This window comes from Streptomyces sp. col6 (genome assembly GCF_008042035.1).
Classification (GTDB): Bacteria; Actinomycetota; Actinomycetes; order Streptomycetales; family Streptomycetaceae; genus Streptomyces.
Genome location: NZ_RDBL01000002.1, coordinates 579,432 through 636,656 on the forward strand (window position 1 = coordinate 579,432; position 57,225 = coordinate 636,656).

The following is a 57,225-nucleotide window of genomic DNA, read 5'->3' on the forward strand; positions in this document are numbered from 1 at the left end:
CAGCTGGTGAAGCCGATCGTGCCGATGGTGGCCATGTTGGCCCCCGTGGCGCTGGTCGCGGCGACGTTGCCCGCGGTCACGCTGGAGGAGGCACACGTCAGGGTCGCGGCGGGGAGGACCGTGAAGCAGGGCTGTGACGTGGGGCGTTGAGAGGCGGCGGGGATCATGCCGTCACCGGATGAGCAGGCCGGCCGGATCGGCGCCGGAAGAACTGCTCACTTTTCGATAAAAAATCGGCGTGCCGTACTCGCCCCGCAAACAATTTCTGAGAGGGGATGACGAGTGTAGAGATTCTTTGTTCCAGCGTGTTGCGGAGCGACATTACTCGCCCGTAGCGTCATCGCCGAACGCAAGAGGTCGCGCAGTCCGTCAGGTCGGACTGCCACATTCCTGTCTCGTGACCCCCACTCCGGGAGCGCCGCTTACCCGGCCGGAAGTGGCCCCCCGGTGTAGGTCACACACCCTCGAAGGGAACCGGATTCCGTGAACACCCTTGCACGTAGAGCCGCCATCATCGCCACCGCCGCCAGTGCCGCCCTCGGGATGGCCGCCACTTCGGCGTCCGCCGGCGCCACGGCCTCGTGGTCGGCGACCCCGAACGGCGCGTACACCGCCAGCGCGACCAGCCCCACGCTGACCGTCCCCGCCGCGACCCTGACGTGTGCCTCCTCCAGCGTGACCGCGGGCAACGTCGCCGCGACCAGCGCCACGGGGGCCAACATGGCCACCATCGGCACGATCGGCTTCACCAGCTGCTCGGTCGGCGGCATCAGCTTCACCGTCTCCATGACCGCGACGCCGTGGACGATCAACGTCACCGGGGTGGACCCCGCGAACGCCAACCGGGTCAAGGGCAACGTCACCGGTATCTCGGCCCACATCAGCGGCTTCGGCTGTGCCGCCGACTTCAAGGGCAAGGCGTACGGGTACTACGACAACAGCACCGGCAGGCTGGTCATCGACGGCTCGGGCACGGAGCTGAAGGCGTCCAACGCCAACTGCCTCGGCCTGATCAACAACGGCGACGTGGCCTCCTTCAAGGCCTCGTACCTCGTCAAGGTGACCTCGACGGGCACCTCGCCGAAGATCACGACGCCGTAAGGCCCCAGCACCACACGGGTACGGGTCGGCCGCGGAGCGTCTTCGCGGCCGGCCCGGCCTTCTCGTTGGGGGTGCCGCCGAGACGGCGCCACGACCTAGAGGATGTGAGTTCGTGAACTTCCCCGCACGACGATTCACCGTCGTGGCCGCCACCCTCATCACAGCCCTCGGGACGGCGGTGTCCTCGGCCTCGGCCGGTGCGACGGGCTCGTGGAGTGTGACGCCGGCAGGGGCGTACACCGCTGTCCATGCCGTCCCTTCCACGTTCAATTTCCCGAGCATGATCGTGGCGTGCGGCTCCTTTGACGTGACTGCTGGGAAGCTCGAAGCGACCGGTACGACCGGCGGTGGGATCGGTACGATCGACGCCATCACCATCCATGACTGCTCGGTCGGTGGCATCGAGTACATCGTGACGAAGAGCGCGTCGCCGTGGGCCATCAGCCTCGTCGGGCAGAACCCTGCCCATGCGAACTGGGTGGACGTCAGCATCAAGAACGTCGCAGCCAACTGGTATGGATTCGGCTGCACCATTGATTTCAAGGGCACGCTCCACGGGCACTACGAGAACGACACGGGCAGGCTCGTCATCGGTGACACGTCCGGTGACCTGCTCGCCTCCAACGCGAACTGCCTGGGCCTCGTCAACAACGGCGATGTCGTCGAGCTCAGGGCATCGTTGCGCATGGCCATGGCCTCGACCGGCAAGGCGCCGGTGATCAGGGCGCTGTAGGGCGCAATGCACAGGCACGGTCGACCGCGCCACCGCAGTTGTACAACCGACGCACCCCGTGGAGGACAGGCCCGATATGCACACTCAGATACCCGTACCCCGTGCGGGGCGTTCCGTGAGAGTCGCCTCCGTCGCCGGGCTCGCCCTGCTCGCTGGTCTGTTGTCCGGCGGAGGTTCGGCCGCTGACGAGACCACCGGACCGGCCGGGTTCGCCGCAGCCTGTGGGGCCGAGGACAGCGACACGGGCACCGTGACGGCAGGGGTCGGCGTTGCGGTGGACGTGCCGGCGACCGGCGAGGTCGGCCGCCCGGTACAACCGGGGCCCGTGACGCTCACCGTCACCCTCTCGCGGGCGGATCTCGCGGAACTGCTGCCGGAAGGCACCGAGGCGTTCGTGAGCCGGGCGGCGCTCAAGGTGGAGGTCGCCCAGAACGGCGACTCGGCAGAAGCCTCTTGGGAGCTGCACGCGCCGAGCACCCCCCTTCCCGCCGACGGTGACGTGGCGCTCGTCCACTCCGGGGACGTCCCCTACGTGACACTGGGGTCCGCAGGTGATGTCGATTTCTCCGTCAAGGAGCTGACGATCGAGCTGCGGGCCGCCACGGCCGAGCCCGAGAAGACCGCGCCGCCTCTGACCACGGTCATGTGCCGGTTGAAGGAGGGTGAGAACGGACATCTCGCGACCACGCGTGTGACCGACGGCGCCGGCACCGACCCGTCGGGCACCTCCGAAACGCCCACGACTCCGAAGGGCGGCTCCGGGCGGGCGACGGACAAGGACATCGCCGTGGAGCCGGCGACAGCCGAGGGCGACGAGGACCCCGACTACTGTCCTGTCGAACCGCCGGTGGGAGAGGTGGACGCGAGCGAGGCACCGCAGCCCCCGCCGGGTGACCCCGTGTCGACCTTTGAGAACCCCAACCCGCAAGCCAGCTGTGCCAACGCGGCAGGTCTGGCCAACGTGTTCAAGATGGACGGGGCAATGATCATCAATGACCCGGCCGATCATCCCGCACTCGTCAGTGTGAAGACATTGACGCACGTGACCAGCCGACCGCCCGACGCGGCGGGCGGGTATTACATCCGGATCGACAACCTCGCGAACCTTGAACTCCCGGATGCCGATTCCACCTTTCTCGCCTTCGGCTTTCAGCCGGTGACGGCGAAGGTGTCGTTCGAGAACAGCCCCATCACCATCTCGACGGGCAACGTGGGCACCGAAGCGTTCTCCACGGCCTACTTCCATCAGTCCCTGCGCCTCCACGATGTCGAGATCAACGGCACGCCCTTGGACGTGGGCAGCAACTGCAGGACGTCGAAGCCGTTCAAGGTGGTACTCAACGGCGGTGCGGCGTATGTGAACGTAGGAGTGGGCGGCCGCCTGGACGGCGAGGTCACCATCCCGCCCTTCACCGGCTGTGGGACGGGCGGCGAAGACCTGAATCCGCTGTTCACCGCTTCGATCTCGGGGCCCGGGAACCGGGTCTTCATGAATCAGGCTTCGACCTGTATTCCGACCAATCCCGAAAACTCCTACTGCCCGCCCCCTCCGGCGGAAATACCCGGCGAAGAGCGGGCGCAGTAGCCCGCCCGCCGCACCCCGAAGGGGCCACCTCCGCGAGGGAGGTGGCCCCTTCGGGCGCTGGACGCCAGGACGGCTACCGCGCCGCCGAGTGCCAGTACTGCGACATGACCTTGCCCGCGTTCGGGGCGATGTCACCCGGGGCGGCCATCGCCGCCACGTCGGTCTGTGCGCTGTTCAGTGTGACGCTGTTCTTGCCCGCGGCCGAGGGCAGCCCCGTCTTCAAGTTGACCGCCCAGTTCAACGAGCCGAGCAGGCCGCAGCCGTTGGTTCCCGGGACCGCGTACGTCGTGTCGGTCTGGGTGGCGCCCTGGAGGCTGAGCCGGCTCATCGGGCCGTTCGGGTCCGGGGTTCCGTCGCCGGCGAAGTTCTCGCTGGTGACGGCCGGCTGGGTGAGGTTCTGCGGCTTCAGCAGGATCGGGTCCGAGGCGGAGCCGATGTAGCACTTGTCGCCGAGGAGCGAGTTCTGCAGGTGGATGCGGACCGGGAGGGTGATGATCGGCTTGCCGGTGGTCGCGCCCGCCAGGAGCTGGAAGCCGGTCGGGGTGTTGACCGACTCGATGGTCGCCGTCACCCGGTTCAGGTTGACGTCGGAGAGCGTGTTGCAGATGCCCGTGATCACGGGGATGTCACTGGGGCACATCAGGCCGAGCAGACCGCCCGGCACCTTCGCGGAGTCCGCGACGAGTGCTCCCCCCTTCGGGGAGACCACGGTCGAGACGGCGCCCGGGTGGTTGACCACGCCGATCTGGAGGTCGCTGGCGCCGAACGGCACCACGGTGTTGCCCAGCTTGATGGAGCCGCTGGCCGAGTGCGAGGAGACGCAGATGGCGATGTCCGTAGCCCCGTCCGCCGCCAGCATGGCGGGGTCGTCCACCGGACAGCGACTGAAGGGCGCCCAGTCGCCGTTCAGCTGGGTGGCGGCCGTGGCCGACCCGATGGAGGCGATGGCGGCGAGAGCGGTGAAGGAGGCCAGCAGCCCCACACGTACCCGGTTCGAGGTTCTCATGTCTTCCCCTTGTTTCCGATGTGCGCAGCGAATTGAGCACGGAATGCGGAATGCGGGTGGCGGGACGGCGTCGGACGGGTCCGATACGAAATCCCATTCACCGAGCCGTGAGGTTACTGGCGAGAAACACCGCGACACAATCCCGTCGTATGAGAATCTATGGACGGGATGTGCATCTCCGTCAGCGATGAGTACGGGATCCGGTCTTCTTGTCACTTCGTGCGCAGACCCTCGCGGGCGCCGCCGCGACTCCGGGCGGCCAGATATGCGGAATCCTGACTGTCACTTGTGCATACGGGCCGGTCCCGAGTGCTTCTTGATGCGCCGTGCGGCGTACGCGCGCCGCCGGCCTGCCCCTGAACTTGTCACCCGGCGATAGTTTTTCCGGCCGCTCTGCTCAGTCGATGAGAAAGAATCAACCCCTTCGCGCCCTCGCGCGAAAAGTTGATGACCTGGTATTGCGGCCCAGGTTACCCACCCGTAGCGTCGCCTCCGTCAGCAGCTCCTCCGGCGCGTCCGGAGATTGCTCACCCGTCGGCAGGGAGCCCGGACTTGTGTCCGGCCTCCCTGGGCCGCGGGGTTCCGGCCTGCACCGACGGACGGCAGTGCGCAGTACTTCACAAGATCGGAACCGGAATTTGTCATCCGATGACAAACGGACCGGATCTTTGCGAATGGGCTGTTCAAGGGCTTGTCCTGGCGGTGCCGGTGAACTTAACGTGCGCCCCTCGGCGCATTTCTGTCACTTCGTGAGCGCATGCAGGAGGTGGGATGGGAATCGAAGTAGTGGTCGAAGGGCTCACCAAGTCATTCGGCAAGCAGAACATCTGGCAGGATGTGTCGCTCACGCTTCCCGCAGGCGAGGTCAGTGTCATGCTCGGCCCGTCCGGGACGGGAAAGACAGTGTTCCTCAAATCCATCATCGGCCTGCTCAAACCCGAACGCGGGCGCGTTCTCGTCAATGGCGTCGACATGGTGAACGGCGCTGAGCGGGACATCATGGAGGCGCGCAAGCTCTTCGGTCTCATGTTCCAGGACGGCGCCCTTTTCGGTTCGATGTCGCTTTTCGACAACATCGCGTTCCCGCTCCGGGAGCACACCCGCAAGAAGGAATCCGAGATCCGCCGCATCGTCATGGAGCGGATCGACGTCGTGGGCCTCCTGGGCGCGGAGAACAAGCTCCCCGGTGAGATATCCGGCGGCATGCGCAAGCGCGCCGGCCTGGCGCGGGCTCTCGTCCTCGACCCGCAGATCATCCTCTGCGACGAACCCGACTCCGGCCTCGACCCGGTCCGCACCGCGTACATCTCCCAGCTCCTCGTCGACCTCAACGCGCAGATCGACGCGACGATGCTCATCGTCACCCACAACCTCGACATCGCCTCCACCGTGCCCGACAACATGGGGATGCTGTTCTGCCGCAACCTCGTCACCTTCGGGCCGCGCGAGGTGCTGCTCACCAGTGACCTGCCCGTCGTGAACCAGTTCCTCGCCGGCCGCTGCGAGGGGCCCATCGGCATGTCCGAGGAGAAGGACGCCGCCACCCTCGCCGCCGAGGAGCTCAACGGCTACAGCCAGGGCATCAGCTCGGCCAATGCCCCGCGCACCGTCGTCCCCCAGCTGGAGCCCTCCCCGGGCCTGCCGGTGCGGCAGGGCGCCCTGCGCCGCCGGGAGCGGGTGATGTCGATGCTGGGCGAGCTGCCGGAGGCGGCCCGTACCGCCATCCTGAACAGCTACAGCCCGGCCGTGGGCGGTGGACGCCTGTGACCGCCCCCATGCCCGTACGGCCCCCCGACGAACCGGAGCCGGTGGACCGGGCCCCGGAGCCCGCGAAGGCGCCCGAGGCGCCGCGCCCCAGCAGGCTCGCCGCGCCCCTGCGCGAGACCGGGCGGCTGTTCGCGCTGGCCGGCACCGTGGCCCGGGAGACCTTCCGCCGGCCTTTCCAGGTGCGGGAGTTCATCGAGCAGTTCTGGTTCGTCGCCAGCGTCACCATCCTGCCCGCCGCCCTTGTCTCCATCCCGTTCGGCGCGGTCATCGCCCTCCAGGTCGGCTCGCTCACCCAGCAGCTCGGCGCCCAGTCCTTCACCGGTGGCGCCAGCGTCCTCGCCGTCATCCAGCAGGCCAGTCCGATCATCGTGGCCCTGCTGGTCTCCGGTGCCGCCGGTTCCGCGATCTGCGCGGACCTCGGCTCCCGGAAGATCCGCGAGGAGCTGGACGCCATGGAGGTCATGGGTGTCTCGCCCGTGCAGCGCCTGGTCGTCCCGCGCGTGCTCGCCACGATGCTCGTCGCCGTCATGCTCAACGGCCTCGTCTCCGTCGTCGGCACCCTCGGCGGCTACTTCTTCAACGTGATCCTGCAGCACGGCACCCCGGGCGCGTACCTCTCCAGCTTCTCCGCCCTCGCCCAGCTGCCCGACCTCTATGTCAGCGAGGTCAAGGCGCTGATCTTCGGCTTCATCGCCGGCATCGTCGCCGCCTACCGCGGCCTCAACCCGCGCGGCGGCCCGAAGGGGGTGGGCGACGCGGTCAACCAGTCCGTCGTCATCACCTTCATGCTGCTGTTCTTCGTGAACATGGTCCTCACGGCGATCTATCTGCAGATCGTCCCCGCGAAGGGGAGCTGACCCATGTCAATGCTCGGCTGGCTCGACCGATCCGGTGACCAACTCACCTTCTACGTACGGGCACTGATCTGGATACCGCGCACCCTGCGCCGCTACCTCAAGGAGATCCAGCGCCTGCTGGCCGAGGTCGCCTTCGGCAGCGGTGGCCTAGGGGTCGTCGGCGGCACCATCGGCGTGATGATCGTGATGACCCTGGCCACCGGCACGGTCGTCGGCCTCCAGGGTTACGCGGCCCTCAACCAGATCGGCACCGCCGCCTTCACCGGCTTCATCTCCGCGTACTTCAACACCCGCGAGATCGCCCCGCTCGTCGCCGGACTCGCTCTCTCCGCGACCGTCGGGGCCGGCTTCACCGCGCAGCTCGGCGCCATGCGCATCAACGAGGAGGTCGACGGCCTCGAATCGATGGGTGTGCGCTCCATGCCCTACCTCGTCACCACGCGCATCATCGCCGGCGTCGTCGCCATCATCCCGCTGTACGCGATCGGGCTGCTCTCCTCGTACGTCGCCTCCCGCTACGTCACTGTCCTGTTCAACGGGCAGTCGGCGGGCACGTACGACCACTACTTCAATCTCTTCCTGTCCCCGGCGGACGTGCTCCTTTCGGTGTTCAAGGTGCTGATCTTCAGCGTGATGGTGATCCTCGCCCACTGCTACTACGGCTTCCACGCCACCGGCGGTCCCGCCGGGGTCGGGGTGGCCGTGGGCCGGTCCGTGCGTAACGCGATCGTGCTGATCAGCGTCACCGACTTCTTCCTCTCGCTCGCGATCTGGGGCGCCACGACGACGGTGAAGGTGGCCGGCTGATGACATCCCGCGCCACCAGGACCACCACCCGCAGAACCGCGGGAGTCGCCTTCTTCCTCGTGCCCGCCGTCCTCATCTGGGTCTCGGTCTCGGTGTACGAGAAGGACTTCACCGACGACGCGACGGTCACCGTACGCACGTCGAGCGTCGGCAACGAGATGCACGAGAACGCCGACGTGAAGCTGCGCGGCGTCGTCGTCGGCCAGGTCCGGAACATCGCGGCCGACGGCGAAGGGGCCCGGCTCACTCTCGCGATCAAGCCGGACAAGCTCGACCGCATCCCGGCCGACGTCACCGCCCAGATGCTGCCGACCACCCTCTTCGGGGAACGGTTCGTCGCCCTCGTACCGCCCGCCGTGCCCTCCACGAAGACCCTCGGCGCCGGCGACGTCATCCCGCAGGACCGCTCCAGCAACGCCATCGAGCTGGAAGAGGTCCTCGACAACGTCCTGCCGCTGCTGACCGCGGTGAAGCCGGAGAAGCTGTCCGCGACCCTCGACGCGGTCTCCACGGCGCTTGAGGGCCGGGGCGAGAAGCTGGGCGACACCCTCGTGAAGCTGGACGCCCACCTTCAGAGGTTCAATCCCCAACTCCCCACGCTCAACGATGACATCAAGGAACTCGTCAAGGTCAGCCGGCTCTACGCGGACTCCGCCCCCGACGTCCTGGACGCCCTCACCGACTTCACCACCACCAGCGGCACCCTCGCCGAGCAGCAGGCGAACCTCGCGAACGTGTACGGCTCCACCACCGCGTCCGCCCGCGACGTCACCGCCTTCCTCCAGCGGAACAAGGACAACCTCATCCGGCTCGCCGCCAGCGGCAGGCCCACCCTGGAGACCCTGGCGAAGTACTCCTCGGAGTACCCCTGCACCCTGCGCACCGTCGCCAACTTCGTACCGGCGATGGACAAGGCCCTCGGCAAGGGCACCGACCAGCCCGGACTGCACGTCACTCTCAAAACCGTGCCGTCCAAGGGCAAGTACGTCGCCGGCAAGGACACCCCGGTCTACAACGCCACCGGCGGACCGCACTGCTACTCCGTCCCGTACGTCGGCGCGACCGTGCCGACCGCCGACGCCAGGACCACCGCCGACAACACCCCGGCGGACCTCGGCCCGGACCCGGCCACCCCGTCGGAGGTCCCGGCCGCGAATCCGTCGCTCGGCATGCCCAACTCCCCGCAGGAGAGCCGGCTCGTCAACGAACTGGTCGCTCCCTCACTGAAAGTCCGGCCGCAGGCCCTGCCCGAATGGAGCAGCGTGCTCATCGGTCCGGCCTTCCGCGGTGTGGAGGTGAAGCTCAAGTGAAGCGCCGCTCCGTCGCGGGACCGCTCGCGAAATCGATCGTCTTCATCGTGGTGACGAGCCTGGCCACCACGGTCCTGGCCCTGTCCATCGCCAACACCGGTGTGGGCGAAACTCGTTCGTACAAGGCCCGGTTCACCGACGCGACCGGCCTCATCGCCGGCGACAGCGTCCGCGTCGCCGGTGTCAAGGTCGGCCAGGTCGAGTCCATCGAGGTCGCGGACCGCCGGGTCGCCGAGGTCCGCTTCAGCGTCCGCAAGAGCAAGAAGCTGCCGGCGTCGGTCACCGCGTCGATCAAGTACCTCAACATGGTCGGCCAGCGGTACATCGACCTGGACCAGGGCGCCGGACCCGTCGGGGAGAGCTTCACCCCGGGCTCCACCATCCCGCTGTCGCGCACCACCCCGGCGCTCGACCTCACCCAGCTGTTCAACGGCTTCCAGCCCCTCTTCGAAGGGCTCTCGCCGCCGGACGTCAACGAGCTGGCCGGCTCCATCGTCCAGGTGCTCCAGGGCGAGGGCGGCACCGTCGACTCCATCCTCCAGCACGTCGGCTCGCTGACCGGCACGGTCGCCGCCAAGGACAAGGTGATCGGCGAGGTGATCAAGAACCTCAACACGGTCCTGAAGACCGTCAACGACCGGGAAGCCGGCTTCAACGACCTCGTCGACACCCTCCAGGCCCTCGTCACCGGCTTCGCGGGCGACCGCAAGCCCCTCGGGGAGGCCGTCACCGCGATGGGCGCGCTCACCACGGTCACCGCGGACCTCTTCGAGGACGGCCGCAAGCCCCTCAAGGACGACATCAAGCAACTCGGCCGGCTCTCCGGGAACCTGGCCGACAACACCCCGAAGATCGAGAACTTCCTGCAGAAGACCCCGGCCAAGATGGCGGCCATCAGCCGTCTCACCTCGTACGGCTCCTGGCTCAACCTCTATCTCTGCGAGGCCAAGGTCAGCGGCGTGACGACCAGCGACGGCAGCACCCCGCCGACCGGCATCGAGATCACCCAGCCGAGGTGCCTGTCATGATCAAGCCGATACGCCACCGCAATCCCGTCGCCGTCGGCATCGTGGGACTCCTCCTGCTGGCCCTCATCGGGTTCGGCGCCTTCCGGGCCGACTCGCTCCCCTTCATCGGGGGCGGCACCACCTACAGCGCCGACTTCACCGAGTCCGCCGGACTCGGCGAGGGCGACGAGGTCCGCATCGCCGGCGTCAAGGTCGGCAAGGTCACCGGCGTCTCTCTGGACGGCGCCAAGGTGAAGGTCACCTTCAAGGTCAAGGACGCCTGGATCGGCAACGCCAGCACCGTCGGTATCGCCATCAAGACGCTCCTCGGCGAGAAGTACCTCGCCGTCGACCCGCTGGGTGACTCCCCGCAGGACCCGGACGAGCGCATCACCGCCTCCCGCACCACTTCCCCGTACGACGTCACCCAGGCGTTCAACGGACTGGGCGAGACCATCGGGGAGATCGACACCGAACAGCTCGCCAAGAGCTTCGAGACGATCTCCGCCACCTTCAAGGACTCCCCGCCCGACGTGAAGAGCGCCGCCAAGGGACTCTCCGCGCTGTCGAAGACCGTCTCCGAACGCGACGCGCAGCTGGCGACCCTGCTCAAGGGCAGCAAGAAGCTCACCAAGACCCTCGCCAACAAGAAGAGCGGCTTCGAAACCCTCCTGGAGGACGGCAACCTGCTCCTCGGCGAGATCCAGGCGCGCCGCGACTCCATCCACCTGCTGCTCACCGGCACCCGCGACCTGGGCACCCAGCTCACCGGTCTCGTCTCCGACAACAACAAGCAGCTGAAGCCGACGCTCAAGGCGCTCGGCCGGGTCACCACGGTCCTGAAGAAGAACCGCAAGAGCCTCGACCAGGTCCTCGCGCTCGCGGGCTCCTACAACCGGCTGGTCGGCAACACCCTGGGCAACGGCCGCTGGTTCGACAACTACGTCTGCGGTGTCGTCCCGAAGAACTACCTGCCCGCGAACACGCCCCCGGCGACCGGCTGCATGCCTCCGAAGCAGGAAGGCGGGCACTGAGATGAGACTCACCCGCGTCATCGGCATCGGCGCCGGCCTCCTTGTCGTGGCCGTCGCCGCCACCTCCGGCGTGATGGCCCTGGAGGAGGAGGAAGGCACCACCGTCACGGCCTACTTCGACCAGGTCACCGGCGTCTACGCCGGGTCCGACCTGCGCATACTCGGCGTACGCGTCGGCCGCGTCGAATCCGTGGAACCGCGCGGCAAGGACGTCAAGGTGGTCCTGCGCATCGACAAGGGCGTCCAGGTCCCCCAGGACGCGCACGCCGTCGTCGTCGCGCCCAGCCTGGTCGCCGACCGGTACGTGCAGCTCGCCCCCGCCTACACCGGGGGAGCGGTCATGAAGGACGGCGCCCAGCTGCCCGCCGCGAACAACGCGACCCCGGTGGAGGTCGACCAGCTGTACGCGTCGATCACCGAACTGTCCACCGCGCTCGGTCCGGACGGGGCGAACGCCGACGGTGCGTTCGCCGGCCTCCTGGACACCGGGGCCAAGAACCTCAAGGGCAACGGCAAGGACATCGGCGACTCCATCGAGCAGTTCGGCAAGGCGACGAAGACCCTGGACAAGTCCAGCGGCAACCTCTTCGACACGCTGTCCTACCTGCAGACCTTCACCACCATGCTGAAGGACAACGACGGCAATGTCCGCGCAGCCGAGGACCAGCTCAACTCCGTCACCGGCTTCCTCGCCGACGACAAGAAGAACCTCGGCGCCGCCCTCAAGGAACTCGGCACCGCCCTCGGCCAGGTCAAGACCTTCATCAAGGACAACCGGGGCGAGCTCAAGAAGAACGTGGACGCCCTCGTGCCGATCACCCAGGCCCTCGTCGACCAGCGCGCCTCGCTGGCCGAGTCGATGGACGTCCTGCCGCTCTCGGCGGGCAACGTCCTGAACGCGTACGACCCCGAGCACCGCACGCTCAACGGCCGGACCAACCTCAACGAGCTCAGCATGGGCGGCCCGCTCCTGGACTCCACCCTCGCCCTCCAGGGGCTCTCACCGGTGGACGCCGAGCGGCAACAGGCTCTCCCCGCACTGCCGTTGCCGGCCGTGGGCACGGTCTACGGCACCCCGAAGGACGCCAAGCCCGGCAAGGACACCAAGGCCGCCAAGGACGCCAAGGGGGCGAAGCAATGAGCCGCACACCGCGCAGACCCGCGGCCCTCGGGACCACGAGCGGGACGGTACTGGTCGCGTTCGGCCTGTGCTGCACCCTCTTCGTCACCGGATGCGGAGTCCCGCACTTCTCCGGCATCGAGGACGTGCCGCTGCCCGGCGGCGCGGACCTCGGCGACCACCCGTACCAGATCACCGCGGACTTCGGGGACGTGCTCAGCCTCGCCCCGCAGTCCTCGGTCAAGGTCAACGACGTCGCCGTCGGCCGCGTCACCAAGATCTCGCTCGCCCCGGACGGCTGGCGGGCCCGGGTCACCATGAAGGTCAACGGGAAGATCGACCTGCCCGCCAACGCCTACGCCCACCTGGAGCAGTCCAGCCTCCTCGGCGAGAAGTACATCCAGCTCGCACCGCCCGCCAAGGGCAAGGAACAGGGCACCCTCGCCGACGGCGACCGCATCCCGCTCACCCGTACCAACCGCAACCCCGAGGTCGAAGAGGTCTTCGGCGCCCTGTCCATGCTCCTCAACGGCGGCGGCGTCCAGCAGCTCAAGACCATCACCACCGAGCTGAACAAGGCACTGGCCGGGCAGCAGCCCCAGGTCAAGTCCATGCTCCACCGGGTCGACAAGCTCGTCACCAACCTCGACGACCACCGCGGGGACATCACCGCCGCCCTCGACGGCGTCAACCGGCTCTCCAGCACGCTCGCCGGACGCAAGCAGCAGGTCGGCACCGTCCTCACCAAGCTCAGCCCCGGCATGAAGGTCCTGGAGAAGCAACGCGGCTCGCTCATGACGATGCTGCGGTCCCTGGACACCCTCTCGGACGTCGCCGTCACCACCATCAACAAGAGCAAGGCGGACACCATCGCCGACCTCAAGGCCATCGCCCCCACCCTGCGGGCCCTGGCCGACTCCGGCAACGACCTGCCCGACTCCCTCCAGGTGCTCCTCACCTACCCGTTCACGGACGAGGTGCTGCGCGGCGTGAAGGGCGACTACCTCAACGTGTACCTCGACCTGACGGCCGAACCCGGCACCCAGATCATTCCCGCCTACAACCCCGACCCGGAGACCGGGACGCCCGCGCAGGGCAAGGCGGTCGCCGGTGCCGGACTGCCGCTGCCCCTTCCCGCGACCTCGGCGCCCACGACGAGCCGGCCCACGGACTCGAAGGGGAGCAACTGATGATCACCCTCGCCATCCGGCTCAAGAACATCGCCTTCCTGATCATCGCCGTGCTGGTCCTCGGCTTCCTCGGCGTCCGCTACGCCGACCTCGGCCACTACATCGGCATGCGCGACTACTACACCGTCACGATGCAACTCCCGCGCACCGGCGGCCTCTTCACCCACTCCAACGTTACCTACAGGGGCGTCTCGGTCGGCCGGGTCGGACCCATCGAACTCACCGACGACGGCGTCGAGGCCGAGCTGCGGATCGACAAGTCCGCACCCCGCATCCCCGACGACCTCAAGGCCGTGGTGGCCAACCTCTCCGCCGTCGGCGAGCAGTACGTCGACCTGCGGCCGGCCCGTACCGAGGGCCCCTACCTCGCGAACGGCTCGGTCATCGACGAGGCCGAGACCACCGTCCCGGCGCCCGTGACCGACGTGCTCACCAGCGTCAACGACCTCACCTCCTCGGTCGACCTGGAGTCGCTGCGCACCGTCGTCGACGAGTTCGGCACCGCCTTCAGCGGGCGCGGCGACGACCTCCAGGTCCTCCTGGACACCGGCAGCGAGTTCGTCGACGCGGCCGACGACGCCCTGCCCGTCACCACCAAGCTGATGGAGGACGGCAAGACGGTCCTCCGTACCCAGGTCGAACAGGGCGAAGCGCTCAAGGGGTTCGCCTCCGGTGCCAAGGAACTGGCCGCCCAGCTCAAGGGCTCCGACACCGACCTGCGCAAGTTGATCGCCGCCGCCCCCGACGCGACCAGCCAGATCAGCGGACTGCTCCGGGACGTCGAACCCAGCTTCGGCGTCGTCGTCGCCAACCTCCTCACCACCTCCGACGTCGCCGTCACCCGCCAGCGCGGCCTGGAGGAACTGCTCGTGAAGCTCCCTGCCGTCGCGGCGGCAGGGTCCAGCGCGGTCGACGAGGACGGCGCACGCTTCGGCATGTCGATCACCTTCTTCGAGCCGCTGCCCTGCACCGCCGGCTACGAGGGCACGACCTACCGCAACGGCCTTGACCTCTCGCCCGCCCCCCAGCCCAACACCAAGGCCCGCTGCGCCGCCTCGCCCGGCACCGGCATCGACGTCCGGGGCAGCGCCAATGCCCCCAAGGGCGGCCCGCTCCCCGAACCGGCGAAGGCCGGCGCGCTGCACCTCGGGGACACCGACGACGACCCGCTGCCCGGAGTGCTCGGCGCCAGGTCCGACGCGGCACCGGTGCGCGGCATGGCCGGGCTGCTCGGCCTGGGACAGGAGGACGGCGAGTGAACCCCCGTAACCGCACGCTCGGCGGCTGGGCCGTCCTGCTGATCGCGGCGCTCGTCTGCGCCCTGGGCGGCTGGTCGTACGCCCAGGTGCGCGGCGACGACGACCTGTCCTACTCCAAGAGCCGCGACGCCGCCCTCGCGGACGGCCGGCAGGCGCTGGCCCGGCTCAACAGCCTGGACGGCAAGGACGCGACGAGCGTGGACGCCGGTCTCTCCGGCTGGCTCGACTCCGCCACCGGGCCCCTGTACGACCAGCTGAAGCGCACCCGCAAGAAGGACGCAGCCGACCTCAAGCAGGCCGGCGCCACCGCGCGCGGCAAGGTCACCGACGCCGCGCTCACCGAACTCGACGACCGCACCGGCACCGCGCTGATGATCGCGACCGTCGACGTCGAGGTCACCCCGCGCACCGGCAAGGCCGGCACCGAGCGCAAACGCTTCGAGGCCACGCTCGCCCGGACCGGGGACGGCTGGAAGATCAAGGCGCTCACGGCGCTCGGCATAGGGAGCGGCGCATGACCACGGATGTCGAGGACAACGAAGACACCGCGACGGCGGCCGGCGAGGAGCCGGAGGCCGCACCGGAGGCGCCCGAGCCCGCGGACGACAACGGCTCGCGCCCCGTCCGGCGTTGGCCGCGCGTGCTCGCCGGGGTGCTCGTCGTCGCGCTGCTCGCCGCCGGGGCCGTCATGTACGCGGCGGGCCGGCAGCTGCGGGACACGCCCGCCACCTCCAACCGGGCGCTCACCGACAGCGCGGCGACCGCCCAGGTGGCCGGCGAGGTCACCAACGCCCTCGGCAAGGTGTTCTCGTACAGCCCCGACGGCACCGCCGCCACCAAGGCGTCCGCGCAGAAGCTCCTCGCGGGCAAGGCGCTCCAGCAGTACGCGGCACTGTTCGGCCAGGTCGAGAAGCAGTCGGCCGACCAGAAGCTCACCCTCACCACCCATGTCGTGCGCGCCGGGGTCACCCGGCTGACGCCCGACAGCGCCCATCTGCTCGTCTTCCTCGACCAGGTCTACGAGCGCAAGGGCAAGGCCGCGAGCAAGGCGGCGGCGCAGCTCTCCGTCACGGCCCAACTGCGTGAGGGGCACTGGACGATCGTGGAGATCACCTCCCGGTAGCGCGCCGACGGGCACCACCGCACCACCGAGCACGGACAGCACAGCACGGCGGGACCGCCGGCAGGGAGAGGCAGCGATGGCACGGGTAGCGATGACGAGGAATCCGCTGGTGACGGCGGCGATCGTGCTGACGGTCGCGGCGGCCGGCGCCGCGGGCTGGGGCGGGGTGTCCCGGTACCAGGAGGCACACGACAGCTCGGCCGCGTACGCCCAGACCCGCGACGACGTGCTGGCCGCGGGCGAACAGGCCGTGCAGAACATGAACACGCTCGACCACGCACAGCTCGACCAGGGCCTCGACACCTGGGAGGACTCCACCACCGGGGACTTGCACCAGCAACTCGTCGAAGGCCGGAGCGGGTTCGTGAAGCAGATCCAGGAGGCGAAGACCGTCAGCACCGCCAAGGTGCTGGCCGGCGCGGTCACCGAGCTCGACGACCGGGCCGGGAAGGCCGGGGTCATGGTGGCGCTGCGGGTGACCGTGACCGCGCCCAAGGGCAAGCCCGCGGTGAAGGAGAGCCGGATGCTCGGCCAGCTCACCCGCACCCCCGACGGGTGGAAGCTCAGCGCCCTCGGCCAGGCGCCCGTCGGCAACACCGCCGGCTGACACCCCCGCCCCCGCACCGAGAGGAACCCGGACATGTCGACGACCCGTCACCTGGTCAACCGCCGGCGCCGCCTGGCCACCGTCGCCGCCGCGACCACCACCGCCCCGGCCCGCGCCCGCACCGGGAGCGGACCCGATCCGGAGAAACCCGCCGGCACCGCGAAGGACGCGGCCGAGGACATCACCGAGCACGAGGAAGAGCCGGAAGCGGAGCACGAGGGGAGCGCGCCGGAGGCGGAGAAGGCCACCGCCCGGCGTCTGCGGCGCCCGAGCCTGCCCGTCGTCCTCTGTGTCGTCATCGTGCTCCTCGGCGCCTTCGCCGCCTGGGCGTTCACCTCGGCGGCGAGCCTGCGCGACGACCCCAGCCGGCAGAACACCGCCCTCACCGACATCAGCCGCACCAGCGAGGTCAAGGGTCAGATCACCGAGGCCGTCGGCGCGGTCTTCTCGTACGACTACGCGTCGCCCACCAAGGCGCAGACGGCGGTGACGAAGTACCTCACCGGCAAGGCGGTCCAGCAGCACGAGGACATGCTCGCCGAGGTCCGGGCGCAGGCACCGAAGCAGAAGCTCGTGCTCACCACGACCGTCACCGACAGCGGCGTGGAGATGCTCGACGGCGACCGGGCCCGGCTGCTGATCTACGCCGACCAGCGCAACACCCGTACCGGCAAGTCCGAGGAGACCACCTACGCCGCGGCCATGTTCAGCGTGGACGCCGTCCGCGAGGGCGGCAGCTGGCGGATCTCCGCGATCGACACGTTCACCCGGTGACCTGCCGGAGGCGACCCCACCAAGGAGAGCACGCATGAGGTTCAACGGCACCATGCGCCGCGGACTGGGCGGCACGGCGGCAGCCGTCGCCGCGATGGCCGCGCTCACGGCGTCCCAGGCACCCCAGCTCGTCGCCCACAAGGAGACCCCGAAGCATCGGCAGGAGGCCGACGACGTCACCTGGTCCGAGGTCCCGAACGACGACTCGTACCACACCGAACTCCCGCCGCTGAAAAGCCCGAAGCCGCCCAGGAAGGGCGAGAAGCAGAGCCCGGCGGCCAAGCAGTCGTGGGCCGAGGCGGGTATTCCTGCCACTGTGCTCGCCGCCTACCGCAGGGCCGAGAGCACGATGGGGCACAGCGATCCCGGCTGCCAGCTGCCCTGGCAGTTACTGGCGGCGATCGGCAAGGTCGAGTCCGGGCACGCGGCCGGCGGCCGGGTCGATCAGCAGGGCACGACCCGCTCGCCGATCCTCGGCCCGGTCCTCAACGGCGCGGGCTTCGCCAACATCGCGGACACTGACTCCGGCGCGTTCGACGGGGACGCGACGTACGACCGGGCGGTGGGCCCGATGCAGTTCATCCCCTCGACCTGGGCACACTGGGGCCGGGACGGCAACGGCGACGGACGCCGCGACCCGAACAACGTGTACGACGCGGCGCTGGCCGCAGGCGCCTATCTGTGCGCCGGGACGCGCGACCTGTCGATCCCCTCCGACATGAACCGGGCGATCCTCAGCTACAACCACTCAGAAGCGTATCTGCGCACGGTGCTGTCCTGGCTGGAGTTCTACCGCAGGGGCATCCACCCGGTGGCCGACGGCACAGGCCCGATCGCGAAGAGCCCCGGTGCCGGCAGCCCGGCCAAGCCCAAGCACCCGGTCGGCGGGTCCGGGGTGGTGCTCGGGTCCGGGCCGTGGGTGCCGGGTGGGGTGGGGCGGGTGCTGGTGCTGGGCTGCGGGCCGACCTCGATGCCGCCGCCGCCCTTGGAGCCGGACCCGAGCCCGACCACGACGAAGCCGGACCCGGGCTGCACGACGGCCGGCCCAACGCCCGACCCGACTGAGACCACCGACCCCAGCGGCTCGCCCTCGCCCGACCCCACGGACACCGACGAGCCCTGCACCAGCCCCACGCTGCCGCCCACGGCGGACTGAGACCCGGGCGGCGGCCGGGTGTTCCGAAGGGCTCAGCCGCCGCCCGCCAGCACCTGGGCGAGGTCGTAGCGCACGACCTCCTCCAGCTGCGCGTACGTGCAGCTGTCCGGCGTACGGTCCGGCCGCCAGCGCCGCCACTGGGCCGTGTGCCGGAACCGGTCGCCCTCCATGTGGTCGTACGCCACCTCGCAGACCCGCTCCGGCCGCAGCGGCACCCAGGACATGTCCTTCTTGCCGGACCAGCGGCTCGGGGCGCCGGGCAGCCGGGCGCCCTCGTGCGCCTCGGCCTCGGCCCAGGCGCGCCACGGATGGTCCTCGGCACCGGTCAGCAGGGGCTCCAGCTCGGTGACGAGTTCGGCGCGGCGCTTCATCGGGAAGGCCGCGCACACCCCGACGTGCTGGAGCGCGCCGCTGTCGTCGTACAGTCCGAGCAGCAGCGAGCCGACGACCGGGCCGCTCTTGTGGAGGCGGTAGCCGGCGACCACGCAGTCGGCGGTCCGCTCGTGCTTGATCTTGTACATGGACCGGACGTCCGGCCGGTACGGAGCGTCGAGCGGCTTCGCCACGACCCCGTCGAGACCCGCGCCCTCGTACTGCTCGAACCACTCCTGGGCGCGGGCCGGATCGGTCGTCGACGGGGCCAGGTACACCGGCGCCGATGCCCCGGCGAGCGCCGCCTCCAGGACCCTGCGCCGGTCCGCCTGCGGGGTGTCCAGGAGCGAGTCGTCGCCCAGCGCCAGGAGATCGAAGGCGATCAGCGCGGCCGGCGTCTGCTCGGCCAGCAGCCGCACCCGGGAGTCGGCGGGATGGATGCGCTCGCCGAGCCGGTCGAAGTCCAGCCGCCCGTCGTGCGCGACGACGATCTCGCCGTCCACCACGCAGCGCTCCGGCAGGTTCTCCCGGAAGGCGGTGACCAGTTCGGGAAAGTACCGGGTGAGCGGCTTGCCGGTCCGGCTGCCGATCACCACCTCGTCACCGTCCCGGTGCACGATCGCCCGGAAGCCGTCCCACTTGCCCTCGTACTGCATGCCCGGCGGAATGCGCTTCACGGACTTGGCGAGCATCGGCTTCACGGGCGGCATCACCGGCAGATCCATGAACCGATTGTGAACCGTACGGCGACCGGAGTCTCCCGATATGCGGCATATGTGTGCCCGGCCTACCGTGGCCGACATGGCAGCAGCGGGCACAGCGGTGGAGCTGGAAGCGGCCGGACGGCCGGTCCGGCTGTCCAATCCGGACAAGGTCTACTTCCCGGAGAAGGGCTACACGAAGAGGGACGTCGCCGAATACTTCCTCGCCGTGGGCCCCGGCATCCTGCGCGCGCTGCGCAACCGGCCCACCACCCTCCAGCGGTTCGTGGACGGCGTCGAGGGCGAGTTCTTCTACCAGAAGCGCGCCCCCAAGAACCTCCCCGACTGGATCCCCACCTCCACGATCGCCTTCCCGAGCGGGCGGTCCGCCCGGGAGATGTGCCCCACCGAGGTCGCCGCCGTCCTCTGGGCCGCCAACCTCGGCACCCTCACCTTCCACCCCTGGCCGGTCCGGGGCGGTGACACCGACCACCCGGACGAACTGCGCATCGACCTGGACCCGCAGCCCGGCACCGATTACGCCGACGCGGTCCGCGCCGCCCAGGAGCTGCGCGGCGTCCTCGACGAGCACGGGCTGCGCGGCTGGCCCAAAACCTCCGGCGGGCGCGGCCTGCACGTCTTCGTCCCCATCGAGCCGCGCTGGACGTTCACCGAGGTCCGGCGCGCGGCCATCGCGGTCGGCCGCGAGCTGGAGAGCCGGATGCCGGACCGGGTCACCACCGCCTGGTGGAAGGAGGAGCGCGGCGAGCGGATCTTCGTCGACTACAACCAGACCGCCCGCGACCGCACCATCGCCTCCGCCTACTCCGTACGGCCCTTCCCGCACGCCCCGGTCTCCGCCCCGCTGCGCTGGGAGGAGCTGGACGACGCCGAACCCCGCGACTTCGACCTGCGCACCATGCCCGTGCGGTACGCGGAACACGGCGACGTGCACGCCGACATGGACCAGGAGGCGTTCCGCCTCGACTCGCTGCTGGAACTCGCCGACCGCCACGCGAGCGACGGCGGCCCCGGCGACCTGCCCTACCCGCCCGAGTACCCGAAGATGCCCGGCGAGCCGAAGCGCGTGCAGCCGAGCCGCGCCCGCCGCGACAAGGACGACGAGGCGTGAGCGAGCCGGAGCACGGGGCGCACGGGCGGCCGCTGACCCGGGGCCAGAAGTGGCAGGGCTTCAAGGAGTCCCCGTACTTCCCGGCGATCGTCCTGCTGTTCATCCTCTCCGCCGCCGCCGGGCTCTTCGCCGGCTCCTACACGTACGCCATGGCCAACCCGACCCCGCACAGCGTCCCCACCGCCGTGGTCAGCGAGCCGGACACCGCGCGCGGCCGGGAGTTCGTCGCAGGGATGGACAAGGCCCTGGACGCCTCCCTGGTCATCCACGTCTTCCCGACGGCCGCCGCCGCGCGCCGGGCGCTGGAGGAGCAGGAGGTCTTCGCGATCGTGCGCTCCGGCGACCGGGGCGTGTCCCTGGACGTGGCCGCCGCTTCCGGGGCGGCCGTGGCCCAGCTGCTCGCCGAGTCGGCCGTGAAGGTGGGGGACACCCTCGGCATCCCGGTCGCCGTGCAGGACATCAAGCCCCTGCAGAAGGGCGACCCTCGCGGGCTCGCGCTCTTCTACATCTCGCTCGCCGCGGTGATCGTCGGGTTCGTGGGCTCCATCCAGCTCAGCGTGCACGCCCGGTCGTTGATCCCGCTGGAGCGGATCGGCTTCACCGTCGCGTACTCGCTCCTCGGCGCCTTCGCCATCGCCGCCGTCGTCGACTGGCTGCTGGGCGCGGTGGATCTGCCGTTCGTCGAGTCCTGGCTGATCCTCGCGTTCACGATGTTCACCTCCGGCATGGTCTTCACCATGTTCAACACCCTGATCGGCCGCTGGGCGATGCTGCCGACCTGGGGCGTGATGGTGCTTCTGGGCAACCCCTCGTCCGGCGGAGCGGTCTCCTGGCCGCTGCTGCCCTCGCTCCTCGGACACATCGGACGCTGGCTGCCCCCGGGAGCCTCGGTCAACGCCCAGCACACCGCCGTCTACTACCAGGGCCACCAGCGCGTCTTCCCGTATCTGGTGCTGGCGGGCTGGGCACTGGTCTCGTGCACCGTCTTCTGGGTGTGGCGCCACCGGCACCCCGGCGGCCGTGAGCACATGCCGCAGCACGCGGCGACGCTCACCTGATCCGCCGCACGGCATTTCGCGACTCGCCCACGGCCATGGCGGCCCCGGGGCGGACTTTGTCCTTACTGTGGGTAAGCGATTTTCCCGTATCCCTTACGGGGCGTCGCCACATCCTCGGCAGCACCCGTCAGCAGTGGGGAGTTCGACATGGACCGCAGAAGCTTCAGCCGACGGATGCTGATGGGCGGCGGGGTCGCCGCGGCGGCGGGGGTGACATCGTTGTCCCTTCCCGCACCCCAGGCCGTTGCAGCCCCCTCCAGCCCCCGGACGGCGCCCTTCGGGGGAGCGGTCCGGCACCTGCGCATGTATGTGGAGCAGCTGGCGGACGGCCGGATGGGCTACGGGCTGGAGAAGGGCAAGGCGACCGTGCCGGGCCCGCTGATCGAGCTCGACGAGGGCGACACCCTGCACATCGAGTTCGTCAACACCCTGGACGTGCCCGCCGGTCTCCACGCGCACGGCGTCGACTACGACATCGCCAGCGACGGCACCCGGATGAACGGGAGCACCGTCGAGCCGGGTTCCACCCGCACGTACACCTGGCGCACCCACCGGCCGGGGATGCGCCGCGACGGCACCTGGCAGCCCGGCAGTGCGGGCTACTGGCACTACCACGACCACGCCGTCGGCTCCGACCACGGCACCGAAGGCATTCGCGAGGGCCTCTACGGGCCGCTGATCGTCCGGCGCAGGGGCGACATCCTGCCGGACAGGACCATCACGATCGTGTTCAACGGCATGTCGATCAACAACACCCCGGCCGGCAAGACCCCCGACTTCACGACCACGCTCGGCGAACGGCTCGAAGTCGTCATGATCACGCACGGCGACTTCTACCACACGTTCCACCTGCACGGTCATCGCTGGGCCGACAACCGTACGGGCATGCTCACCGGCCCCGACGACCCCAGCCGGGTCGTCGACACGAAGATCGTCGGCCCGGCGGACTCCTTCGGCTTCCAGGTGATCGCCGGCGAACACGTGGGCGCCGGCGCCTGGATGTACCACTGCCATGTGCAGAGCCACGCCGACCGGGGGATGGGCGGGATGCTGCTCGTCGCCGACCGGGACGGCCATGTGCCCGGACACGACGGCTAGGCGCTACGGGCTCGCGAACGCCCGGAGGCGTTGCTGCTCCTCCTCGACGATGCGGCGGGCCAGCTCACCCTCCGACACGTCCACCGCGTCCGGCGTCGTCTCGGCGAGATCGCTGCGCCGGGCGTACGCGTCGAACAGGCGCTCCTTTCGGGCCACGATGGCCAGCATGCGCTGGTCGACGCTGTCCGCGGCCAGCAGCCGGTGCACCTGGACCGTCCGTATCTGGCCCATCCGGTGCGCGCGGGCCACCGCCTGGTGCTCCGTCGTCGGCTTGATCTGCGGTTCGCACAGGATGACGACGGACGCGGCCTGCATGTTGAGCCCGACCCCGCCCGCCTGGATCTGGCTCAGCAGCACCGCGTGGCCCTCCGCGGCGGCGAAGCCGTCGACCAGCTCCTGGCGCCGGGCCGCCGCCACACTGCCCGACAGCGGCCCGAACACCCCGTCGCCCAGCGCCTCGCGCACCGTCTCCAGCACCTCGCGGAAGTACGAGAACACGACCACCTTCAGGCCGTTGTCCGCCGCCTCCGCGACCAGCTCGCGCAGCCGGTTCAGCTTGGCGGAGGTCTCCGGACGGGCGTACGCGGCCCGGCGCATCCGCATGAAGTGCCCGGCGGCCACCGCCTCCCGATAGGCCAGCAGATCGCCCTCGCTGAACTCCTCCCACTCGTCCACCTGGACCACGGCGGGCAGTTCGGTCAGCACGTCCCGCTGGTTGCGCCGCAGATAGGCCGGAGCCACGGCGCGGCGGAACGCCTCCGAGCCCGCGGCGCCCTGGCCGGCGCTGACCGCGGGGGCCAGCTCGGGCCTCAGACCGCGGACCAGGCTGCGGAACTCCTCCACCCGGTTCTCCATCGGCGTCCCGGTCAGGAACAGCACCCGGTCCGTCCGTGCCGACCAGCCGGAGACCGCGCGCGAACGGCGGGTCGCCGGGTTCTTCACGTAATGGGCCTCGTCGACCACGAGCATTCCGGGGCGCACGCCGCCGTGCTCCGCGTCCGGCAGGGTGTGCAGCGCGTCGAAGGTGGTCAGGGCCACCCCGCCGGTCTCGCGCCACTCGGCGAACGCCTCCCGCCGCTCGGGGCCGTGCACCGGCACGGCGCGCAGCGTGGACCTGGCCCGGACCTCCCGCGTCCAGTTGATCAGGACGCTCGCCGGGCACACCACCAGGAAGTGCGTCTCCCCGCGCGCCGCGAGATGGGCCAGAGCCGCGATGGCCTGGACGGTCTTGCCGAGCCCCATCTCGTCGCCGAGGATCACCCGCTTCTGGACGAGCGCGAAGCGCGCGCCGAACGACTGGTAGCCGCGCAGCGACACCCGCAGCCGGGCGTCGTCCAGCCGCAGCCCGCGCACCCGGTCGGCGATCCCCGACGGCAGGAACCCCGCGGCCGCGTCCCGGTCCGGCCCCGAACCCGACAGCTCCGCCAGCAGGCTGTAGTACTCGGCGGACCGCAGCTCGAAGTCGACCCAGGCGGCCACCGGCGATTCCGGCTCCCGCAGCAGATCGGCCGACACCTGGGCGAACAGCGGCGGCAGCCCGCGCTCCACCGCGTCGCTGACCGCCGCCCGGACGCCGGTCACGGCCTCCCGCACCCCGGCCCGCGCCCGCCGTCCCGCCAGGAGCATCCGCAGCCGGCCCCGCGCCGGTCCGGCCGCCGTCAGCGGTGGCTCCAGGCGCTCGGCCAGCGCACGGGCGCCGTCCACCGCCCGCCGCACGTCCGGACCCGCCTCCACCAGCCGGTACAGGGCGCCGAGGAGCGCGGTCACGGCCTCGTCCCGGGTGTCCACGTCGATCCGCAGCGCCACCGTGTCCCGCACCGCGTGCGCGATCTGCGCCGCCGCGGCCAGGGTCTGGTCGGCGGTCTGCGCCCCCACGCCCGGGATCTGGCGGAGCTCGTAGCGGCTCGCCCCGTACACCTGGCCGACCGTCGTGAGGCCCGCCTGCTCGATCGCGCCGAGGCGCAGCCGGCCCTCGGTGACGTCCTTCAGCCGGGCGACGGGGATGGCGGCGAGATCGGCGCGTACCAGCGCGTCGAGCAGAGGGTCCAGGCAGGTCCGCACGGCGGTGACGGCCCGGGTGCGGTCCGCGAGCACGCCCCGCGCGGCGTCCAGCAGACCGTCGGCGCGCACGAGCAGTTCCCGGGCGGCCCGCCCGGCCGGTGCCGCACCCTCCGCGGTCCCGCTCTCGGTCATGTACGTCCCTCTGTCCCCGCACGTCCTGCCGGTCTCCGTGTCCGGCACCGCACATCGTCCCACGCACCACCGACAGCCGGGCCGGACACCGGGTGGGACGACGCCCCATTGACGCGGCGTTGATCAGTCGTTTATCGGGGCAGGGCAGTGTGACAACCATGCTGATCAACACCGCGACCGACCCCGCCTTCTCCTGGCAGGAGACAGCACTGTGCGCGCAGGCGGGGCCCGAGTTCTTCTTTCCGGCCCCGGGCAGTTCCACCCGTGAGGCCAAGCAGCTCTGCAACGCCTGCGAGGGACGGCAGGCGTGCCTGGAGTACGCCCTCGACAACGACGAGCGCTTCGGCGTATGGGGCGGCCTGTCCGAGAAGGAACGCGAGCGGCTGCGCAGAGTCGGGCGCGACCGGGCCTGAAACCGCCCCGCCCGTGCGAGACTTCGGCCTTCCGTTATTCGGCCCGCGCGTTCCGTGACCGCTGCGGAACCCGCGTCGACCTGGAGGAGAAGCCGAGTTGAGCGAGTACGACTACATCGTCGTCGGGGCGGGTTCGGCCGGCTGCGTGCTGGCCGCGCGGCTGTCCGAGGATCCCACCGTCCGGGTCGCCCTCGTCGAGTCGGGCGGGCCCGATCGCAAGCAGGAGATCCGTATCCCGGCCGCGTTCCCGAAGCTGTTCAAGACCCCGTTCGACTGGGACTTCAGCACGGTGAAGCAGCAGGCGCTGGGCGGCCGTGAGCTCTTCTGGCCGCGCGGTCACACCCTCGGCGGCTCGTCCTCGATCAACGCCATGATGTGGGTGCGCGGCCACCGCGACGACTACGACGCGTGGGCCGGCGCCGCCGGGCCGGAGTGGGGCCACGACGCGATCGTGCCCTACTTCCGGCGCGCCGAGCGGTGGGCCGGTCCCACCGCGCCCGGCACGGTGTACGGCACCGAGGGCCCGCTGCACATCGCGCCGCCCCGCAGTCCGTCCCCGCTGACCGCCGACTTCGTCGCCGCCTGCCGCGAGGACGGGCTGCCGTTCCTCGGCGAACTGAACGTCCCCGACCACAGCGGGGTCGCCATGACACCCGTCAACCAGCGGCGCGGGCGGCGCTGGAGCGCGGCCGACGGCTACCTGAAGCCGGCCGCCCGGCGCGCCAATCTGGACGTCCTCCCGCACACCCGCGTCCGCGCCCTCGCCTTCGACGGCGACCGTGCCACCGGGGTGCTGACCGAGGGATCCGGCACGCTCACCGCCCGCCGCGAGGTGATCCTCAGCGCCGGTGCCATCGGCTCCCCGCATCTGCTGCTGCGCTCGGGCATCGGCGACCCCGGCGAACTGCGCGACGCGGGCATCGAGGTGCGGGCCGCCTCCCCGGACGTCGGGCGCAACCTTCAGGACCACCTGTCCTTCGCCGTCACCCTGCACTGCCCGCGCCCGGTGACCATGACCGGCGCCGACACCCCGGCGAACATCGCCCGCTACCTGCTGGCCGGGCGCGGACCGCTCAGTTCCAACCTGGCCGAGGCCGTCGCCTTCGTACGCAGCGCGTCGGAGCCGGCCGCCCCGGACCTCGAACTCATCTTCGCCCCGGCGCCGTTCATCGACCACGGGCTCACCCCGCCCACCGAGCACGGCATCACCATCGGCGTCGTCCTGCTCCAGCCGGAGAGCACCGGCCGCATCACCCTGGACCCGGACCACCCGGACCCCGGCTCGGCCCTGCGGATCGATCCGGGCTACCTGGCCGCCGAGGCCGATCTGCGGTGCCTGACCGACGGTGTGCGCCACGCCGAACGGCTCTTCGCCCACCCGGCCCTCACCGCGCACACGTCGACCCCCATGGGCCACTACCCGGGGCAGGTCGACGACGACCGCCTCGCCGAGGCGATCCGGACCGGGGCGGAGACCCTCTACCACCCCGTCGGCACCTGCCGGATGGGCGAGGACACCGGCTCGGTCACCGACCCCCGGCTCAGGGTGCGCGGCGTCCGGGGCCTGCGCGTCGTCGACGCCTCCGTCATGCCGCGCATCACCCGGGGCCACACCCACGCGCCCACGGTCGCCATCGCCGAGAAGGCCGCCGAACTGATCAGGCAGGACGCCCGGCGGTAGCCCCCGCGAGGGGCCGCCGCCGGACGGGGATCACGACGGGATGCGGAACGTCTCGCCGTACATCTTCCAGGTCAGCGGCGGCTCCAGGTCCAGTTCGCCGTCCTCCAGGAACACGCGCTGCGCGGTGTCGATGCGCGAGGTGTCGTGCTGCTGGTTCTTCTTCGACTTCATCACGGCCCGAGCGGTGTCCAGGAAGATGTCCAGGTACGCCGACTCGTCACCGCCCTCCGTGACCGTGTCCGCCTCGGCCAGCGCCGCCTGCCGGATGCCGTAGAACGAGTCCGCCTCGTGCCCCGGCCCCTGGAGCACCATGGTGTCGAAGTAGATGTACTGGCCCAGCGCGCCGAGCCCGTCGAGCTTCGCGAGGCGCACCGCCGGCTCGAAGAACTGCTTGTCGCGGACCTCCTCCTGCGCCGCGCGGAACGCCGGGTCCTCGGCAGCCTTCTTCCACGCGGCCGTGAACCCGGGGTCCAGGCCCTTGTGCGAGCCGGTCCCGTCGACCTTGCGCAGCGCCGGGAGGAACGGGGCCAGCGGGTTGTCCGGATGGTCCTTCGTGAACGCCTCGACGAACACCAGCATGTCGTGCGTACCGGAGCAGAACCCGACGAGGCCCGCCGCGTAGCCGGTGCCGTCGCCGCTGTCCTCGATCGTCCCGTACTGGCTGCGCCAGTCCAGGGTGGAACCCTCGGCGCTGGCCAGCAGCTGCCACGCGACCTCGCGCATCTTCGGAGCGGCGAGCCCGGCAGGTGCCTTCTCGACCTGCTCGTTCATCTCCTCGCGCTCCTCGTCGTCCGCCGCGGCGAACGGGTCCGGGTTCACCGGCCCGGTCGCGGTCGCCTCGGCCCTGGGGGAGTCCGTGGGCAGTCCGGAGTCGTCTCCGCCGCCGCTGTTGAACACGAGGGAGACGGCTATCGCCAGCGGCGCACCGATGAGAACGAAGCGGGTCACAGGTTTCACCGGCACAGCGTACGGTTCCCGCCCGCCCGGGGAGGGCATACCCCCGCACGGCAGAATCGGCCCATGACCGACGCCCTGCTGAAGGCCCTCGATCCGCTTCCGTACCCCGCGCGCGTGCGTGAACTCGCCGCCCGCGCACGCGTTCTGTCCGCTTCGGGGGAATTGCGTGCCGTGCTGGACGAGCTGGACGGCGGCGGGCCGCACGAGCGGGCGACGGCCGTGGTCGCGGCGGCCGTCGGCCGCGACGGGGAGTGGATCGCCGCGCACCTCGCCGACCCGGACCCCTTCGTTCAGGGGCATGCCCTGCGAGTCGCCCGGAGCCTCGGTGTACCGGACGAGGCGTACGAACAGGCCCTGGACGACCTGCCCCGCACCGCGCGCCGTCGCCTCCTGAGGGCCGTCGTCGCCGACGGGCGCGCCGGTCTCGCCGTCCGGCTCGTCGACCGGGTGCGCGCCGACTGGGGCGACGCCGAGGCGGCCGTGCTGCTGCCGGGCTGCCCCGCCGAGGCCGTCGCCCGGCTGCTGCCCGAACTGCTGTACGCCGTACGCGGCTGGAGCGGCCTGGGCCGCCGCCACCCCGGCCCCCTCCTGGACGCCGTCGAACGACAGCTCGCCGAACTGCCCGAACCGCAGCGCGCCGAGTGGTGGCGGCGCTACGCACCCGGGGTCGCCGCCACCGTCGCCTCCCGGCCCGGACGCGTCCTCGATCTCCTCGAACGCCTCGGCCCCGTGAGCCTGCCGTGGCAGCTGTCGCGCAGCCTCGGCGCCCTGGCGGCGGCCGACCCGGCCCGGACCGCGCGGCTCCTGCTGCGTACCGCCAACCGTCCGCTGCTGGAGCGCGGCGCGCGCACGCTCCGGGCCGGGCTCCTGGTCCGCCTGGCCCGTACCGCGCCCGACGGGCTCGTCGTGGAGCTGGGCCGGGCCATGGCCCAGGACTCCGACGGGTTCGCCCGCCTCCTCGCCGCACTCCCGCCGGGCCGGCGCACCGCGCTGCACGCCTCGGTCACGGCCGGGCGCGGTCCGGGCGGTCCCGCCGTCGACACGGCCCTGCTCGACGCGCTGCCCCGCAGCGGTGTCACCGACGAGGCCCGCCGCATGGCCGCCCGCGCGGCCGAACGCGGCGAGGACTGGCACACCGTGCTGCTCGCCGAGTCCTACCTCCCGGCCGCCGAGGTGTGGGAGAAGCTGCTCGCCGCCACCCGCCGGCCGACGGCGGCCGACCGGGCCCTCGTCTGGCCGCTGCTCGTCCGCAACGCCGGGCGCACCGGCGCGCCCGGACCCGTCGCCGTACTGCTCGACGACATGGCGAGGCTCCGCAACGAACAGGACCCCGTCCGCTCGGCCGCCCTGCTCGCCCTCGCGCGCATCCCCGCGGACCTGTTCACCGAGGCCATGGAACCCGCCCTGGACCGGCTCGCCGCCGACGCCGTCGAGGCCCGGGACTCCTCGCACGCCACCCGGCACGCCCTGAGCACCCTCGCCGTGCGGCTGCTGCGCGAACACGCCGTCACGGGCCGCCGCTCTCTGGTCAGCTGGTCGTTGCGCACCCTGGTCCGCATCTCCGGCAGCACCGGCGGCGCCGACCTCGGCCACCTCGACCGCACCCTGCGCCGGGGCCAGGAGCACGACGTCTTCGAGGCCCTGCGGCCGTGGCTGGAGGCGGGCGCCGAGAAGAGCGACTACGGGCTGGTGTTCGCGCTCACCCGGGCCCTGGGCCGCCGCGCTGCCGGGCTCCCCGAGCTCCAGGACCTGCTGTGGCAGGCGATCCGCTACGGCTCGGTCACCACCGCCCGGACCGCCGTCCGGCTGTGGCTCGAACCGGACGCGGACCGGGGCGGGCGCGTCGAGCGGCTGCTCGCGCTCGACCCGTCCGCCGGCACCTTGCCCGAAGTGCTGCGGGTCCTCACCCACAGCCGCACCGACCTCCTCGACCCGTACCTGGCAACCCCGCCGCCGCACGGCCGCTTCCTGACACCCGGCAGGCCCTGGACCGTCCACCCCGGGCCCGAGATCCGCCGCTGGGTGCCCCGCCAGCACCGCGCCGCCGAACGCGCCCTGAGGCGTGCCGCCCGCGACGAGAAGCTGCCGCTGCACGGACGTGCCCGCGCGGTCGCGGCCCTTGCCCGCATCCCGGGGACCGGCGCGGACTCCGTACGGGAGTGGACCGGCTCGGACGACGTGGTGCTCGCCGAGGCCGCCCTCACCGCCCTCGGCCACACCGACCGGGCCCCCGGGGTGCTGCCCGACCTGCTCGCCCACACCGGGGACGACCGGGCCCGGGTCGCCGTCTTCGCGGCCGGCCGCGCCTCCCAGGACGTCCGGCCCTCCGTCCTCGCCCCGCTGCTGCGCGCCCGCCTGGCCCCCGGCACCGGCAAGGTCACCAGCCGCAAGGAGGCCGTCCGCCTCGCCGTGTCCCGGCTGCCCCGGGAGACCGCGGCCGGCCTGGTCGCCGAGGGCTACGAGGTTCCCGAGCAGCACCCCGACGTGCGGGCAGCCTGCGTGGCCGCCGCCATCGAACTCCTCGGCGACGAGCGCATGTGGCGGCTGCTCGCCGAAGCCGCCGCCGGGCCCGCCGTGCTGCGCACCGCCGTCCTGCGCGTGCGGCCCATGGACCTGCCCGCCGCGCACCGCACCGGCTACGCACGCCTGGTGCGGGAGGTGTGCGGCACGGACGACGAGGAACTGGCCGCATCCGCCCACGCGGTGGTGGCGCGCTGGATACCGTGGGAGCCGGGCATCTGCGAGGTGCTGGCCGCCGCCACGACGGACCTGGCGCGCCGCCGCTCCTGGCGCTCGGCCGCCGACGCGCTGGCCGGGGCGGCGGCCGCGGTCTCGGGAGAGGCCGCGCGGGCGTTCATGGGGGCGCTGGGCGTTCTGGCGGACACCGTGGAGATGGACGACGCGGGCAGCGACCGCGACCGGCCGGCGCGACAGCGCACCGTCCACCTGGTGAACCGGCTGGCGGCGGCGGCCGGGGCGCACCCCGACGCCGCAGTGCGCTCGGTCCTCACCGCCGCCGGTGAACTCCTCGCCCGCCACCGCGACCACGTACCGCAGGCCGCCGAACTGCTGGTCGGGGCGGTGGACCCGGACAGCGGGCCCGACGCCCTGTACGCCGCCCTCGACCGGCTCGCGCTGCTGCACAGGGGGCGGCCCGTGCTCGCCGCCCGCACCGCCCTCGCGTTCGGCAGGAACCAGGGGATCCCGCGGGGCGAGGAGGAGGCGGCGACGCTGCTCGCGGTGGCCGGGAGCCTCGCGGAGGACGGCGGCCTCGCGCACGGCCTGTTCGCGGTGCGGCTGGTCGCGGCGGGCGGCCGGCACACGGGCTGGAGCGGGCCGTGGCGCACCCAGCTGCGGCAGCTGCGGCGGCATCCGGAGGGGGAGGTGCGCGACGCGGCGTACGCGGAGGTGACGGTCCGGGAGTGAGCGGACCCCCGGAACCGTCCGGCCGCCTCCCCGGTGTCCGGGGCGGCGGCCCTTCGTGCGGTCAGCCCTGGGCGCGGGCCGCCATCCGCGCCTTGCGCGCGGCGAGCTTCTCGTCGAACTTCGCCGCCTCGGAGTCCAGCCCGTGCATGTACAGGCCGAGCTCCTCCTGCGCCTTCAGGCCCTCCGGGCCGAGGCCGTCGATCTCCAGCACCTTCAGATAGCGCAGCACCGGCTGGATGACGTCGTCGTGGTGGATGCGCATGTTGTAGATCTCGCCGATCGCCATCTGCGCGGCGGCCCGCTCGAAGCCGGGCATGCCGTGGCCGGGCATCCGGAAGTTGACGACGACGTCGCGCACGGACTGCATCGTCAGGTCCGGAGCCAGCTGGAAGGCCGCGCCCAGGAGGTTGCGGTAGAACACCATGTGCAGGTTCTCGTCGGTCGCGATGCGCGCCAGCATGCGGTCGCAGACCGGGTCGCCCGACTGGTGGCCGGTGTTGCGGTGCGAGACGCGGGTCGCCAGCTCCTGGAAGGCCACATAGGCCACGGAGTGCAGCATCGAGTGCCGGTTGTCCGACTCGAAGCCCTCCGCCATGTGCGCCATCCGGAACTGCTCCAGCTTGTCCGGGTCGACCGCGCGCGAGGTGAGCAGGTAGTCCCGCATCACGATGCCGTGCCGGCCCTCCTCGGCCGTCCAGCGGTGCACCCAGGTGCCCCAGGCGCCGTCGCGGCCGAAGAGCGTGGCGATCTCGTGGTGGTAGCTGGGGAGGTTGTCCTCGGTGAGGAGGTTGACCACGAGGGCGATCTTGCCGATGTCGGTGACCTTGGACTGTTCGGACCGCCAGGCCTCGCCGTCCTCGAAGACGCCGGGGAAGTTGCGCCCGTCGGAGAACGGCACGTACTCGTGCGGCATCCAGTCCTTGGCGACCTTGAGATGCCGGTTGAGCTCCTTCTCGACCACCTCTTCCAGCGCGAACAGGAGGTGGGCATCGGTCCACTCCTGTGAACTGCCGAGATGGGGAGAAGTGATCGTCATGGAGGCTCCTGGGGACGGGAGAATTACCTACGGACTCGTAGGTTACGAGACCGTAGGTTAAAGCGACGGTAAGGCCCAAGCCAAGCCCGAACGGGCGACCATCGCTCACTCTGTGTCACCATCGGCGGAGGGGTACGCGGAGAGCCCCCCGCGTACCCACGGCCGTGTCAGAGCCCGGCGCGCACCTCCTCGGCCGTCGTGGCGCGCAGTTCGCCGTCGAGCAGCAGCCAGCGCGTGATTCCCAGCGACTCCAGGAACGGCACGTCGTGACTGGCCACGACGAGCGCTCCCTCGTACGCGTCGAGGGCCGCGGTCAGCTTGCGCACACTGGCCATGTCCAGGTTGTTCGTCGGCTCGTCCAGCATCAGCAGCCGCGGAGCCGGCTCGGCCAGCAGCAGCGCCGCCAGCGCCGCCCGGAACCGCTCCCCGCCCGACAGGGTGCCCGCGGCCCGGTCCGCCCGCGCGCCCTTGAACAGAAAGTGTGCCAGCCTCGCCCGGATGTGGTTGTTCGTGGCGTCCGGCGCGAACCGCGCCACGTTCTCCACCACGCTCAGCCCGTCATCCAGCACATCGAGCCGCTGTGGCAGGAAACGCAGCGGGACCTCGGTCACCGCCTCCCCGGACACGGGCGCCAGCTCACCGGCGAGCGTACGCAGCAGCGTGGTCTTGCCCGCTCCGTTGCGCCCCACCAGCGCGATGCGCTCCGGACCGCGCACCTCGTACTGCCCGCGGACCCGTGCCCCGTACGCGAGTTCCAGATCGCGCAGCACCAGTACGCCCCGGCCCGGATGGACCTTGGTGCGCGGCAGCTCGACCCGGATCTCGTCGTCGTCGCGCACCGCGTCGACGGCGTCGTCCAGGCGCTCCTTCGCGTCGGCCAGCCGGCTCGTGTGCATCAGGCGCTGCTTGCCAGCCGACTCCTGGGCGGAGCGTTTGCGGGCGCTCGCGGCGATCTTCGGCACACTGCCCTGCTCGAACAGCTTCTGCCCGTACCGTCTGCGCCGGGCCGCCTTGACCTGGGATTCGGCCAGTTCACGCTTCTGCCGCTGCACGTCGGCCTCCGCGACCCGCACCATGCGTTCGGCCGCCTCCTGCTCGACGGCGAGCGCCTCCTCGTACGCGGAGAGGTTGCCGCCGTACCAGGTGACCGTGGAGTCGCGCAGGTCGGCGATCTGGTCGACGCGCTCCAGGAGTTCGCGGTCGTGGCTGACGACGATCAGCACCCCGTGCCAGGCGTCGACCGCCGCGTACAGCCGCTGCCTGGCGTACAGGTCCAGGTTGTTGGTCGGCTCGTCGAGCAGCAGCACGCCGGGCCGGGCCAGCAGCAGCGCGGCCAGCCGCAGCAGCACGCACTCGCCGCCCGACATCTCGCCGATCGTGCGGTCGAGCCCGATGTGGCCGAGGCCCAGTCCGTCGAGCGTGGCACGGGCCCGCTCCTCGACGTCCCAGTCGTCGCCGACCGCGGCGAACCGCTCCTCGCCGACGTCACCGGCCTCGATGGCGTGCAGTGCCTCGCGGACCGCGTCGATGCCGAGCGCGGTGTCGACCCGCAACTCCGTGTCCAGGACCAGGTTCTGCGGCAGATATCCCACGTCGCCGGACACGCTGATCCGGCCCCCGGTGGGCCGGAGTTCTCCGGCGAGCAGCTGCAGGAGGGTCGATTTGCCGGCCCCGTTGAGGCCGATGAGCCCCGTGCGGCCGGGGCCCACGGTGAGATCGAGTGACTCCAGCGCCCAGCTGCCGTCGGGCCAGGCGAAGGAGAGGGACGAGCAGGTGAGATGGGCCGTGGGGGCAGACATGAGGAATCTCCCGGTTGCGAGGAAGGACAGGGCAACGGGGTGAGACACCGGCCACTGGCGTTCCGCGGAATTCCGGGATGACGGAAGGAAGGCCCTGGTCACGGAGGACGGCTCAAGGAGCTGAGGTCACACTCGGGCGCGCGGGCACGGCAAAGACCGGGCACGGGGCGCGACACGGTGTCTCACGACCTCAGATCTGCAACGTCCTGCTCCATTCAGCGACGACAAGGACGCCGACGACGGTACGGGGGCCCCGGAGAGGGAGCAAGCGAATTAACGGGCCCCGCGCGGCAGCGTATTCAGCGGGACCCGAACAGGTCGGTCAGATTCCGGTCCAGATCGAGGTACCGGCGCTCGTGGCCGCAGGGCACCAGGTCCTCCGCCCGCCGCAGGAACCGGCGCAGATCCGCCGTGCGGACGTGCACCATGGCGATCCCCTCGGCGGCGTGGAACTCCAGCACCGTGCGGTCGTAGCCGAACGGTCTGACCCGTACGTCACCGAGACCGGACGGGACCTCCATCCCGGCCGCGAGCAGGTCCCGGGAGAACTGCCAGGACACGTCCGTCCCCTCCAGCGTCGCCGGAGCGGGGAACGCCATGCGTACGGCGAAGGGGTCCGCCCGGTCGTAGCTCAGGACGGCGGGCAGGGTCTCCATCTGCGGCGCGGACGCCACCATGCGGGCCTGTACGGACTGTTCGATGACCGTGGACACGAACCTGCTCCCTCTCGCGACCGGACGAACGGTTCCCGGCACCCGTAGAGACGACGGAAGCCGCCGATCCGTGCACCGGGGGACGGCGTGAGCTGCATCACCGCACACCGCTGCCTGTTCACGTGCCCCGTTCCGGCCGGTACACCCCGGCCGGGAGCGTTCTGCCGCGAGGAGACCTCAGAGGGTCTGGCGGTACGGGGCGAGCGCGTCGGAGGTCTTGGTCGCGATGAACTCCGTGATCCGGTACGCGCAGACGTCCTCGACCACGAAGGGGTCGGTCGCCGCGAGCCGCTCGATCGCCGCCCGGTCGTCCCCGACCGCGAGGATCACCCCGCCGTCCCTGGGGTTCTTGCGGCCGGAGGCGATGAACACCCCCGCCGCGTACTGCTCGTCGAGCCAGGCGACGTGCTCCTTCATCACCGCGTCGACACGGTCCAGCGGGGCGGTGTAGGACAGCTCAAGTACGAACATGATCCTCAGGCTACCGGCAGGGCTCCGGGAGACACGGCCTAGGGTGGGGAGGACCATGACAGCACTTCAGATGCCCTCCGACGCGGCCGGGGCCCGTGCCGTGCAGGACGCCCTGCGGGCCCGGGTGGTCCTCGACGAGCCGGGGCCGCCGCCGGGGCGCGGCCGGGTCACCGGGGTCGACGTCGCCTACGACGACGAACGCGACATCGTCGCCGCGGCGGCCGTCGTGCTCGACGCCGCCACGCTGGAGGTGGTGGAGGAGGCGACCGCCGTCGGCCGGGTCAGCTTCCCGTACGTCCCGGGGCTGCTGGCCTTCCGGGAGATCCCGACCGTGCTGGCCGCCCTGGAGAACCTGAAGGCCGGCCCCGGTCTGGTGGTCTGCGACGGATACGGCAGGGCCCACCCTCGCCGCTTCGGCCTCGCCAGTCACCTCGGCGTCCTGACCGGGCTCCCGGTCATCGGCGTCGCCAAGAGCCCGTTCACCTTCACCTTCGAGCCGCCCGGTCCCCGGCGCGGCGACCAGTCGCCGCTGCTGGACGGCGCGGAGGAGGTCGGGCGCGCGCTGCGCACCCGGGACGGCGTCAAACCGGTGTACGTCTCCGTCGGGCACCGCACCGGCCTGGACAACGCCGTCGCGCACACCCTCGCGCTGACCCGGGGCTTCCGGCAGCCGGAGACGACGCGCCGGGCCGACTCCCTGTGCCGCAGGGCCCTGCGCGAGGCGACCGGCTGAGGGCGGTGGGGCGGCCGCGGCTCCTCAGCGGACCGCCGCCACCCGGAAGCGCAGCCCGGCGGCGATCAGCCGCTCCAGCAGCGCGTCGCCCATCGCGGCGGCCGTCGTGACCTGCCCCGACGTGGCCGGCAGTTCGTCCAGCGCCAGGCACAGCGCCGACTCCGCGAGCATCTTCGCCGTCTCGTCGTAGCCGGGATCGCCGCCCGACACCTCCGTGAACACCCGGCGCCCGCCGCCCTCGCCGACGAACCGCACCGTGAACCAGCTGCGCCGCCTGCGCTCCGCGTCCGGGCCCGCGCCGGGCTCGTAACGGCCCATCAGCCACTCCCGTGCGGCCGGCACCTGGGCGGCGCCGAGCAGCGCGCCGAGGGCGGCCGTGCCGCCGAGCGCCACGGGCAGGTGCTTGACCGAGGCGTAGTGGCGGTAGCGGAAGTCGGGGCCGTAGCGGGGCAGCGCACGCGCCGAGCGGGCGATGATCCCCGCGTCGAGCGTCGGCAGCGGAAGCGCCCAGGTGCCGGTCTCGGGACTGAAGTGCGGGCGCCCGAGCGGGGTGTGGACGCGCCGTCCGGCCAGCCGGGGTTCGTACAGCCGGCGTTCCCGCGCGGCGCGCGCGGTCTGCGGGCCCCGGCCCATCGCGGTGAGCGCCGAGGCGAACGTACCGCCGGAGAAGACGGCGTTGCTGCGGACGAAGCCGTCGACGCGCAGCGGCACGTCCTGCGGCAGCTGCCGCACCGTGAAGTAGGCACCGAGGTCGTGCGGCACCGAGTCGAAACCGCAGGCGTGCACGAGTCGGGCGCCGGTCTCGCGGGCGCGGGCGTCGTGGTCCACGTACATCCGGTCCACGAACTCCGGCTCGCCGGTGAGGTCCGCGTAGTCCGTGCCCGCCTCGGCGCAGGCGGCGACGAGCTTCTCGCCGTACCAGACGTAGGGGCCGACGGTCGTGGCCACCACCCGGGCGGACTCGGCCAGCGCGCGCAGCGAGTCCTCGTCGGAGGCGTCCGCCTCGACGATCGGGAGGTCCGCGCAGCGCGGATCCAGGTCGGTCAGCCGGGCGCGCAGCTTCTCCAGCTTGGCGCGGTCGCGCCCGGCGACGGCCCAGCGGAAGCCGTCCGGGGCGTGCCGGGCGAGATATTCGGCGGTGAGCACACCCACGAACCCGGTGGCGCCGAAAAGGACTACGTCATAGGGGCGCGCGGCCCCGTTCTGCCTGTTCACGAAAGCCTCCGCGGAGGACGGCACCGGATGGAGCGAGCAGAGGTTAGCGCGGTCCCCGTGGCGGTGTGCGGGCGGGAGGGGGTCATGGGGGAGTATCCATGAGTACCCGCGAAAAGAACTAAGCGCTTGCTCTCCCCGAGGGGTTGTGCGGAGCGCGGTGCGTTCTTAGCATCATCGATGTTACATCAGTTGTGTCATACCGCTGGGGGCTCGATGGCGAGTACAGGGAACGATCCGCGCGGTCCCCTCGACGGGACCCGGGTGGTGGAGCTCGCAGGCATCGGGCCCGGCCCGTTCGCCGCGATGCTCCTGGCCGATCTGGGCGCCGACGTGGTGCGGGTCGACCGCCCCGGCGGCGCAGGCCTGGGCATCGATCCGGCCCGCGACCTCACCAACCGCAACAAGCGCTCGGTGCTCGTCGACCTCAAGGCCCCCGACGGCCCGGCCGCCGTCCTGGACCTCGTCGAACGTGCCGACGTCCTCATCGAGGGCTACCGCCCCGGCGTCGCGGAACGCCTCGGCGTGGGCCCCGACGCCTGCCTGGCCCGTAACCCGCGGCTGGTCTACGGCCGGATGACCGGCTGGGGCCAGGACGGACCGCTGGCCGAGCGCGCCGGGCACGACATCTCCTACATCGCGCTCACCGGCACCCTCTCCATGATCGGCCGGCCCGGCGAACCGCCCACCGTCCCCGCCAACCTCGTCGGCGACTACGCGGGCGGCTCGCTCTACCTCGTCGTCGGCATCCTCGCCGCCCTCCAGCACGCCCGTACGCCCGGTGGTACCGGACAGGTCGTGGACGCGGCCATCGTCGACGGCGCCGCCCACCTCGCCACGATGATCCACGGCATGCTCGCGGCCGGCGGCTGGCAGGACCGGCGCGGCTCCAACCTCCTCGACGGCGGCTGCCCGTTCTACGGTTCGTACGAGACCGCCGACGGGGAGTACATGGCCGTCGGCCCGCTGGAGCAGCGGTTCTACGACGAGTTCGTCCGGCTCCTCGGCATCGCGGACACGGCCCCGGACCGGAACGACCTCGCCCGCTGGGACGAGCTGCGCACCGCCGTCGCCGACCGGTTCCGCACCCGCACCCGCGCCGAGTGGACCGAGGTCTTCGACGAGTCGGACGCCTGCGTGGCGCCCGTCCTCTCGCTCCGCGAGGCACCCCGCCACCCGCACCTCGCCGCCCGCGCCACCTTCGTCGAGCACGGCGGACTCACCCAGCCGGCGCCCGCACCGCGCTTCTCGGCCACCCCCGCGTCGGTGCGCACCGGCCCGGCGCTGCCGGGCGCGGACACCGAAGCCGTCGCCGCCGACTGGGACGTGCCCGGTCTGCGGACCACCCGGAAGGACACCACCGACTGATGCAGCGGCAGATCTTCACCGAAGAGCACGACGCGTTCCGCGAGACCGTGCGCACCTTCCTCGCCAAGGAGGTCCTTCCGCACTACGAGCAGTGGGAGAAGGACGGCATCGTCTCCCGCGAGGCCTGGCGCGCAGCCGGCCGGCAGGGCCTCCTCGGCCTCGCCGTGCCCGAGGAGTACGGGGGCGGCGGCACCACCGACTTCCGCTACAGCGCCGTCCTGGCCGAGGAGTTCACGCGGGCCGGCACCCCCGGCCTCGCGCTCGGGCTGCACAACGACATCATCGGCCCCTACCTCACCGGGCTCGCCACGGACGAGCAGAAGCGGCGCTGGCTGCCCGGATTCTGCAGCGGCGAGATCATCACCGCCATCGCCATGACCGAGCCCGGCGCGGGCTCCGACCTCCAGGGCATCCGCACCACCGCCGAGGACAAGGGCGACCACTGGCTGCTCAACGGCTCCAAGACGTTCATCTCCAACGGCATCCTCGCCGACCTGGTGGTCGTCGTCGCGAAGACCACCCCGGAGGGCGGCGCCAAGGGCCTCTCGCTGATCGTCGTCGAGCGCGGCGCGGAGGGCTTCGAGCGGGGCCGCAACCTCGACAAGATCGGCCAGAAGTCCCAGGACACCGCCGAGTTGTTCTTCAACGACGTGCGCGTCCCGAAGGAGAACCTGCTCGGCGAGCGCGACGGCGCCTTCATCCACCTGATGACCAACCTCGCCCAGGAGCGCATGGGTATAGCCGTCGCCGGGATCGCCGCCGCCGAACACCTCCTGGAGATCACCACCGCGTACGTCAAGGAGCGCGAAGCGTTCGGCCGGCCGCTCGCCAAGCTCCAGCACATCCGCTTCGAGATCGCGGAGATGGCCACCGAGTGCGCCGTCACCCGGGCCTTCCTCGACCGCTGCATCGTCGACCACTCCGAGGGCACCCTCGACGCGGTGCACGCCTCGATGGCGAAGTGGTGGGCGACCGAACTGCAGAAGCGCGTCGCCGACCGCTGTCTCCAACTCCACGGCGGCTACGGCTACATGGCGGAGTACCCGGTGGCCCGCGCGTTCACCGACGGCCGCATCCAGACCATCTACGGCGGCACGACCGAGATCATGAAGGAGATCATCGGCCGCTCGCTGCTCGCCTGACCCCACACTCTTCGCACCACGCTCGCGCCACCACCCTCGAAAGGCAGCTGTCTTGAGTACCGAAGCATTCGTCTACGACGCGATCCGCACCCCGCGCGGCCGCGGCAAGGCCAACGGCGCCCTGCACGGCACCAAGCCCATCGACCTTGTCGTCGGCCTGATCCACGAGATGCGCGCCCGCTTCCCCGGTCTCGACCCCGCGGCGATCGACGACATCGTCCTCGGTGTGGTCAGCCCGCTCGGTGACCAGGGCTCCGACATCGCCCGGATCGCCGCCATCGCGGCCGGCCTGCCGGACACCGTCGCCGGCGTCCAGGAGAACCGCTTCTGTGCCTCGGGCCTGGAAGCCGTCAACCTGGCCGCCGCCAAGGTGCGTTCGGGCTGGGAGGACCTGATCCTGGCGGGCGGCGTCGAGTCGATGTCCCGCGTGCCGATGGGCTCCGACGGCGGCGCCTGGGCCATGGACCCGATGACCAACTACGGGACCGGCTTCGCCCCGCAGGGCGTCGGCGCCGACCTCATCGCCACCATCGAGGGCTTCTCGCGGCGCGATGTCGACGAGTTCGCCGCGCTCTCCCAGGAGCGGGCCGCCGAGGCGTGGAAGGACAACCGCTTCGCGCGCTCCGTCGTCCCCGTCAAGGACCGCAACGGCCTCGTCGTCCTCGACCACGACGAGCACATGCGCCCCGGCACCACCGCCGACTCCCTCGCCGCGCTCAAGCCGTCCTTCGCGACCATCGGCGAGATGGGCGGCTTCGACGCGGTGGCGCTGCAGAAGTACCACTGGGTCGAGAAGATCGACCACGTCCACCACGCGGGCAACTCCTCCGGCATCGTGGACGGCGCCGCCCTCGTCGCCATCGGCAACAAGGAGACCGGCGAGCGCTACGGCCTCACCCCGCGCGCCCGTATCGTCTCCGCCGCCGTCTCCGGCTCCGAGCCCACCATCATGCTCACCGGCCCCGCCCCGGCCACCCGCAAGGCCCTCGCCAAGGCCGGGCTGACCATCGACGACATCGACCTGGTCGAGATCAACGAGGCGTTCGCCGGCGTCGTCCTGCGCTTCGCCCGGGACATGGGGCTCTCCCTCGACAAGATCAACGTCAACGGCGGCGCCATCGCCCTCGGCCACCCGCTGGGCGCCACCGGCGCGATGATCCTCGGCACCCTCATCGACGAACTGGAGCGCCGCGACCAGCGCTACGGCCTCGCCACCCTGTGCGTGGGCGGCGGCATGGGCATCGCCACCGTCGTCGAGCGTCTCTGACCGTCCCCCTTCCTACGGAGAAGACAAACCCATGACCGAGAGCACGACCATCCGCTGGGAACAGGACGAGACCGGCGTCGTCACCCTCGTACTGGACGATCCCAACCAGTCCGCCAACACGATGAACCAGGCCTTCAAGGACTCCATCGCGGCCGTCGCCGACCGCGCCGAGGCCGAGAAGGACTCCATCCGGGGCATCATCTACACCTCCGCCAAGAAGACCTTCTTCGCCGGTGGCGACCTCAAGGAAATGATCAGGATCGGTCCTTCGAGCGCGCAGCTCGCGTTCGACACCGGCACCGCCATCAAGAACTCGCTGCGCCGTATCGAGACCCTCGGCAAGCCCGTCGTCGCCGCCATCAACGGCGCGGCCCTCGGCGGCGGTTACGAGATCGCGCTCGCCTCCCACCACCGCATCGCCCTCGACGCGCCGGGCTCCCGCATCGGCCTGCCCGAGGTCACCCTCGGCCTGCTCCCCGCGGGCGGCGGCGTCACCCGCACCGTCCGCCTCATGGGCATCGCGGACGCCCTGCTCAAGGTCCTCCTCCAGGGCACCCAGTACACCCCCCGCCGCGCGCAGGAGAACGGCCTCGTCCACGAGGTCGCCGCCACGCCCGAGGAGATGCTGGAGAAGGCCCGCGCCTTCATCGACGCCCACCCCGAGTCCCAGCAGCCCTGGGACGTCAAGGGCTACCGGATCCCCGGCGGCACCCCGTCGAACCCGAAGTTCGCCGCGAACCTGCCGGCGTTCCCGTCGAACCTGAAGAAGCAGATCGCGGGCGCGCCCATGCCCGCGCCGCGCAACATCCTCGCCGCCGCCGTCGAGGGCTCGCAGGTCGACTTCGAGACCGCCCTGACCATCGAGGCCCGGTACTTCACCGAGCTGGTCACCGGCCAGGTCTCCAAGAACATGATCCAGGCGTTCTTCTTCGACCTCCAGGCCGTCAACTCCGGGGCCAGCCGCCCCAAGGGCATCGAGGAGCGCCAGGTCCGCAAGGTGGCCGTCCTCGGCGCCGGCATGATGGGCGCGGGCATCGCGTACTCCTGCGCCAAGGCCGGGATCGAGGTCGTCCTCAAGGACGTCTCCGCGGAGGCCGCCGCCAAGGGCAAGGCGTACAGCGAGAAGCTGCTCGACAAGGCGCTCTCCCGGGGCCGTACGACCGAGGCCAAGCGCGACGAGCTGCTGGCACGCATCACCCCGACCGGTGACGTGGCCGACCTCGCGGGCTGCGACGCGGTGATCGAGGCCGTCTTCGAGGACACCGCCCTCAAGCACAAGGTGTTCCAGGAGATCCAGGACGTCATCGAGCCCGACGCGCTGCTCTGCTCCAACACCTCCACCCTGCCGATCACCGTGCTCGCCGAAGGCGTCTCGCGCCCGGTCGACTTCATCGGGCTGCACTTCTTCTCGCCGGTCGACAAGATGCCGCTGGTCGAGATCATCAAGGGCGAGAAGACCGGGGACGAGGCGCTGGCCCGCGCGTTCGACCTGGTCCGCCGGATCAGGAAGACGCCGATCGTCGTCAACGACTCGCGCGGCTTCTTCACCTCGCGCGTCATCGGCCAGTTCATCAACGAGGGCGTCGCCATGGTCGGCGAGGGCGTCGAGCCCGCCTCCGTCGAACAGGCCGCCGCGCAGGCCGGATACCCGGCCAAGGTGCTCTCCCTGATGGACGAGCTGACCCTCACCCTGCCGCGCAAGATCCGCAACGAGACCCGCAAGGCCGTCGAGCAGGCGGGCGGCACTTGGCCCGGCCACCCGGCGGACGAGGTGATCGACCGGATGGTCGACGAGTTCGGCCGCCCCGGCCGCAGCGGGGGCGCCGGCTTCTACGAGTACGACGAGGCCGGCAAGCGCACCCGCCTGTGGCCGGGCCTGCGCGAGCACTTCGCCAAGCCGGACACCGGGATCTCGTTCACCGACATGCAGGAGCGCATGCTCTTCTCCGAGGCGCTGGACAGCGTCCGCTGCCTGGAGGAGAACGTCCTGATCACCGTCGCCGACGCCAACATCGGCTCCATCATGGGCATCGGCTTCCCGCCGTGGACCGGCGGCGTGCTCCAGTACATCAACGGGTACGAGGGCGGCCTGCCCGGCTTCGTTGCCCGCGCCCGGGAACTCGCCGAGCGCTACGGCGACCGCTTCCTGCCGCCCGCGCTGCTGGTCCAGAAGGCGGAGAAGGGCGAGACCTTCCACGACTGACCCGACGCGCCGCGTGCCGTACCGCCCCTCCACCGGGGCGGTACGGCCGCGCTCACTCGGCGGTGAACGCGGCCCGCAGCTCCTCCTTCAGCGACCGCTGGAAGGCGGTCACCAGGGCCTGGAGCACCATCGGCTGCATGTGCGCCGACAGCGACTTCATCGCCTTGACGTGCTCGGGGTCCGATTCCCGCTCCCGGTACGGATTCCACACCTCGTCCCGGAAGAGCCGGGTCAGCTCCTGCGCGGCCGAGCGCGTGTGCTCCAGCAGGACCGTACGGGCGGCGAGGATCGTCTCGTGCGCGATCGGCACGTCGAGCAGCTCCACGCCGAGCCGCAGCAGCCCCGGATCCAGCCGGAAGACCCCGTCGTCGGGCGCGGACCGCTCAAGCACCCCCATCGCGGCCAGCCGGTCGAGGTCCTGCTCGCTCAGTGACCGGCCCGCCCGCCGCTCCAGCTCCGCCCGCGAGGCGTCCTCCGCCGAGTCCGGCGCCCAGGACGCGACCAGGGCGCGGTGGATGGCCAGATCGTGGGCGCTGAGGTCGGGCGGCAGCTGCTCCAGGTACCGTTCGATCGCGGCGAGCGTCATGCCCTGGTGCTGGAGCTCCTCGATCAGTGCCAGCCGCGAGAGGTGGTCGTGCCCGTAGTGCCCGACCCGGCGCGGCCCGATCACCGGGGGCGGCAGCAGCCCCCGGGTGCTGTAGAACCGCACCGTGCGCACGGTCACCCCGGCGCGAGCCGCCAGCTCGTCGACAGTGAGCTTCGGCTCCTCGGTCTCGGTCGCCATTTCCGCTCCTCGTGTCCGGTGCTGCGAACGGGCAGCGATGCGCGCGCCCCGCCCGGTGCAACAGTATTGCTGTCTCACCAACGATGTGAAAGTGGTGACCGGCGGCTGTCAGTGGTGAGCCCTAGCCTGAACGCATGTCCGAGATCACTTACGTACGAGGGGACGCGACCGCGCCGCAGGGCAAGGGCGTCAAGGTGATCGTGCACGTCTGCAACGATCTCGGCGGCTGGGGAAAGGGGTTCGTCCTCGCTCTCTCCCGCCGGTGGCCCGAGCCCGAGGCCGCGTACCGCAGATGGCACCGTGAGCGCGCGCACAACGACTTCGGGCTCGGCGCGGTGCAGTTCGTCCAGGTCTCCCCGTTCGTCCGGGTGGCGAACCTGGTGGGCCAGCACGGGATGCGCCGGGGCAGCAAGGGTGTCCCGGTGCGCTACGAGGCCATCGACGCGGGACTCGCCGCCGTGGCCGACCGCGCGCTGGAGCTGGGCGCCTCGGTGCACATGCCCCGGATCGGTTGCGGGCTCGCGGGCGGCACGTGGTCGCGGATCGAGCCGCTCATAGAAACCCGGTTGACCGGCCAAGGCCTGTCTGTGAGCGTGTACGACTTCGACTGAGCCCCGGCCGGGGCGTCCGAGGGGGAGCGATGACGGAGATCGGTACCGGTGTGCCCGGATATGTCTTCAGGGCCTACCGGGGTGCCCCGGACCACGAGGCGATGGCCGCCGTGCGGGCCGGCAGCGCGGAGCACGATGGGCTCGACGCCGATTCGGTCGTGGAGGGGCTGCCCGACGCCGAGGAGATCGGCACCGCGTCCGCCGCCCTCGCGGACCCGGCCCGCGACCAGGTCCTCGTCGAACACGACGGCGCGGTCGTCGGCTACGCGGCCGTCCGCTGGTGGCGGGAGCGGGACGGGACCCAGCTCTATCTGCACCGCGGACACCTGCTGCCCGGACACCGGGGACGCGGCGTCGGGGCAGCCATGGTCGCGTGGGCCGAGGAGCACATCCGCCGACTCGTGGCGGAGCAGGGCACGGCGGAGACAGCGGTCTTCGGTGCCAACGCCATGGCCGGGGAACGGGAGGCCGCGCGGCTGCTCACGGACACCGGGTACCAGCGCGTCTTCAGCCTCGTGGAGCTGGAGCTGCCGGACCTGGGCGCGCTGCCGGGCTCCGCCGAGCCGCCGGCCGGCATCCGGCTCGGGCCCATCGGCCCGGACAGCTACCGCTCGGCCTGGCGGACGGTCGTCGACTCGTACCGGGAGGCCGGCTTCACCGAGGAATGGCCGTACGCCCGCTTCGTGGCCAAGGCGGACCCGGCCTGCTGGCGGGCCGCCTGGCAGGGCGAGGAGATGGCAGGCGTCGCCCTGTGCTCGCTCCGCGCCCGGGACCGCACGACGGGCGAGGTCGAGGAGCTGAGCGTCCGCGACCGGTCCAGGCGGCTCGGCGTCGGACGCGCCGTACTCCTCGCGGGCCTGCGCGCCCTGCGCGACCACGGGGCCACCCGCGCCCGCCTGTACACCGGGACCGCCAACCCCTACCGCTCGTACGACCTCTACGAGAGCGTCGGCTTCCGGCGCCGCAACGAGTACGTGCGCTACCGCAAGCCTCTGCGGAGCTGATGCCCGGCCTGTTACGGGAGTACGCCGCGTGTCACTCTGATCCGGCTCCTATCGTGGGGCGGACCGGCGGAACAGGGAGGGCCCATGACGGCACGTGACACCGGCGGGGCGGCCCCCGCCTTCGGGATCGTGGGAGCCGCAACGCCCTCCGACGCGCTGGGGGAGCAGATCCTCGATGCCGCGCGCGAGCAGTTCATGACCTTCGGGCTGCGCCGCTCGACCGTCGACGACGTCGCCAAGCGGGCCGGGGTCTCCCGGGTGACGGTGTACCGGCGGATCGGAGGCAAGGACAGCCTGGTCTCGGCGTGCCTGCTGCGCGAGTACCGCCGGTTCGTCGTGGAGGTCGACGAGGCCGTGGCCGCGCTGCCCACGACGGAGGACCGGCTCGTCGAGGGCTTCGCCGCCGTGCTGCGGCACATCCGCGAACACCCCCTCATCGGCGGGCTGCTGCGCCTGGAGCCCGAGACCATGCTGCCCTTCCTCACCGTGGAGAGCGGCCCCGCCTTCCTCGCGATCCGCGGCTACCTGGCCGGGCGGCTGCGCGAGGTACGGCGCCTGGAGGGCGGACCGGAGACCGACCCGACACCCGTCGCCGAACTCATGGTCCGGATCACCGTCTCCTTCCTCCTCAACCCGGTCAGCTGCTTCGAACTCGACGACGACGCCCAGGTCCGCGACTTCGCCCGCCGCTGCCTGGTCCCGCTGCTCGCCGCCTGACCGGGCGTCTCAGCCGCGCTCCGGCCCCGGCCGGACGGCGGTCTCGTCCGGCAGCGGCTCCAGCGGCCGGCCGCGCGCCCAGTGCGGCCCGAGGTCGTCCAGCCGCCAGCCGAAGGGGTACGAACGCGGCTGCGGCCGGGACGGGAACCGGCGCGGCCGGGCCGGCATCCCCCGTACGCACCGCGCCCGCAGCCGCAGCGCCGCCGACGCCGAGGTCCGCACCCACCGGGGCTGCGGCCGGAAGCCCAGCGCCTTCAGCAGCGGCTCATCCAGCAGCGCCAGCGAGAACCGGGCGACCAGAGGACGCAGCGGGCGCGGGTACCAGCTCGCCATCACCCGGAACGTGGCGCTCGCCACCCGCCGGTTCGCCGGGTCGTACGCGAACATCCGCTGCTCGTACGCGTCGAGCAGCCGCTCGAACCCCGCATAGGTGTCGGGGACGTCCTCGATGCCCATCATCGCCCCCGTCCTGCGCCCCGCCTCCGCCAGCGCCTGCACCTCCTGCGCGCACAGTGGGCGCCAGCCGTACCGGTCGATCCAGCGTTTCGGGCCCACGACCGTGGTCGCGAGCACGTAGCGGAAGTCGTCATTCGGGATGCGGTACCTGCCGTGGATGCGGTTCAGGTGCCGCGCCGCAGCCCGTCCCCGCTCCGAGTCGAACCCGTCGACGGCCATCTCGTACCCGATCAGCACCGTGTCGTCGTACCGCTTCTGTCCGTTGCGCTCGAACTCCTGGGTGCGGTCGAGGAGTACGGAGATCCGGGGGACACCGTAGTCGCGCAGGAACGCCACGCTCACGCCCTGACGGTAGTCCCAGGGGAACTCGTACTGCGAGATCAGCCGGAGGATCTCGGCGTAGTCCCGCGCCGGATCCATCCGGCGGATCTCACGCAGGCGGCTGTACCGGCCCATGGTGCGCCCTCCTGTCCGTGTCCGGAACAGCGCGCCCCAACAAGCGTGTGACACAGATGATATGACGGGGCGTTCAATCCCTGGAGTCAAAGTTACAAATACTATCGACTTGTTTCATCGGCCCCGTCAACACCGCGGAACGGGAGCCCGCTGCGCACGCCCCGCCCACGGCTCGCATACTGGATCACGTGGGGCCGGGCGCTTCGGTCCGGTGCCCGTCGAGCGGCCGGAGTACGGCATGAGCAGCGCAGCAGCCGGCAGGGACGACCCGGCGCCACCGCCGCCCGGCGGAGTGCTGTGGAGCCTTTCCGGCGACATCCGGGCCCTGCTGATGCTGCCCGCCGCCCTCACCCTCCAGGTCGCCCACCCCGCCGTCGGCGCGGGCGTGGACGAGCACTCCGTGTTCCGTACGGACCCGTGGGGGCGCGGCGAGCGCTCCCTCAGCTCGCTCCAGCTCTGGGTGTACGGCGGGCAGGAGGCCGCCGAGGAGGGGCGCAGGCTCCGCCGGCTGCACCGCACCATTGAGGGAACCGACACCCGGGGCCGCCCCTACCACGCCCTGTCACCGGCGAACTACGCCTGGGTGCACGCCACCGGGTTCCCCGTCTACCGGCACGGCGCCCGCTATCTGCTGCGCCCGCTCAGCCGCGAACAGGAACGCGCACTGTACGCGGAATGGCTCCAGGTGGGCCGGGTGCTCGGGATCCACGACCGGGACATGCCGCAGACCATCGAGGAGTTCTGGCCCTACTACCGCGCCATGCTCGCCGACGAGATCGAGAGGACACCCGTCGTCGCGGAACTCGTCGCCACCGACACCGCCGTCCCGCCGCCGGACCGCGGGCCCCGGCTCCTGCGGCTGCTGCTCAGGGCGCTGTGGCCGGTGCTGCTGCCGCCGCTCGCCCGGTTCCGCGCGTTCCTGACCGTCGGGCTGATGCCGCCCGACGCCCGCGAGGCCATCGGCCTGGAGTGGACGGACGCGCAGGAACGGGCGCTGCGGCGGTTCTGCGCGGTGGTCCGGGTGGTGGTTCCGGTGCTGCCGGAGCGCCTGCGCTATCTGCCCCGGGCGCGCCGGGCCAGGGCGGCGCACCGGGCGGCCCGCGGCGGCGGGCTCAGGCCGACGCGCGGCGGACCAGCCGCGTCGGCGTGATCACCGACTCCGGCCCCGCGCCCCCGTCCTCCAGCCGCTCCATCAGCAGCCGGACCATCAACCTGCCCATGCCGACAACGTCCTGACGTATCGTCGTCAGCGGAGGGTCCGTCGCCTCGGCGACCGACTCCATGTCGTCGAACCCGACCAGCGCCACGTCCTGCGGCACCCGCCGCCCCCACTCGCGCAGCACCCGCAGTGCGCCCGAGGCCATCAGGTCGTTGGCCGCGAACACCGCGTCCACGTCGGGCCGCCGCTCCAGCAGCTCCGCCATCGCCCGCGCACCGCCCTCCACCGTGAAATCGCCGTCCGCGAGCAGCGCGGGGTCCGCGTCGGGCAGGATGTCGGCGTAGCCGTCGATCCGGTCGAGCGCCGAGGTCTGGTCGCGCGGACCCGCGATGTGCGCGATGTTCCGGCGGCCGAGCCCGGCCAGATGGCGGACGGCCTCCCGGGCGCCGCCCCGGTTGTCGCAGTCCACGAAGGGCACCGCGTCGGTCGGCGCGCCAGGCCGCCCCGGCCTGCCGCCGTAGACGGCAGGCACGCGGAAACGCCGGATGGCGGACGGGAGTTCGTCGTCCGTGTGCAGCGAGAACGCCAGCACCCCGTCCACATGGCCCCCGGCCAGATAGCGGCTGACCCGCTCGAAGTCCCCGCGGCCCTCCACCAGCAGCAGCACCAACTGCGCGTCGTGCGCGTTCAGTTCCCGGCTGATGCCCCGGATGTGCTGGGAGAAGAACGGGTCGGAGAAGATCCGCACCTCGGGCTCGTCGATGATCACGGCCACCGCCCCGTTGCGCCGGGTCACCAGGGTCCGCGCGGCGTGGTTCGGTACGTAGCCCAGCTCCTCGACCGCCTTGCGCACCTGGTCCACGAGCGGCTGCCGGACGCCCGCGCCGCCGTTGACCACCCGGGAGGCCGTCGCCCGGGAGACTCCGGCGCGGGCCGCCACCGCTTCCAGCGTGGGGCGCGCGTGGAGCGGGGCATCGGGGGTCGGACCGGGCAAGGGACGCTCCTCTGGGGCGCGGCGGGGGCCTGGAACGGCCGGGCCGGCCGATCGGCGCGAACTACCCGGCCAGCCTAACGGGCCGCGGCCCTGTGCCCGCTTCCGGAAACCGTGCGTGCACAGGTCTGTCGCGTGCACCGGCGCCGAAGTATCTTCCGCCCATGCCGATCGCGCCGACAGGCGGGGGACGGCGGCCGCCCCGGCGCGGCCGTGTCCGCGTTCTCGCTCTGGCGGCCGCCTCTGCCGCCCTGACCGTCCCCCTGCTCACCGTGCCCTCGGACGCGGCCCGCACCGCCGCACCCCGTACCGGCTTCGAACTGTCCGGCGGGGCCCGCTGGACCCGGCAGTCCGAGGAGGCGTCGCTGCTCGCGGCCCTGGCCCGGCGCGGCGACCGGGTCTCCGTCCGGCGGATCGGCACCACCGCCCAGGGGCGTCCGCTGCGCCTCGTCCGCGTCGGCAGCGCCGAGCCGGACGCGCTCACCGTGCTCCTGGTCTGCGGCCAGCACGGCGACGAACCTGCCGCGCGCGAGGCCTGCCTGAGCACGGTCCGCGACCTCGCGTACGCCACCGACGCCCGCACCCGCGCCTTCCTCGCGCGGACGGAGGTCCTCGTCCTGCCCACCGCCAACCCGGACGGGCTGGCCGCGGGGACCCGGGAGAACGCGGACGGTGTGGACATCAACCGGGACCACCTCGCCCTGCGCAGCGCCGAGGCCCGCGCCGTGGCCGCCGTACTGCGCGACCACGAGCCCGACGTGATCGAGGACCTGCACGAGTACGGTGCGACGGCCCCGTACTACGACAAGGACCTGCTCGTCCTGTGGCCCAGCAACCCCAACACCGACGAGCGGCTGCACGACGAGGCGCGCGACCTGGCGTGGGGCCGAGTGCGGGCCGCCGCCCGGGACGCGGGGTTCAGCACCGGCGTCTACGGCGTCTGGACCGACCCGGCCACCGGCCGCCCCCTCCGGCGGAACGCGGGCGACGGCCAGGAACGCATCCTGCGCAACATCGCCGGCCTCAAGCACGCGGTCGGAATTCTGGTCGAATCCCGTACGGACGCGCTGTCCGCGGCCGAGCGCGCCGACCCCGCTCTCGCCCACCGCCGCCGCGTGACCTCCCAACTCACCGTACTGAAAGCGCTGTTCCGGTACGCGGACGAGCGGCGCGGGAGTATCGCCGCCGCCACCGGCCGCTCCCGGGCGGCCGGTGAGGCCGGCCTGGGGCCCATCCGCCTCGGGGGAACCGACGACGAGGTGCCGGGCGAGACCCTCACCGACCCGCCCTGCGGCTACCGCCTCACCAAGGAGCGGTTCGCCCGCGTCCGGGACGAACTCGCCCTGCACCAGGTCACCTCACGGCCCGACGGCGACGGGGTGTACGTGCCCCTGCGCCAGCCGGCCCGGAAGCTGATCCCGCTGCTCCTGGACCGGCGGGCCGCATATCACCTCACAAACGGTCAACCCGATACCGCTTGTTGATACCGAAAGATATGGGTTCGGTGTGGTACTGCCTACGGAGAGCGTTTTGTCAGTTTCCGTGAAAGGTGCCATTCGTGTCGCAGGACGATCAGAGAACGGACGGCAGAGGGGACCTGTCGGTGACGGCGGACCTCCCCGGCGACCCGGCCCACAACCGGCGCCCCGTCACCGACCGGGTGGTGTTCGGCGTCACGGCCTGCCTCACCCTCGCCTTCGTCATCTGGGGGGCGACCGCCACCGACTCACTGGAGGACGTCTCCGGCAAGGCCCTCGACGGGCTCATCCACAACGGTGGTTGGGCCTTCATGCTGGCCGCCTCCGGCTTCGTGGTCTTCGCCCTGTGGCTCGCCATCAGCCGGTACGGAAACATCACCCTCGGCCAGGAGGACGAGGAGCCGGAGTTCCGTACCGTGTCCTGGGTCGCGATGATGTTCAGCGCGGGCATGGGCATCGGCCTGATGTTCTACGGCGTCAGTGAGCCGCTGGCCCACTTCACCGACCCGCCGCCCGGCACCCACCCCGCCGACGCGGCCGAGGCGATGCAGACGGCGATGGCCACCACCCTGTTCCACTGGACGCTGCACCCGTGGGCCATCTACGCGGTGGTCGGCCTCGGCATCGCGTACAGCACCTTCCGGCGCCGCAGGCGGCAGACCATCAGCGCCGTCTTCGAGCCGCTGATCGGCGCACGCCACGCCCACGGAGGCCTCGGCCGGTTCATCGACATCCTGGCCATCTTCGCGACCCTCTTCGGCTCGGCCGCCTCGCTGGGCCTGGGAGCCCTCCAGATCGGCAGCGGCTTCCACGAGCTGAACTGGAAGGAGAAGACCGGCACCGGACTGCTCGTCCTGATCATCGCCGTGCTGACCCTCGCGTTCATCGCCTCGGCGGTCTCCGGCGTGGAGAAGGGCATCCAGTGGCTGTCGAACATCAACATGGTGCTCGCCCTGATCCTGGCCGTGTTCGTGTTCATCGCGGGCCCCACCATCATCGTGCTCGACCTGGTGCCCACCTCGATCGCCTCCTACTTCGGTGACCTGCCGCAACTGGCCGGCCGCACCGAGGCCACCGGTGAGGGCAAGGTCGCCGAGTGGCTCGGCAGCTGGACCGTCTTCTACTGGGCCTGGTGGATCTCCTGGACACCCTTCGTCGGGATGTTCATCGCGCGGATCAGCCGGGGCCGCACCATCCGTCAGTTCATCGGCGGCGTCATCCTGGTGCCCAGCACCGTGAGCCTCATCTGGTTCGCCATCTTCGGCGGCACCGCCATCAAGCTCCAGGAGGCCGGGAAGCTCGGCGGCGCCGAGACCCAGGAGGCCCAGCTCTTCGGCGTGCTCCAGCAGTTCCCCGTCGCCACGCTGATGAGCATCCTGGTGATGGTGCTCGTCGGCATCTTCTTCGTCTCCGGCGCCGACGCCGCGTCCATCGTGATGGGCACCCTGTCCCAGAAGGGCATCCTCGAACCCGCCAAGTGGGTCGTCGTCTTCTGGGGCGTCGTCACCGGCGCCGTCGCGGCCATCATGCTGCTCATCGGCAACGGCAAGGGCGACGCCCTGGCGGGCCTCCAGAACCTGACCATCCTGGTGGCGGCGCCCTTCACCCTCGTGATGATCGGCATGTGCGTGGCCCTGATGCGGGACCTGCGTCAGGATCCGCTGATCGTGCGCCGAGAGTTCGGCGTGGAGGCCGTGGAGTCCGCGGTCATCGAGGGCCACGCCAAGTACGACGGCGACTTCGAGATCCGCATCGGCCCCGGCGGCAGCCAGATCACCACGGAACGCCACGACCGCGACCGCCCCGGCGGCTCCACCCCGGCCTGAGCCCGTGCGGCCCGGCGTCCTCCCGCCGGGCCGTACCGGACCGTGGCTCACCCCACCAGCCGCGCCGCCTCCAGCGCGCAGCCCAGGGCCACCGTCACGCCCGCGCCGCCGTGCCCGTAGTTGTGCACCAGCCGCCCGCCCCCGGCCGACGTCTCCGCCTCGATCCGGACCCCGGCGTCCCGGGCCGGCCGCAGGCCCACGCGGTGGCCGATGATCCGCGCCCCGGCGATCTCCGGCCGCACCCGGGCGCACCGCGCCACGATCTCCCCGGCCGTACGGGGGTCGGGCACCGTGCTCCAGTCGTCGGCCACCGCCGTGCCGCCGAGCACCAGCCGGCCCGGCTGCGGGAAGATGTACGTGGTCTCGTCCGACGCCGGATCCGCGTGGGCGAACCACTCCCGTATCCCCGGGTTCTCCACCAGCACCAACTGCCCGCGCACCGGCCGCATCCCCGCGTCCGGGACCAGCTCGCGGGCGCCGAGCCCGGCGCAGTTGACCACCGTCCCCGCCTCCGCGGCCGCCTCGTCGAACGAGGTGACCGTACGCCGCTCGACCGTGCCGCCGGCCGCCCGCACCCGCCCCTCCAGCCATTCCAGGTGCGCCGGCATGTCGATCAGCGGCAGTCGGCACCGCAGCCCTTCGGCGGTCTCCACGGCGCCCTTCAGCTCACCGGCCCACGGCCCCAGATCCGCGAGGCGCTCACCGGCGTTCAGGCCGTCGACCAGCCGTACGCCGGTCTCGTCCGGGCGCGCGGCCAGCTCCTCGTACCACCGCAGCGCGGTCAGCGACCAGTCGCCGACGCGGTCCAGCGGCTCGATCCGGTACGGCCACCACAGCGCCCCCGCCACGGCCGACGTGGTGTCGCCCGCCGGCTCCCGGGACCAGACCCGCACCCGGCGGCCCCGCTCGGCCAGCACCATCGCCGTGGTCAGTCCGCTGACCCCGCCGCCCACCACGATCACGTCCGACACCGCTGCCCCGCCTCTCGTCGCCCGGTCCGTGCACCTGCCCCCGGACCCTAAGGGGCCTCCCGTACGCCCGCACAGACCGCCCCCGGCCCGTCTTCCGGGCCCCGCCGCGCCGATTAGGATCGGCACCCTGATGACTGCCACTCTCGTCGCCAAGGACCTCGCCGCCGGACACGGCGACCGCACGCTCTTCGCCGGGCTCGACCTCGTGGTCGCCCCCGGGGACGTGATCGGTCTCGTCGGAGTCAACGGCGCCGGAAAATCGTCGCTGCTGCGGCTGCTCGCCGGGCTCGACCGGCCGGAGGAGGGCGAGCTGCGGCTCTCCCCGCCCACCGCGACCGTCGGCCACCTGCCCCAGGAGCCCGAGCGGCGCGCCGGCGAGACCGTACGGGAGTTCCTGGCCCGCCGCACGGGGGTCGCCGAGGCCCAGACCGCCATGGACGCCGCCACGCAGGCACTGGTCGACGGGGCACCGGGCGCGGACGACGCCTACTCCGAGACCCTGGAGCGCTGGCTCGCCCTCGGCGGCGCGGACCTGGACGAGCGCGCCGAGGAGACCGCCGCCGAACTCGGCCTGACCGTCGGTCTCGACCTGCCGATGACCGCCCTCTCCGGCGGCCAGGCGGCCCGCGCCGGCCTCGCCTCGCTCCTGCTGTCGCGCTACGACGTCTTCCTGCTCGACGAACCCACCAACGACCTGGACCTGGACGGTCTCGAACGCCTGGAGAAGTACGTCTCCGGACTGCGCGCCGGCACCGTCCTCATCAGCCACGACCGCGAATTCCTCATGCGCACGGTCACCAAGGTCCTCGAACTCGACCTGGCCCAGCAGCAGATCAACCTGTACGGCGGTGGTTACGCGGCCTACCTGGAGGAGCGCGAGCGCGCCCGGCGGCACGCCCGCGAGGAGTTCGAGGAGTACGCCGACAAGCGCTCGGCGCTGGAGAGCCGCGCCCTGATGCAGCGCTCCTGGATGGACAAGGGAGTCAAGAACGCCCGCCGCAAGGCCACCGACTCCGACAAGATCGGCCGCAAGTTCCGCAGCGAGTCCAGCGAGAAGCAGGCCGCGAAGGCCCGGCAGACGCAGCGCATGATCGAACGGCTCGACGTGGTGGACGAGCCGCGCAAGGAGTGGGAGCTGCGCATGGAGATCGCCTCCGCGCCCCGCTCCGGCTCGGTCGTCGCCACCCTGCGCGAGGCCCGCGCCGTGCGCGGCGACTTCATGTTCGGCCCCGCCTCGCTCCAGATCGACTGGGCGGACCGGGTCGCGATCACGGGCGCCAACGGCTCCGGCAAGTCGACTCTGCTGGCCGCCCTGCTCGGCCGCCTGCCGCTGGACTCGGGGCACGCGAGCCTGGGGTCCGGCGTGGTCGTCGGCGAGGTGGACCAGGCGCGCAAGCTCTTCCACGGCTCGGAGACGCTCCTGGAGGCGTTCTGCGCGGCGGTCCCCGACACGGAACCCGCCGACGTGCGCACCCTCCTCGCCAAGTTCGGCCTGCGCGCCGACCACGTCATGCGCCCGGCGACGACGCTCTCGCCCGGCGAACGCACCCGAGCGGCGCTCGCCCTGCTCCAGGGCCGGGGCGTCAACCTCCTGGTGCTGGACGAGCCCACGAACCACCTGGACCTGCCCGCCATCGAGCAGCTGGAGTCGGCGCTCGACTCGTACACCGGAACCCTGCTCCTGGTGACGCACGACCGGCGGATGCTGGAGGCGGTCCGCACGACGCGCCGGATCGAGGTGGCGGAGGGCCGTGTGACGGAGGTCTGACCCCGCCTGGCATACCAAAGGGCAAGTCAAGGTCACTCGATCAGCGACATATCCTGAATAATCCCTCATAGTCGTAGCGCTTGGGATACCAAGTGCTACGGTCATCGGGTGATGACTCAAGCGAGTGACCCCGCCGCCTCGCACGCCGACCACGCCGAGCGGACGATCCGCGCGGGCATCCTGTCCGGCGCGTACCCGCCCGGCTCACGGCTGCGCGAACGCGAGCTCTCCGAGAGCCTGGGCGTCTCGCGCATCCCGGTCCGCGAGGCACTGACCCGGCTGACCGGCGAGGGCCTGGTCGTCGTCTCCCCACGCCGGGGCGCCTCCGTACGGGACCTCTCGCTGCGGGACGTCGCCGAACTCTTCGACCTCCGCCTCAGCCTGGAGGTGTTCGCCGCCCGCCGGGCCGCCGAGGCGTGCGCCGCCGGGGGAGACGGGGAGCGGCTGCGGGCCCTCATGGAGGAGGCCGAGGACGCCACCCGCCGGGGCGACGCGGAGGAGATCCCAGCGGCCAACACCGCCCTGCACGCGGAGATCGTCGCGATGACCGGGAACCGGCTCCTCCAGGACGCGTTGCAGCCCTCGCTCGGCCTGGTGCAGTGGCTGTTCACCCTCACCGGGGGCCGCGACCCGCGCGTGCAGTGCGCGGAACACCAGGACATCTGCGCCGCGATCCACGCGGGCAAGCCGGACCTGGCCGCCGCACTCGCGTACGCGCACATCGAGCGGGGGAGGGAGCCGTCCCTGACCTCCCTGACCGGAACGCTCCCGGCCGAGTGACGCCGTAGCAGCACCGACCACACCACACACCCACCGAGGAGATGCGCGACATGCTGATCACAGACGTCCGTCCGTGGGGCAGGGAGCCCAGCGACCTCACCGTCGAGGACGGGGTGATCACCGCGATCACCCCGCACGACCCGGCCCGCGCCGCCACGGGCGACACCGTGGCCGGCCGGGGGCGGCTCGCCCTGCCGTCCTTCTCCGACGTCCACTGCCACCTGGACTCCACACGCATGGGCCTGCCCTTCCGCCCCCACACGGGCGCCCCCGGGGTCTGGGGCATGATGACGAACGACCGCGAGCACTGGCGCGAGGACGAGTGGGACGTCGCCCGGCGGGCCACGTACACCCTGGCCCGCATGATCGAGCGCGGCACCACCCGCGTCCGCAGCTACGCGCAGATCGACGCGGACTGCGGCCTCGAACGCTTCGAGGGCGTCCTCGCGGCCAAGGAGGCACACGCCGGCCGGTGCGAGGTCGAGATCATGGCGTTCCCGCAGGCCGGTCTGCTCCGGGAGAAGGGCGTGCCGGAGCTGATGGACCGGGCGCTGTCCTCGGGCGCGGCGGTGGTCGGCGGCATCGACCCCTGCACACTGGACCGCGACCCGGTACGCCACCTCGACATCGTCTTCGACCTGGCCGAGCGCCACGGGGCCCCGGTCGACATCCACCTCCACGAGCCGGGCGCGCTCGGGGTGTTCAGCGTCGACCTGATCCTGGAGCGGGTACGGGCCCTGGACATGGCCGGCCGGGTGACCATCTCGCACGCCTACGACCTGGGCTCTGTCAACGAGGCGACGACGCGCCGGC

Annotated in this window: 50 protein-coding genes (1 of these 50 cut by a window edge); 37 read left to right on the forward strand and 13 right to left on the reverse strand. The window is 71.6% G+C overall.

Annotated features, from left to right (window positions below; translation table 11 throughout):
* Nucleotides 1–483: 483 nt before the first annotated feature.
* From EAO73_RS36310 to EAO73_RS02695, 3 genes are all read left to right on the forward strand, one after another.
* Nucleotides 484–1,101, forward strand: coding sequence for a hypothetical protein (locus EAO73_RS36310; protein WP_224756149.1), 618 nt, complete (start codon nt 484–486; stop codon nt 1,099–1,101).
* 112 nt (nt 1,102–1,213) lie between these two features.
* On the forward strand, nt 1,214–1,834 hold the full coding sequence (locus EAO73_RS36315; RefSeq protein ID WP_224756150.1) for a hypothetical protein: 621 nt from the start codon (nt 1,214–1,216) through the stop codon (nt 1,832–1,834).
* 115 nt (nt 1,835–1,949) lie between these two features.
* On the forward strand, nt 1,950–3,419 hold the full coding sequence (locus EAO73_RS02695) for a DUF6801 domain-containing protein (RefSeq protein WP_224756151.1): 1,470 nt from the start codon (nt 1,950–1,952) through the stop codon (nt 3,417–3,419).
* A gap of 73 nt (nt 3,420–3,492) precedes the next feature.
* Here EAO73_RS02695 and EAO73_RS02700 read toward each other — a convergent pair whose 3' ends face one another.
* Nucleotides 3,493–4,425, reverse strand: coding sequence for a hypothetical protein (locus EAO73_RS02700; protein WP_191133907.1), 933 nt, complete (start codon nt 4,423–4,425; stop codon nt 3,493–3,495).
* Nucleotides 4,426–5,196: 771 nt separating this feature from the next.
* Between EAO73_RS02700 and EAO73_RS02705 the strand changes: the two genes are divergently transcribed.
* From EAO73_RS02705 to EAO73_RS02770, 14 genes are all read left to right on the forward strand, one after another.
* Entirely contained in the window at nt 5,197–6,192 is a 996-nt protein-coding gene (locus EAO73_RS02705; protein ID WP_147969828.1) for an ABC transporter ATP-binding protein, read from the forward strand.
* Complete coding sequence (locus EAO73_RS02710; RefSeq protein ID WP_147969829.1) at nt 6,189–7,049, forward strand: MlaE family ABC transporter permease; 861 nt, start codon at nt 6,189–6,191, stop codon at nt 7,047–7,049. The genes EAO73_RS02705 and EAO73_RS02710 overlap by 4 nt, the downstream gene beginning before the upstream one ends.
* Before the next feature lie 3 nt (nt 7,050–7,052).
* Nucleotides 7,053–7,856, forward strand: coding sequence for an MlaE family ABC transporter permease (locus EAO73_RS02715; protein WP_147969830.1), 804 nt, complete (start codon nt 7,053–7,055; stop codon nt 7,854–7,856).
* Nucleotides 7,856–9,166, forward strand: a complete 1,311-nt coding sequence (locus EAO73_RS02720; protein WP_147969831.1) for an MCE family protein — start codon at nt 7,856–7,858, stop codon at nt 9,164–9,166. Before EAO73_RS02715 ends, EAO73_RS02720 begins: the two co-directional genes overlap by 1 nt.
* Nucleotides 9,163–10,194 carry an MCE family protein gene (locus EAO73_RS02725; RefSeq protein ID WP_147969832.1) on the forward strand — a complete coding sequence of 344 codons (1,032 nt, stop codon included), beginning with the start codon at nt 9,163–9,165 and terminating at the stop codon, nt 10,192–10,194. Before EAO73_RS02720 ends, EAO73_RS02725 begins: the two co-directional genes overlap by 4 nt.
* A complete protein-coding gene (locus tag EAO73_RS02730) occupies nt 10,191–11,207 on the forward strand; it encodes an MCE family protein (protein WP_147969833.1) in 1,017 nt (338 codons plus the stop codon). The genes EAO73_RS02725 and EAO73_RS02730 overlap by 4 nt, the downstream gene beginning before the upstream one ends.
* Before the next feature lies 1 nt (nt 11,208).
* Nucleotides 11,209–12,348, forward strand: a complete 1,140-nt coding sequence (locus EAO73_RS02735) for an MCE family protein (RefSeq protein ID WP_147969834.1) — start codon at nt 11,209–11,211, stop codon at nt 12,346–12,348.
* A complete protein-coding gene (locus EAO73_RS02740) occupies nt 12,345–13,517 on the forward strand; it encodes an MCE family protein (RefSeq protein WP_147969835.1) in 1,173 nt (390 codons plus the stop codon). The genes EAO73_RS02735 and EAO73_RS02740 overlap by 4 nt, the downstream gene beginning before the upstream one ends.
* Nucleotides 13,517–14,776, forward strand: coding sequence for an MCE family protein (locus EAO73_RS02745; RefSeq protein WP_147969836.1), 1,260 nt, complete (start codon nt 13,517–13,519; stop codon nt 14,774–14,776). The genes EAO73_RS02740 and EAO73_RS02745 overlap by 1 nt, the downstream gene beginning before the upstream one ends.
* Nucleotides 14,773–15,294, forward strand: a complete 522-nt coding sequence (locus EAO73_RS02750; RefSeq protein WP_147969837.1) for a hypothetical protein — start codon at nt 14,773–14,775, stop codon at nt 15,292–15,294. The genes EAO73_RS02745 and EAO73_RS02750 overlap by 4 nt, the downstream gene beginning before the upstream one ends.
* Nucleotides 15,291–15,899 carry a hypothetical protein gene (locus tag EAO73_RS02755; protein ID WP_147969838.1) on the forward strand — a complete coding sequence of 203 codons (609 nt, stop codon included), beginning with the start codon at nt 15,291–15,293 and terminating at the stop codon, nt 15,897–15,899. Before EAO73_RS02750 ends, EAO73_RS02755 begins: the two co-directional genes overlap by 4 nt.
* 76 nt (nt 15,900–15,975) lie before the next feature.
* Nucleotides 15,976–16,506 (forward strand): nuclear transport factor 2 family protein, encoded by a 531-nt coding sequence (locus EAO73_RS02760; protein ID WP_224756152.1) that lies wholly within the window; start codon nt 15,976–15,978, stop codon nt 16,504–16,506.
* 33 nt (nt 16,507–16,539) lie between these two features.
* Nucleotides 16,540–17,280, forward strand: a complete 741-nt coding sequence (locus EAO73_RS02765; RefSeq protein ID WP_147969839.1) for a nuclear transport factor 2 family protein — start codon at nt 16,540–16,542, stop codon at nt 17,278–17,280.
* Between the two features lie 34 nt (nt 17,281–17,314).
* The gene (locus EAO73_RS02770; protein WP_147969840.1) at nt 17,315–18,436 is read left to right on the forward strand and encodes a lytic transglycosylase domain-containing protein; all 1,122 of its coding nucleotides are present in this window, start codon (nt 17,315–17,317) and stop codon (nt 18,434–18,436) included.
* A 32-nt stretch (nt 18,437–18,468) separates the two neighbouring features.
* Here the strand turns inward: EAO73_RS02770 and EAO73_RS02775 are convergent, their stop codons facing one another.
* The gene (locus EAO73_RS02775) at nt 18,469–19,533 is read right to left on the reverse strand and encodes an ATP-dependent DNA ligase (RefSeq protein WP_147969841.1); all 1,065 of its coding nucleotides are present in this window, start codon (nt 19,531–19,533) and stop codon (nt 18,469–18,471) included.
* Between the two features lie 97 nt (nt 19,534–19,630).
* On the opposite strand from EAO73_RS02775, the gene ligD reads away from it, so the two are divergent.
* From ligD to EAO73_RS02790, 3 genes are all read left to right on the forward strand, one after another.
* Nucleotides 19,631–20,641 (forward strand): non-homologous end-joining DNA ligase, encoded by a 1,011-nt coding sequence (gene ligD / locus EAO73_RS02780; RefSeq protein WP_147969999.1) that lies wholly within the window; start codon nt 19,631–19,633, stop codon nt 20,639–20,641.
* Complete coding sequence (locus tag EAO73_RS02785) at nt 20,638–21,699, forward strand: ABC transporter permease (protein ID WP_147969842.1); 1,062 nt, start codon at nt 20,638–20,640, stop codon at nt 21,697–21,699. Before ligD ends, EAO73_RS02785 begins: the two co-directional genes overlap by 4 nt.
* A gap of 147 nt (nt 21,700–21,846) precedes the next feature.
* Nucleotides 21,847–22,797, forward strand: a complete 951-nt coding sequence (locus EAO73_RS02790) for a multicopper oxidase domain-containing protein (protein ID WP_147969843.1) — start codon at nt 21,847–21,849, stop codon at nt 22,795–22,797.
* A 3-nt stretch (nt 22,798–22,800) separates the two neighbouring features.
* Here EAO73_RS02790 and EAO73_RS02795 read toward each other — a convergent pair whose 3' ends face one another.
* Nucleotides 22,801–24,990 carry a DEAD/DEAH box helicase gene (locus tag EAO73_RS02795; protein ID WP_147969844.1) on the reverse strand — a complete coding sequence of 730 codons (2,190 nt, stop codon included), beginning with the start codon at nt 24,988–24,990 and terminating at the stop codon, nt 22,801–22,803.
* Between the two features lie 158 nt (nt 24,991–25,148).
* On the opposite strand from EAO73_RS02795, the gene EAO73_RS02800 reads away from it, so the two are divergent.
* Complete coding sequence (locus EAO73_RS02800) at nt 25,149–25,403, forward strand: WhiB family transcriptional regulator (protein ID WP_073965723.1); 255 nt, start codon at nt 25,149–25,151, stop codon at nt 25,401–25,403.
* Nucleotides 25,404–25,500: 97 nt separating this feature from the next.
* A complete protein-coding gene (locus EAO73_RS02805) occupies nt 25,501–27,084 on the forward strand; it encodes a GMC family oxidoreductase (protein WP_147969845.1) in 1,584 nt (527 codons plus the stop codon).
* A gap of 30 nt (nt 27,085–27,114) precedes the next feature.
* Here EAO73_RS02805 and EAO73_RS02810 read toward each other — a convergent pair whose 3' ends face one another.
* Entirely contained in the window at nt 27,115–28,032 is a 918-nt protein-coding gene (locus EAO73_RS02810) for a chitosanase (protein WP_147970000.1), read from the reverse strand.
* A 72-nt stretch (nt 28,033–28,104) separates the two neighbouring features.
* Here EAO73_RS02810 and EAO73_RS02815 point away from each other — a divergent pair, with 72 nt between their 5' ends.
* Nucleotides 28,105–31,467, forward strand: coding sequence for a hypothetical protein (locus EAO73_RS02815; protein WP_147969846.1), 3,363 nt, complete (start codon nt 28,105–28,107; stop codon nt 31,465–31,467).
* Between the two features lie 61 nt (nt 31,468–31,528).
* Here EAO73_RS02815 and EAO73_RS02820 read toward each other — a convergent pair whose 3' ends face one another.
* From EAO73_RS02820 to EAO73_RS02835, 4 genes are all read right to left on the reverse strand, one after another.
* A complete protein-coding gene (locus EAO73_RS02820) occupies nt 31,529–32,503 on the reverse strand; it encodes an acyl-ACP desaturase (RefSeq protein ID WP_147969847.1) in 975 nt (324 codons plus the stop codon).
* A 167-nt stretch (nt 32,504–32,670) separates the two neighbouring features.
* Nucleotides 32,671–34,302: an ABC-F family ATP-binding cassette domain-containing protein gene (locus EAO73_RS02825; protein WP_147969848.1), complete on the reverse strand. Its 1,632-nt coding sequence runs from the start codon at nt 34,300–34,302 to the stop codon at nt 32,671–32,673.
* 299 nt (nt 34,303–34,601) lie between these two features.
* Nucleotides 34,602–35,015: an SsgA family sporulation/cell division regulator gene (locus tag EAO73_RS02830; protein WP_147969849.1), complete on the reverse strand. Its 414-nt coding sequence runs from the start codon at nt 35,013–35,015 to the stop codon at nt 34,602–34,604.
* A gap of 177 nt (nt 35,016–35,192) precedes the next feature.
* Entirely contained in the window at nt 35,193–35,486 is a 294-nt protein-coding gene (locus EAO73_RS02835; protein WP_147969850.1) for a YciI family protein, read from the reverse strand.
* Between the two features lie 70 nt (nt 35,487–35,556).
* Between EAO73_RS02835 and EAO73_RS02840 the strand changes: the two genes are divergently transcribed.
* Nucleotides 35,557–36,219: an endonuclease V gene (locus tag EAO73_RS02840; RefSeq protein ID WP_147970001.1), complete on the forward strand. Its 663-nt coding sequence runs from the start codon at nt 35,557–35,559 to the stop codon at nt 36,217–36,219.
* Nucleotides 36,220–36,243: 24 nt separating this feature from the next.
* Here the strand turns inward: EAO73_RS02840 and EAO73_RS02845 are convergent, their stop codons facing one another.
* Nucleotides 36,244–37,434: a saccharopine dehydrogenase family protein gene (locus tag EAO73_RS02845; protein ID WP_147969851.1), complete on the reverse strand. Its 1,191-nt coding sequence runs from the start codon at nt 37,432–37,434 to the stop codon at nt 36,244–36,246.
* A gap of 213 nt (nt 37,435–37,647) precedes the next feature.
* Here EAO73_RS02845 and EAO73_RS02850 point away from each other — a divergent pair, with 213 nt between their 5' ends.
* From EAO73_RS02850 to EAO73_RS02865, 4 genes are read left to right on the forward strand one after another with little or no spacing between them, the layout of a single operon-like run.
* Nucleotides 37,648–38,799, forward strand: a complete 1,152-nt coding sequence (locus EAO73_RS02850; RefSeq protein WP_147969852.1) for a CaiB/BaiF CoA transferase family protein — start codon at nt 37,648–37,650, stop codon at nt 38,797–38,799.
* Entirely contained in the window at nt 38,799–39,941 is a 1,143-nt protein-coding gene (locus EAO73_RS02855) for an acyl-CoA dehydrogenase family protein (protein ID WP_147969853.1), read from the forward strand. The genes EAO73_RS02850 and EAO73_RS02855 overlap by 1 nt, the downstream gene beginning before the upstream one ends.
* Before the next feature lie 52 nt (nt 39,942–39,993).
* Nucleotides 39,994–41,208: an acetyl-CoA C-acetyltransferase gene (locus tag EAO73_RS02860; RefSeq protein ID WP_147969854.1), complete on the forward strand. Its 1,215-nt coding sequence runs from the start codon at nt 39,994–39,996 to the stop codon at nt 41,206–41,208.
* A gap of 31 nt (nt 41,209–41,239) precedes the next feature.
* Nucleotides 41,240–43,411, forward strand: a complete 2,172-nt coding sequence (locus EAO73_RS02865) for a 3-hydroxyacyl-CoA dehydrogenase NAD-binding domain-containing protein (RefSeq protein ID WP_147969855.1) — start codon at nt 41,240–41,242, stop codon at nt 43,409–43,411.
* Nucleotides 43,412–43,463: 52 nt separating this feature from the next.
* Here EAO73_RS02865 and EAO73_RS02870 read toward each other — a convergent pair whose 3' ends face one another.
* Nucleotides 43,464–44,195, reverse strand: coding sequence for a MerR family transcriptional regulator (locus EAO73_RS02870; protein WP_147969856.1), 732 nt, complete (start codon nt 44,193–44,195; stop codon nt 43,464–43,466).
* A 134-nt stretch (nt 44,196–44,329) separates the two neighbouring features.
* Between EAO73_RS02870 and EAO73_RS02875 the strand changes: the two genes are divergently transcribed.
* From EAO73_RS02875 to EAO73_RS02885, 3 genes are all read left to right on the forward strand, one after another.
* Nucleotides 44,330–44,806: a macro domain-containing protein gene (locus tag EAO73_RS02875; protein WP_147969857.1), complete on the forward strand. Its 477-nt coding sequence runs from the start codon at nt 44,330–44,332 to the stop codon at nt 44,804–44,806.
* 29 nt (nt 44,807–44,835) lie between these two features.
* Nucleotides 44,836–45,810, forward strand: a complete 975-nt coding sequence (locus EAO73_RS02880) for a GNAT family N-acetyltransferase (protein WP_147969858.1) — start codon at nt 44,836–44,838, stop codon at nt 45,808–45,810.
* A gap of 84 nt (nt 45,811–45,894) precedes the next feature.
* Complete coding sequence (locus EAO73_RS02885) at nt 45,895–46,527, forward strand: TetR/AcrR family transcriptional regulator (RefSeq protein ID WP_147969859.1); 633 nt, start codon at nt 45,895–45,897, stop codon at nt 46,525–46,527.
* Between the two features lie 9 nt (nt 46,528–46,536).
* Here the strand turns inward: EAO73_RS02885 and EAO73_RS02890 are convergent, their stop codons facing one another.
* Nucleotides 46,537–47,439 (reverse strand): oxygenase MpaB family protein, encoded by a 903-nt coding sequence (locus EAO73_RS02890; RefSeq protein WP_147969860.1) that lies wholly within the window; start codon nt 47,437–47,439, stop codon nt 46,537–46,539.
* Between the two features lie 238 nt (nt 47,440–47,677).
* Between EAO73_RS02890 and EAO73_RS02895 the strand changes: the two genes are divergently transcribed.
* Complete coding sequence (locus tag EAO73_RS02895) at nt 47,678–48,589, forward strand: oxygenase MpaB family protein (RefSeq protein ID WP_147969861.1); 912 nt, start codon at nt 47,678–47,680, stop codon at nt 48,587–48,589.
* Here the strand turns inward: EAO73_RS02895 and EAO73_RS02900 are convergent.
* Entirely contained in the window at nt 48,552–49,592 is a 1,041-nt protein-coding gene (locus tag EAO73_RS02900; protein WP_147969862.1) for a LacI family DNA-binding transcriptional regulator, read from the reverse strand. The two genes, EAO73_RS02895 and EAO73_RS02900, sit on opposite strands and share 38 nt — an antisense overlap.
* Before the next feature lie 161 nt (nt 49,593–49,753).
* Here EAO73_RS02900 and EAO73_RS02905 point away from each other — a divergent pair, with 161 nt between their 5' ends.
* Together EAO73_RS02905 and EAO73_RS02910 are read left to right on the forward strand one after the other, a co-directional pair.
* Nucleotides 49,754–51,073, forward strand: coding sequence for a M14 family metallocarboxypeptidase (locus EAO73_RS02905; RefSeq protein WP_147969863.1), 1,320 nt, complete (start codon nt 49,754–49,756; stop codon nt 51,071–51,073).
* Between the two features lie 74 nt (nt 51,074–51,147).
* Nucleotides 51,148–52,893 (forward strand): BCCT family transporter, encoded by a 1,746-nt coding sequence (locus EAO73_RS02910; RefSeq protein ID WP_147969864.1) that lies wholly within the window; start codon nt 51,148–51,150, stop codon nt 52,891–52,893.
* A gap of 47 nt (nt 52,894–52,940) precedes the next feature.
* Here EAO73_RS02910 and EAO73_RS02915 read toward each other — a convergent pair whose 3' ends face one another.
* Complete coding sequence (locus EAO73_RS02915; RefSeq protein ID WP_147969865.1) at nt 52,941–53,864, reverse strand: FAD-dependent oxidoreductase; 924 nt, start codon at nt 53,862–53,864, stop codon at nt 52,941–52,943.
* A gap of 130 nt (nt 53,865–53,994) precedes the next feature.
* Here EAO73_RS02915 and EAO73_RS02920 point away from each other — a divergent pair, with 130 nt between their 5' ends.
* The 3 genes from EAO73_RS02920 to EAO73_RS02930 form a co-directional block, all read left to right on the forward strand.
* Nucleotides 53,995–55,632, forward strand: coding sequence for an ABC-F family ATP-binding cassette domain-containing protein (locus EAO73_RS02920; RefSeq protein WP_147969866.1), 1,638 nt, complete (start codon nt 53,995–53,997; stop codon nt 55,630–55,632).
* Between the two features lie 111 nt (nt 55,633–55,743).
* Nucleotides 55,744–56,412: a GntR family transcriptional regulator gene (locus tag EAO73_RS02925; protein WP_147969867.1), complete on the forward strand. Its 669-nt coding sequence runs from the start codon at nt 55,744–55,746 to the stop codon at nt 56,410–56,412.
* 50 nt (nt 56,413–56,462) lie between these two features.
* On the forward strand, nt 56,463–57,225 hold the 5' portion of the coding sequence (locus EAO73_RS02930) for an amidohydrolase (RefSeq protein WP_147969868.1). Its footprint extends 467 nt past the window's final position; the window shows 763 of its 1,230 coding nt (coding positions 1–763); it begins with the start codon at nt 56,463–56,465; its stop codon lies beyond the right edge, outside the window.

What these genes read in the sequence shown, in the direction of transcription:
- EAO73_RS02700 (WP_191133907.1), bottom strand. Translation starts at nt 4,425, where the DNA reads ATGAGAACCTCGAACCGGGTACGTGTGGGGCTGCTGGCCTCCTTCACC.
- EAO73_RS02705 (WP_147969828.1), top strand. Translation starts at nt 5,197, where the DNA reads ATGGGAATCGAAGTAGTGGTCGAAGGGCTCACCAAGTCATTCGGCAAG.
- EAO73_RS02715 (WP_147969830.1), top strand. Translation starts at nt 7,053, where the DNA reads ATGTCAATGCTCGGCTGGCTCGACCGATCCGGTGACCAACTCACCTTC.
- EAO73_RS02720 (WP_147969831.1), top strand. Translation starts at nt 7,856, where the DNA reads ATGACATCCCGCGCCACCAGGACCACCACCCGCAGAACCGCGGGAGTC.
- EAO73_RS02730 (WP_147969833.1), top strand. Translation starts at nt 10,191, where the DNA reads ATGATCAAGCCGATACGCCACCGCAATCCCGTCGCCGTCGGCATCGTG.
- EAO73_RS02735 (WP_147969834.1), top strand. Translation starts at nt 11,209, where the DNA reads ATGAGACTCACCCGCGTCATCGGCATCGGCGCCGGCCTCCTTGTCGTG.
- EAO73_RS02740 (WP_147969835.1), top strand. Translation starts at nt 12,345, where the DNA reads ATGAGCCGCACACCGCGCAGACCCGCGGCCCTCGGGACCACGAGCGGG.
- EAO73_RS02745 (WP_147969836.1), top strand. Translation starts at nt 13,517, where the DNA reads ATGATCACCCTCGCCATCCGGCTCAAGAACATCGCCTTCCTGATCATC.
- EAO73_RS02755 (WP_147969838.1), top strand. Translation starts at nt 15,291, where the DNA reads ATGACCACGGATGTCGAGGACAACGAAGACACCGCGACGGCGGCCGGC.
- EAO73_RS02760 (WP_224756152.1), top strand. Translation starts at nt 15,976, where the DNA reads ATGGCACGGGTAGCGATGACGAGGAATCCGCTGGTGACGGCGGCGATC.
- EAO73_RS02765 (WP_147969839.1), top strand. Translation starts at nt 16,540, where the DNA reads ATGTCGACGACCCGTCACCTGGTCAACCGCCGGCGCCGCCTGGCCACC.
- EAO73_RS02770 (WP_147969840.1), top strand. Translation starts at nt 17,315, where the DNA reads ATGAGGTTCAACGGCACCATGCGCCGCGGACTGGGCGGCACGGCGGCA.
- EAO73_RS02775 (WP_147969841.1), bottom strand. Translation starts at nt 19,533, where the DNA reads ATGGATCTGCCGGTGATGCCGCCCGTGAAGCCGATGCTCGCCAAGTCC.
- EAO73_RS02790 (WP_147969843.1), top strand. Translation starts at nt 21,847, where the DNA reads ATGGACCGCAGAAGCTTCAGCCGACGGATGCTGATGGGCGGCGGGGTC.
- EAO73_RS02795 (WP_147969844.1), bottom strand. Translation starts at nt 24,990, where the DNA reads ATGACCGAGAGCGGGACCGCGGAGGGTGCGGCACCGGCCGGGCGGGCC.
- EAO73_RS02800 (WP_073965723.1), top strand. Translation starts at nt 25,149, where the DNA reads ATGCTGATCAACACCGCGACCGACCCCGCCTTCTCCTGGCAGGAGACA.
- EAO73_RS02815 (WP_147969846.1), top strand. Translation starts at nt 28,105, where the DNA reads ATGACCGACGCCCTGCTGAAGGCCCTCGATCCGCTTCCGTACCCCGCG.
- EAO73_RS02820 (WP_147969847.1), bottom strand. Translation starts at nt 32,503, where the DNA reads ATGACGATCACTTCTCCCCATCTCGGCAGTTCACAGGAGTGGACCGAT.
- EAO73_RS02825 (WP_147969848.1), bottom strand. Translation starts at nt 34,302, where the DNA reads ATGTCTGCCCCCACGGCCCATCTCACCTGCTCGTCCCTCTCCTTCGCC.
- EAO73_RS02835 (WP_147969850.1), bottom strand. Translation starts at nt 35,486, where the DNA reads ATGTTCGTACTTGAGCTGTCCTACACCGCCCCGCTGGACCGTGTCGAC.
- EAO73_RS02840 (WP_147970001.1), top strand. Translation starts at nt 35,557, where the DNA reads ATGCCCTCCGACGCGGCCGGGGCCCGTGCCGTGCAGGACGCCCTGCGG.
- EAO73_RS02850 (WP_147969852.1), top strand. Translation starts at nt 37,648, where the DNA reads ATGGCGAGTACAGGGAACGATCCGCGCGGTCCCCTCGACGGGACCCGG.
- EAO73_RS02855 (WP_147969853.1), top strand. Translation starts at nt 38,799, where the DNA reads ATGCAGCGGCAGATCTTCACCGAAGAGCACGACGCGTTCCGCGAGACC.
- EAO73_RS02865 (WP_147969855.1), top strand. Translation starts at nt 41,240, where the DNA reads ATGACCGAGAGCACGACCATCCGCTGGGAACAGGACGAGACCGGCGTC.
- EAO73_RS02870 (WP_147969856.1), bottom strand. Translation starts at nt 44,195, where the DNA reads ATGGCGACCGAGACCGAGGAGCCGAAGCTCACTGTCGACGAGCTGGCG.
- EAO73_RS02875 (WP_147969857.1), top strand. Translation starts at nt 44,330, where the DNA reads ATGTCCGAGATCACTTACGTACGAGGGGACGCGACCGCGCCGCAGGGC.
- EAO73_RS02880 (WP_147969858.1), top strand. Translation starts at nt 44,836, where the DNA reads ATGACGGAGATCGGTACCGGTGTGCCCGGATATGTCTTCAGGGCCTAC.
- EAO73_RS02885 (WP_147969859.1), top strand. Translation starts at nt 45,895, where the DNA reads ATGACGGCACGTGACACCGGCGGGGCGGCCCCCGCCTTCGGGATCGTG.
- EAO73_RS02890 (WP_147969860.1), bottom strand. Translation starts at nt 47,439, where the DNA reads ATGGGCCGGTACAGCCGCCTGCGTGAGATCCGCCGGATGGATCCGGCG.
- EAO73_RS02895 (WP_147969861.1), top strand. Translation starts at nt 47,678, where the DNA reads ATGAGCAGCGCAGCAGCCGGCAGGGACGACCCGGCGCCACCGCCGCCC.
- EAO73_RS02905 (WP_147969863.1), top strand. Translation starts at nt 49,754, where the DNA reads ATGCCGATCGCGCCGACAGGCGGGGGACGGCGGCCGCCCCGGCGCGGC.
- EAO73_RS02920 (WP_147969866.1), top strand. Translation starts at nt 53,995, where the DNA reads ATGACTGCCACTCTCGTCGCCAAGGACCTCGCCGCCGGACACGGCGAC.
- EAO73_RS02925 (WP_147969867.1), top strand. Translation starts at nt 55,744, where the DNA reads ATGACTCAAGCGAGTGACCCCGCCGCCTCGCACGCCGACCACGCCGAG.